A 55,812-nucleotide genomic window follows, 5' to 3' on the forward strand; every position below is an offset into this window, starting at 1 on the left:
GGACGCGGCAGCCCCCTATGCGATCACGTATCTACGCATCTCCGTGCTCGGCATACCGGCCATGCTCGTCGTCCTCGCCGCGACCGGTCTCCTGCGGGGCCTGCAGGACACCAAGACCCCGCTCTACGTCGCCATCATCGGCTTCGTGGCCAACGGCGCCCTCAACGCGGGGCTCGTCTACGGGGCAGGGCTGGGGATCGCCGGCTCCGCCTGGGGCACCGTCATCGCCCAGTGCGGCATGGCCGCGGTCTACCTCGCGGTGGTTCTGCGTGGAGCGCGGAAGCATGGCGCCTCCCTGCGCCCGGACGCCGCCGGGATCAGGGCATCCGCGCAGGCCGGTGTACCCCTGCTGGTCCGCACCCTCTCCCTACGGGCCATCCTGATGATCGCGACGGCCGTGGCCGCCCGCCTCGGGGATGCCGACATCGCCGCCCACCAGATCATCCTGTCCCTGTGGAGTCTGCTCGCCTTCGCCCTCGACGCCATCGCCATCGCAGGGCAGGCCATCATCGGGCGCTACCTCGGAGCCGGTGACACACAGGGCGCCCGCGCCGTATGTCGTCGCATGGTGGAGTGGGGTGTCGCGGTCGGGGTCGTCCTCGGTGTCCTGGTCGTCCTCACCCGACCGGCGTTCCTGCCCCTGTTCACCAGTGACTCGGCTGTCAAGGACGTGGCCCTGCCCGCCCTGGTCATCGTCGCCCTCTCGCAGCCGATCTCCGGCATCGTCTTCGTCCTGGACGGAGTCCTGATGGGTGCCGGCGACGGTCCCTACCTCGCCTGGGCGATGGTGCTCACCCTGGCGGTCTTCACCCCGGTCGCCCTGCTGGTACCGGTACTGGGCGGCGGCCTCACCGCCCTCTGGGCCACCATGACGCTGATGATGACCATGCGGATGCTGACCCTGTGGCTCCGGAGCCGCTCAGGCCGCTGGATGGTGACGGGCGCGACCCGCTGACGACCGGGCTCGGCCGTCGGACTGTTTCACGTGAAACACGGTGTTTCACGTGAAACCAGATACCGCGCATCTGGATACGACGAGACGCGTCCGGATACGACGATGGGGCCGCACCCCGAAGGGTGCGGCCCCATCGCTCACTGCATCAGCGAGCGCGGCACTCAGGCCGCGACGACCTCGATGCTGACCTTGGCGTCAACCTCGGGGTGCAGACGCACGGACGTCTGGTGAGCGCCCAGCGACTTGATCGGCGAACCGACCTCGATGCGGCGCTTGTCGACCTCGGGGCCACCGGCAGCCTTGATCGCCGAGGCGATGTCGGCCGGGGTGACGGAACCGAAGAGGCGACCGGCGTCGCCGGCACGGACGGCCAGGCGGACCTTGACGCCCTCGAGCTGGGCCTTCACCTGGTTGGCCTGCTCGATGGTCTGGATCTCGTGGATCTTGCGAGCACGACGGATCTGCTCGACGTCCTTCTCGCCGCCCTTGGTCCAGCGGATAGCGAACTTCCGCGGGATCAGGTAGTTGCGAGCGTAACCGTCCTTGACGTCGACGACGTCGCCCGCGGCACCGAGGCCGGAGACCTCGTGGGTGAGGATGATCTTCATGTGTCGGTCACCCTTCCCTTATCGCGCGGTGGAGGTGTAGGGCAGCAGCGCCATCTCACGGCTGTTCTTCACGGCCGTGGCGACGTCACGCTGGTGCTGCGTGCAGTTGCCGGTCACGCGGCGGGCACGGATCTTGCCGCGGTCGGAAATGAACTTCCGCAGCATGTTCGTGTCCTTGTAGTCCACGTACGTGACCTTGTCCTTGCAGAATGCGCAGACCTTCTTCTTCGGCTTGCGCACAGGCGGCTTCGCCATGGTGATTCTCCTGTGTGATCAAGAAGTTTGGGTGCGAACCCGCCCTAGAAGGGGGGCTCGTCCGAGTAGCCGCCGCCCTGTTGGCCGCCGCCGGAGTTTCCACCCCAGCCGCCGCCACCGCCCTGGTTGCCACCGGCGGGAGCGCCGGTCGCCCACGGGTCGTCGGCGGGAGCGCCGCCGCCCTGCTGGCCGCCACCGGGGCCGCCGCCCCAGCCGCCGCCACCCTGGCCGCCACCGCCACCGCTGCCGCCGCCGTAACCGCCCTGGCCACCGCGGCCGGTGGTCTTGGTGACCTTGGCCGTGGCGTTGCGCAGGCTGGCGCCGACTTCCTCGACGTCCAGCTCGTAGACCGTGCGCTTGACGCCCTCGCGGTCCTCGTAGGACCGCTGCTTCAGACGGCCCTGCACGATGACGCGCATGCCTCGCTGGAGCGACTCGGCGACGTTCTCAGCCGCCTGACGCCAGACCGAGCAGGTCAGGAAGAGGCTCTCGCCGTCCTTCCACTCGTTCGTCTGACGGTCGAAGGTGCGGGGGGTGGACGCGACACGGAACTTCGCGACGGCCGCACCGGAGGGGGTGAAGCGCAGCTCGGGGTCGTCGACAAGATTGCCGACCACCGTGATGACGGTCTCGCCTGCCATGGGGAACCTCTCGGCGGGTTTGCTGCTGGCTGCTTGTGCTGCTACTCGAATCCCGGGATCAGCTGAGCGGAAGAGCTCAGTGGGTCTCGGGGCGGAGGACCTTGGTCCGGAGGACCGACTCGTTCAGGTTCATCTGGCGGTCGAGCTCCTTGACGACCGCAGGCTCGGCCTGCAGGTCGATGACCGAGTAGATGCCCTCGGGCTTCTTCTTGATCTCGTACGCGAGACGACGACGGCCCCAGGTGTCGACCTTCTCGACCTTTCCGCCGCCGTCACGGACGACAGAGAGGAAGTTCTCGATCAACGGAGAGACAGCGCGCTCCTCGACCTCGGGGTCGAGGATGACCATCACCTCGTAGTGACGCATGTGGAACCCACCTCCTTTGGACTCAGCGGCCACGGTCGATCCGTGGCAGGAGGGTTGTGATGCGTATCCGACGGTATCGGTCACCACTGACAGTCGAGGGTTCTGTCGAGAACCCCATGCCGTGATGTGGGCAGACACCGGTGCGGACGGTACAGAGTACCCGCACAGCGGCTTGCGGTTGAAATCCGGCCGCGAGGGCAGCCAATCTGTACACATCGGGTGTGTATGGCGCTACGATGCGCCGACTTTCGCAGGAGGTGCCCTATGGCACAGGCATTGCGACCCAACACCGCCGGCGGCCTCTTCGCCACGGACGGCAAGCCCCATCCCCTCCAGGACACCCTGCTCGCGGTGACCCTGGTGCTGGGCATCACGTCGTTCGTCGTGGCACTCGTCGACGATGACCTGCACCTGCTCAGCTCCTGGACCGGCCTGGTGGGCATTCTCACCGGTGCGTACGGCCAGTGGATCTCGGAGACGACCCGTGAGCGCTTCGGCCTGATTCTGGGCCTGGGAGCCTCGGCTGTCGGGTTCTTCCTGGGCATGGCGCACGGCGGGTTGTTCGGCGGGCTCATCGACTGACGCCAGGGACACCCCCTCCTGAACATCGTGTGACGCCCCGGCCGCTCACGGGCCGGGGCGAAGGTCCGTACGCCCAACCGGCGCGCTCCCAAGGCGCAGTAGGCTTCGCGCGAGAGCCGGAGCCCCTGAACCCATGGGGACACACCAGCCCGAGGAGCGCCCCGAATGAGCCTGACCCTGAGGACCATCAGCCGAGAGCAGCATCTGGCATACATCCAGAGCCTGCCGTCGGCGAGCCACATGCAGGTCCCGGCCTGGGCTGACGTCAAGGCGGAGTGGCGCTCCGAGCACCTCGGGTGGTTCGACGACCGGACCGGCGAGCTCGTCGGTGCCGGCCTGGTCCTCTACCGGCAGCTCCCCAAGATCAAGCGCTACCTCGCCTACCTGCCCGAGGGCCCGGTCATCAACTGGTTCTCGCCGAATCTGCAGGAGTGGATCGAGCCGATGCTGGCTCATCTGAAGCAGCAGGGCGCCTTCTCCGTGAAGATGGGCCCGCCGGTGATCATCCGGCGCTGGGAGGCCGCCTCCATCAAGCAGGGCATCCAGAACCCGGACGTCAAGCGCCTGCGCGACATCGAGGCCGACCACATCGAGCCGCGCGCCTTCGAGGTCGCCGACAAGCTGCGCCGCATGGGCTGGCAGCAGGGCGAGGACGGCGGCGCCGGCTTCGGCGACGTCCAGCCCCGGTACGTCTACCAGGTGCCGCTGGCCAACCGCTCTCTGGAAGAGGTCCACAAGAACTTCAACCAGCTGTGGCGCCGCAACATCAAGAAGGCCGAGAAGGCCGGCGTCGAGGTCGTCCAGGGCGGCTACCAGGACCTCGAGGAATGGCAGCGGCTGTACGAGATCACGGCCGTGCGCGACCACTTCCGGCCGCGCCCGCTGTCGTACTTCCAGCGCATGTGGACGGCCCTCAACACCGAGGACCCCAACCGCATGCGGCTGTACTTCGCCCGGCACAACGGCGTGAACCTCTCGGCGGCGACGATGCTGATCGTCGGCGGGCACGTCTGGTACTCCTACGGCGCTTCCGACAACATCGGCCGTGAGGTCCGGCCCTCGAACGCGATGCAGTGGCGGATGCTGCGCGACGCCTACGCGCTCGGCGCCACCGTCTACGACCTGCGCGGCATCTCCGACTCGCTGGACGAGACCGACCACCTCTTCGGTCTGATCCAGTTCAAGGTGGGTACGGGCGGCCAGGCCGCCGAATACATCGGCGAGTGGGACTTCCCGCTGAACAAGCTGCTGCACAAGGCGCTCGACATCTACATGTCGCGCCGCTGACGCCGCACTCACCCCTCATCCCGCACCTCTGACAGCCACGAGAAAGGTTCCAGGTCCGGATATGGCGCTCACGCTTTACGTCGACACCGCGCGCTGGCGTGCGCACCACAAGCACGTGCAGGATCAGTTCCCTGGGCTCGTCCCGGTCTGCAAGGGCAACGGCTACGGCTTCGGGCACGAGCGGCTGGCGGAGGAGGCCACCCGGCTGGGGTCGGACATCCTCGCCGTCGGCACGACGTACGAGGCCGCGCGCATCAAGGACTTCTTCGGCGGCGACCTGCTGGTGCTGACGCCGTACCGGCGCGGCGAGGAGCCGGTGCCGCTGCCGGACCGCGTCATCCGCTCGGTCTCGTCGATAGACGGCGTGTACGGCCTGGTCGGTGCCCGCGTGGTGATCGAGGTGATGTCCTCGATGAAGCGGCACGGCATCAGCGAGCAGGACCTCGCCCAGCTGCACGCCGCCATCGAGAACGTCCGCCTGGAGGGCTTCGCCATCCACCTGCCGCTGGACCGGACCGACGGCTCGGACGCGGTCGAGGAGGTCATCGGCTGGATGGACCGGCTGCGTGCGGCCCGGCTGCCTCTGCACACCATGTTCGTCAGCCACCTCAAGGCCGATGAACTCGCCCGTCTCCAGCAGCAGTTCCCGCAGACCCGGTTCCGTGCGCGCATCGGCACGCGGCTGTGGCTGGGGGACCACGAGGCCACCGAGTACCGCGGCGCGGTCCTGGACGTCACGCGCGTCGCCAAGGGCGAGCGCTTCGGCTACCGGCAGCAGAAGGCGGCCTCCGACGGCTTCCTGGTGGTCGTGGCGGGCGGTACGTCGCACGGGGTGGGTCTGGAGGCCCCCAAGGCGCTGCACGGCGTCATGCCACGCGCCAAGGGCGTCGCCCGCGCCGGCCTCGCGACGGTCAACCGGAACCTTTCCCCGTTCGTCTGGGGCGGCAAGCAGCGCTGGTTCGCCGAGCCGCCGCACATGCAGGTCTCGATCCTGTTCGTGCCCTCGGACGCGCCGGAGCCGAAGGTCGGCGAGGAACTGGTGGCCCACCTGCGGCACACCACCACGCAGTTCGACCGGATCATGGACCGCTGACCGGCGCGGTGCACTGAGGTCGCACAGCTCAGCAAGAAGGCCGTACACGGCTTCCCGTGTACGGCCTTTCGCATCGTTCGCTCAGAGCGAACCGCCGGTCGCACCCCGCTTACCCCACTGGACCTGCGCCCCGTCGAACCCAGCGGTCGTGTGCCGCGAGGGACGGGCCGCCGGACCGAGGACGAAGACGTCCTCGGCGCCGTCGAGCACTCCGCCCGAGGGATCGTCGTCGCCGGACCGGCGCACCGGATCCCGCTCCGGCATGAAGATGTCGCGCACGATCATGACGCACAGGTACAGCGTCCCCAGCAGATGCAAGCCGATGGCCCAGTGGTAGCCGTCAGTCGGCAGGCCCTTGTGGGCCTCTCCGCTGGTCGTGTACGCGAGGTACAGCCAGATCCCCAGGAAGTACGCCACCTCGCAGGCCTGCCAGATCAGGAAGTCCCGCCACTTCGGCCGGGCGAGGGCTGCCAGGGGGACCAGCCACAGGACGTACTGCGGCGAGTACACCTTGTTGGTGAGGATGAACGCCGCGACGATCAGGAAGGCGAGCTGAGCGAACCGCGGGCGGCGCGGGGCGGTCAGGGCGAGCGCCGCGACAGCCGCGCAGCACACGAGCATCAGCAACGTGGCGAGCGTGTTGACGGTGTCGATGCTGAGCGGGTCGTCCGAGTTCTGGGCCATGATCAGCCAGAAGGAGCCGAAGTCGACGCCCCGTTCCTGGCTGAACGTGTAGAACTTCGACCAGCCCTCGAACGCGAAGAGCATCACCGGCCCGTTCACGAGGACCCAGGCGACGATCGCGCCGCCCAGAGCCGTCCCGAACGCACGCCACCTGCCCGCGCGCCAGCACAGCACCAGCAGCGGCCCGAGGATCAGGAACGGATAGAGCTTGGCGGCCGTGGCGAGCCCCAGCAGAACGCCGAAAGCGAGAGGGCGGCCGCGTGACCACATCAGCATCGCCACGGCGGTCAGAGCGACCGCCAGCAGATCCCAGTTGATGGTCGCCGTCAGCGCGAAGGCAGGCGCCAGAGCCACCAGCAGACCGTCCCAAGGACGCCGGGCGTGGGTACGGGTCACGCAGACGGCGATGACCGACGCACACACCATGAGCATCCCGGCGTTGACCATCCAGTACCACTGCTCCTGGTACTGGATGGTGCCGCTGCCGGGCGTGAGCCAGGAGGCGACCTCCATGAAGACGCCGGTCAGCACCGGGTACTCCAGGTACTGCATGTCGCCGGGGAGCCGGTCGAAGTACGGCACGAGTCCGTCGGCGAAGCCGCGCCCCTGGTAGAGGTGCGGGATGTCCGAGTAGCACGCGTGCGTGTACTGGGAGCTGGCACCGAAGAACCAGGCTCCGTTGAAGCAGGGCGCCTTCTGGACCAGGCCGAGAGCGAACATGCCGATCGCCACCAGCGCGATCACCCGCACGGGAGTCCACCGGGACGCCCCGATCAGGGCACGCCGCCCCAGCGGGCCGCCGATCAGCTCGCTGCCGGCCGCGGCGACCTCGTCCTCCTGGGTCGGCCGCACCGGGTCCGGCTCGTGGACGCTCGCTTGCGTCGATTCTGCACTGGGCATGCCGCACATCCTGCCGTACGTGTCTGTCGATACGCCGAGGGCCGCCGTACCCGAGTGGGTACGGCGGCCCATGTTTCACGTGAAACGGCTTCGCGTTTCACGTGAAACACCCAAGCCGGGCGATCGGTCGGCTAGCCGGTGGGGCCTCCGAAGATGCCTCCGTTGCCGTTTCCTCTGCTGTTGCCGCCGTTCTCGCTGGTATCCGTTGGCGAGGGCGAGGTGCTCGGCTCTCCGCCCGTGCCGCCGTTCTCCGTACCACCGTCTTCCTCATCGCAGCCGAAGAAACCGCAGGTGTCGGTGGGTGAGGGCGACGGAAGCGACGGCGTCTCGCTGGGCGTGGAGCTCGGGGACTCGGTCACGGTCTCGCTGGGGTCCACACTGGGAGTCGGCGTCGGCGTCGGAGCGCCCACCGCGTCCTGGATGTCGCCGATCTTCTCGGGCTCCGGGAAGCCGAGGTCCGGCTTGCCGTTCAGCGCGGCCTTCATGTACTCGGTCCACACCAGCGTGGGGACGTCACCACCGTGGATGGACACCTCGCCCGCCGTGCCGTTCATGGAGAGCAGCTTGGCGCTCTTGGGGTCCTCACGGAACATCGCGACCGAGGTCGAGAGCTGCTGGGTGTAGCCGACGAACCAGGCCGACTTGTTCTCGTCCGTGGTACCGGTCTTGCCGGCCGCCGTACGGCCCAGGGACAGCGCGTTCTTACCCGTACCGTTCTGGATGACGTTCTCCAGAACGTTCGTGACGTTGTTCGCCACCTTCTCGGGCATCGCCTGCGTGATCCTCGGCTTCTCGAAGCCGGGAACCTCCTGCCCGTTGGACTTGACGCTCGTCACCGAGTACGGAGCGGCCTGCTTGCCGGCGGCGGCGAACGTCGCGTAGGAGTCGGCCATGCGGATCGCGCTGGGAGTCGACGTACCGAGCGCGAACGACGCGTTGAGGCCGGCGAAACTACTGTCCAGGATGCCGGCCTTCTCGGCCAGGTCGGCCACGTTCTTCATCCCCACATCCATGCCGAGCTGCACGAACGGGGTGTTGACGGACTGCTCCATCGCCTTGCGCAGGGAGATGTAACCCCACGGGCGATCGCTCTCGTTCTCCTGGAAGAAGGGCGTGTTGTCCTTCTTCATGACGTAGGAGCCGTCGTTGTTCCTGATCTTGAGATGGTCGTTGCCGTTGTACTTGCTGAGCGGCGAGAGGGGACCGTCGCTCCGGTAGGTGCCGTGCTCCATGGCGGCGGCGAGCACGAACGGCTTCCACGTCGAACCGACGGGGACACCCGAGGTGTCCGCGTTGTTGTTGAAGTGTCCGTTCTCGTACCCCGCACCGCCGTAGAGCGCGACGATCGCGCCGTCCTTGGGCTTCACCGACGCCGCGCCGAACTGGACGTGCTTGTCCAGCTCACGCTTGTCCGGGTCGAGCTTTTCCTTCTCGACCTTCTTCACGGCCTTGGTCAGCGCTTCGACCTTGGACTTCTCGAAGGTCGTCTTGATCTGGTAGCCGCCCTGGTCGAACTGCTTCTCCGTGATGTTGGAGTGGTTCAGGACGTACTTCTTGGCCGTGTCCGCCAGGTAGCCGATCTGGCCGCTCATGCCCTTGGCCGCCTTGCGGTCATCGGGCATGGGGTACGTCTTGATCGCCTTCTGGTATTCGGCGTCCGAGAGCTTCTTGTCGTTGTGCATCTGCTGGAGGATCCAGCCCCAGCGGTCCTTGGAACGCTTCTCGTTGGCCTTGGGGGTCGCCGATGGGTCGAGGCTGTCGTTACCCGCAGGGTCGTAGTACGTCGGCCCCTTGAGCAGGGCCGCGAGGAAGGCGCACTCGCTCGGCTCGAGGTCGACCGCGTCCTTGCCGTAGTAGGTCTGGGCGGCGGCCTGGATGCCGTAGGCACCGCGGCCGTAGTACGAGGTGTTGAGGTACCCCTGGAGGATCTCGTCCTTGGTGAGCTTCGTGCCCACCTTGATCGAGATGAACATCTCCTTGAACTTACGGGTGACCGTCTGGTCCTGGCTCAGGTAGGTGTTCTTGACGAACTGCTGCGTGATGGTCGAACCACCCTGCGTGTCGCCACCCCGCGCCATGTTCGCCAGCGCTCGGGCGATGCCCATGGGGTCGACGCCCGAGTCCTGATAGAAGCTCTTGTTCTCGGCCGAGATCACCGCCTGCTGCATGGCCTCGGGGATCCGGTCGATCGTGACGTTCTGGCGGTTCTGGCCACTGCCGGTCGCGATCATCTGCTTGCCGTTGGCCCAGTAGTAGACGTTGTTCTGCGACAGGGCCGCCGCGTTCTCCTCGTTGGGGACGCCCACCATGGCGTAGCCGATGCCCGCCACGGCCACCAGGCTCCCGAAGAAGCCGATGCACAGTCCGGAGACGAGCCTCCAGGACGGCACCCAGCGCTGCCAGCCGTACTTGCCGGCCCGCGGATAGTCGATCAGCCTCTTCTTGTCGTACATGGCCGGGCGCCCTCTGCCCCGGCCGGGCCCGGTCGGCCCGCCGGGAGCGGCGCGCCGGCCGCCTCGTGTCGGTTCGGCCGCTCTGCGGCGGCCGCCCCCACTTCTCTGCGCCGCACGCCGGGCATCCGCACGGCCGCCGTACTGGCGCTCCTCACCCCCCGAGTCGTAGGAGTCCGACCCATAGGAGTCGGACGGAGACCCGGTGGCGCCTCGCGGTGCCGCGCGGCGGCCGGAGGACGAGCCGGACTGGCCGCGTCGGGCCGCGGCACGTCCGCCTCCCTGCGGCTGCGGCGGTTTGCGACGGTGCTCGCTCATCGAACGACTACTCCTCGGGCAGGCGCACCCCTGCGCGCCTGGAAACGGTTGCTAGTTTCCGGTCCCCCCGAAGTACGGATGCGGTCGGCTCCGCATTCATCGGTCCCGCATGCACCCGTACTACACCGAAGACGAGGACGCCCTCAGGCGTCCCACGGTTCCCGGTGATGTGCATGGCGCACAGACTACGCACCGTCAAAACCTGCCGAGAACCGAAGTTCACCTCAAATCAGGCAACTCGCGTCTGACGAATCGGTGATGTGACCCCGTTCACCACACCCCCTCTTGTCGCATCCGCAAGGCCGTTCTATCGTCGTGATGTATCGAGTCGATACATCAGCTCGACACATCGGTACCGCGGGAGAGAGGAGGCGACGATGAGCCGGCGTTCCGGGATCCTCGAGTTCGCCGTACTCGGCCTGCTCCGCGAATCTCCGATGCACGGCTATGAGCTGCGCAAACGACTCAACACATCACTGGGTGTGTTCCGTGCGTTCAGCTACGGGACGCTGTACCCCTGCCTCAAGACGCTGGTCGCCAACGGCTGGTTGATCGAGGAGCCGGGGAACACCACCGAGGACGCCCTCGCAGCCCCCCTCACGGGGCGGCGCGCCAAGATCGTCTACCGGTTGACGGCGGAGGGCAAGGAGCACTTCGAACAGCTGCTCTCGCAGACCGGGCCCGACGCGTACGAGGACGAGCACTTCGCCGCCCGTTTCGCATTCTTCGGGCAAACCTCACGTGATGTACGCATGCGCGTGCTGGAAGGCCGCCGCAGCCGGCTGGAGGAGCGCCTCGAGAAGATGCGCGTCTCCCTGGCCCGGACCCGGGAACGCCTCGACGACTACACGCTTGAGCTTCAGCGCCACGGGATGGAGTCCGTGGAGCGCGAGGTGCGCTGGCTGAACGAGCTCATCGAGAGCGAGCGGGCGGGGCGGGACCTCAACGGTTCCTCCTCCGGAGAGCCCGCTTCGCGTGACACCACATCTGGAGCGTCGGGCGGCCTGCCCCGGCCGGGGGACGACCCCCGTCCGGATACGCCCGACGACACCGCCACGTGAGAGCCCTCTGAGGGCCTCACTCATACACACAGGGAGCAACCGGAATGGGTTCGGTTCGCGTAGCCATCGTCGGCGTGGGCAACTGCGCCGCATCGCTGGTACAGGGAGTCGAGTACTACAAGGACGCCGACCCGGCGTCCAAGGTGCCGGGCCTGATGCACGTCCAGTTCGGCGACTACCACGTCCGCGACGTCGAGTTCGTCGCCGCGTTCGACGTGGACGCCAAGAAGGTCGGTCTCGACCTCGCGGACGCCATCGGCGCCTCCGAGAACAACACCATCAAGATCTGCGACGTGCCCAGCACCGGCGTGACGGTCCAGCGCGGCCACACCCTCGACGGCCTCGGCCGGTACTACCGCGAGACGATCGAGGAGTCCACCGAGGAGCCGGCCGACGTCGTCCAGATCCTCAAGGACAAGCAGATCGACGTCCTGGTCTGCTACCTGCCCGTCGGCTCCGAGGACGCGGCGAAGTTCTACGCCCAGTGCGCCATCGACGCCAAGGTCGCCTTCGTCAACGCCCTTCCGGTCTTCATCGCCGGCACCAAGGAGTGGGCGGACAAGTTCACCGAGGCGGGCGTCCCGATCGTCGGCGACGACATCAAGTCCCAGGTCGGCGCCACCATCACGCACCGCGTCATGGCGAAGCTGTTCGAGGACCGGGGCGTCGTCCTGGACCGCACGATGCAGCTGAACGTCGGCGGCAACATGGACTTCAAGAACATGCTCGAGCGCGACCGCCTCGAGTCGAAGAAGATCTCCAAGACGCAGGCCGTCACCTCCCAGATCCGCGACCGCGAACTGGGCGAGGGCAACGTCCACATCGGCCCGTCCGACTACGTCGCCTGGCTGGACGACCGCAAGTGGGCCTATGTCCGCCTCGAGGGCCGCGCCTTCGGTGACGTCCCGCTGAACCTGGAGTACAAGCTGGAGGTCTGGGACTCCCCGAACTCCGCCGGCGTCATCATCGACGCCCTGCGCGCCGCGAAGATCGCCAAGGACCGCGGCATCGGTGGTCCGATCCTCTCCGCGTCGAGCTACTTCATGAAGTCCCCGCCGGTCCAGTACTTCGACGACGAGGCCCGCGAGAACGTCGAGAAGTTCATCAAGGGTGAGGTCGAGCGCTGACGCGCCGCAACAAGTCGCTCCTGCCAGGGCTGTGAGGGTCCCCGGGTCGTACGACCCGGGGACCCTCCCCGTATGTGAGGCTGTGCCCCATGGCCGTCGTCCGTGACCTGCGCGTCCTGTTGCGCTTTCAGGGCTTTCGGCGTCTGCTCGCCGTGCGCCTGCTCTCCCAGGGCGCCGACGGCGTGTACCAGGTCGCCCTCGCCGCGTACGTCGTCTTCTCTCCGGAGAGGCAGACCTCGGCCGCTGCGGTCGCCTCCGCGATGGCGGTGCTGCTGCTCCCGTACTCCCTCGTCGGCCCCTTCGCCGGTGTCCTGCTGGACCGTTGGCGCCGCCGCCAGGTCCTGCTGTACGGCAGCCTGCTGCGCGCCCTGCTGGCCTCGGCGACGGCCCTGCTGATACTCAGCCCGGCTCCCGACTGGCTCTTCTACGTCTCCGCCCTGTGCGTCACCGCGGTCAACCGTTTCGTTCTCTCTGGCCTCTCCGCCGCCCTGCCGCGTGTGGTCGACGCCGAGCGCCTGGTCATCGCCAACTCCCTCTCCCCGACCGCCGGAACGCTGGCGGCGACCGCGGGCGGCGGCCTCGCCTTCGCCGTGCGCCTGGTGGTGGCGGACTCCGACGCCGCCGTGGTGCTCGTGGGAGCCGGGCTGTATCTGTGCGCGGCCGTGGCGTCGCTGAGCATGGCGCGGGAACTCCTCGGCCCCGACCGGAGCTTGATGGGCGAACGGCTCGGGCTCGCTCTCACGGGCACCGCTCGCGACCTGATGGCCGGCGTACGCCACCTGGCCGCGCCGCAGCGCAGGGAGGCCGCCTGGGCGCTGGCGGCGATGTCGCTGATGCGGTTCTGCTACGGCGCCCTGCTGGTCATGCTGCTGATGCTCTGCCGGTACGCGCTCACCTCGACCACGGACGACGGACTCGCCCTGCTGGGGCTGGCGTTGGGCGTCTCCGGCGCGGGGTTCTTCGCGGCGGCCGTGGTGACGCCCTGGGCCGCGGGGCGGCTGGGTCCGGGCCGCTGGATCGTCGTGTGCGCGGGGGCCGCCGCGCTGCTGGAGCCCGCTCTCGGGCTGCCGTTCGCCACCGTCCCACTGCTGGTCGCGGCCTTCGTTCTGGGGCTGACCACCCAGGGCGCGAAGATCGCCACGGACACCATCGTCCAGTCCTCCGTGGAGGACGGCTTCCGTGGCCGGATCTTCTCCGTTTACGACGTCCTGTTCAATGTCTTCTTCGTCGGCGCCGCCGCCGTGGCGGCCCTGATGCTGCCTCCGGACGGCCGATCCGTGCCGCTGGTGATCACGATCGCTGTTATCTACGCGGCAGTAGCGGCAGCTATGGCCCGGTTTGGCCACCGGTAAGTGTCACATCAATGACACAGAGCCACTTCTGACTACTGCGTTGTCAGTGGGGACCGATAACTTACGTGCGTCTTATCTCGCGACATGTTCGCGTCATTCACCATGTACTAGGGGGACCCCCGAATGACCACTCCGCCGCCCCAGGGCAACCCGTTCGCACAGGGTCAGCCCGCGGGTCAGCCCCAGGCTCCGTACCCGCCGCAGGGCGGCTACCCCCAGCAGCCCGGACAGCCCGGCTTCCCGCCCCAGGGCGCTCCGTACGCCCCGGTCCCGCCGCAGCAGTCCGGCCGCAAGCTCAGCTTCAAGACCATCAAGAACATCGTGATCGTCATCGCGGTGGCGGGTATTGCCATCGGCGGCTGGATAACCAGCCGGGACGACGCCAACACGGCCGCCGTCGGCGACTGCATGCACCGTGGCAGCACCAGTGACAACAACCCGGACCTCGAGGTCGTCAAGTGCAGCGACGCGAAGGCTGAGTACGTCGTGCTCGCCAAGATCGAGGGCTCGTTCCTCACGGACACGCTGGCGTCGAGCAAGTGCGAGTCCGAGGCCAAGGACTTCCAGTACTCGTACACCGAGAGCGGTGACGGCAAGGACTTCCTGCTCTGCCTGAAGGACTACAAGAAGTAGGGCAGACACACAGACACGGAGAGGGGCGGTGTTTCACGTGAAACACCGCCCCTCCTGCTGTCTCCTGCGGGGTCATGTTTCACGTGAAACATGACCCCGTTTCACAGCCTCAGCCCTCCTGCCCGGCCCACCACTCCTTGAGCGCGGCGAGGGCGACGTCGTGCTCCATCGGCCCGTTCTCCAGCCGCAGTTCCAGCATGTGCTTGTAGGCGCGGCCGATGACCGGGCCGGGACCGACGCCGAGGATCTCCATGATCTGGTTGCCGTCGAGGTCCGGGCGGATGGAGTCCAGCTCCTCCTGCTCCTGAAGGCTGGCGATCCGCTCCTCCAGGCCGTCGTACGCACGCGACAGGGCCGTCGCCTTGCGCTTGTTGCGCGTGGTGCAGTCCGAGCGGGTCAGCTTGTGGAGACGCTCGAGGAGCGGGCCGGCGTCACGGACGTAGCGGCGGACCGCCGAGTCCGTCCACTCGCCGGTGCCGTAGCCATGGAAGCGCAGGTGGAGTTCGACCAGACGGGAGACGTCCCTCACCAGCTCGTTGGAGTACTTGAGCGCCGTCATGCGCTTCTTGGTCATCTTCGCCCCGACCACCTCGTGGTGGTGGAACGAGACCCGGCCGTCCTGCTCGAAGCGACGCGTGCGCGGCTTGCCGATGTCGTGGAGCAGGGCGGCCAGGCGGAGCGTCAGGTCGGGACCGTCGTCCTCCAGCGCCATCGCCTGCTCCAGGACGATCAGCGTGTGGTCGTAGACGTCCTTGTGCCGGTGGTGCTCATCACGCTCCAGGCGCAGGGCGGGCAGCTCGGGCAGCACACGGTCGGCGAGGCCGGTCTCGACGAGCAGCGTCAGGCCCTTGCGCGGGTACCGGGACAGGACCAGCTTGTTCAGCTCGTCCCGCACCCGCTCCGCCGAGACGATCTCGATCCGCCCGGCCATGTCCGTCATCGCCGCGACGACCTCGGGGGCGACCTCGAAATCGAGCTGAGCCGCGAAGCGCGCGGCCCGCATCATCCGCAGCGGGTCGTCCGAGAAGGACTCCTCCGGTGTGCCAGGAGTGCGCAGCACACGCGACGCGAGGTCCTCGAGCCCGCCGTGCGGGTCGACGAACTCCTTCTCCGGCAGCGCGACGGCCATCGCGTTCACGGTGAAGTCACGGCGGACGAGATCCTCCTCGATGGAGTCGCCGTACGACACCTCAGGCTTGCGCGAGGTCCGGTCGTAGGCCTCCGAACGGTAGGTCGTCACCTCGATCTGGTAGCCGTCCTTCTGGGCGCCGACGGTGCCGAAGGCGATCCCGACCTCCCAGACGGCGTCGGCCCACGGGCGCACGATCTTGAGGACGTCCTGGGGACGGGCGTCGGTCGTGAAGTCGAGGTCGTTGCCGAGCCGGCCCAGCAGCGCGTCCCGCACCGAGCCGCCGACCAGGGCGAGTGAGAACCCGGCCTCCTGGAAGCGGCGGGCGAGGACGTCGGCGACAGGAGCGACCCGCAGCAGTTCACTCACCGCGCGGTGCTGCACCTGGCTGAGGGCACTGGACGTTTCTTCGTTGGCGTTCGGCACAACAGAAGAGGGTACGTGGCCCGGGCGACCGCAGGCTCCCCCTATTACGCGTGCGGACTCGTCTTACGCGTGCGGACTCGTCCGTGAATAGACGCACAAGAGCTGCTCTTGAGATGTAAAGAGCCGCTCCCTTTTATACGGTCACATACCGGGCAGGACGGCGCCCGCACGCGATCTTGTGGAGCGGACCGCGGCACTTCCCCTCAGCGCGCATCGTTACCATGCGTGGACGCACATTCCGACGACCACTGACGACGACGAGGGACGGGCGAAGCGCGTGGCCGACGCGGCAGACTTCCAGGGGACCAGTGCCTCACCTGCCCGCCGGTGGCTGCGGCGCACCGGGGCACTGCTCGCCGGTGCGCCCCTGCTGGCCGGGCTGCTCCAGCTGCCTGCCGCGGCCCCGGCGGACGCGGCCGGACAGGAGGCCCCGCAGGCGGCCGGACGCGCGGGCTCGGTGGCCGTCGCTGTCGACTCGCTCACCCCCACCGCCCCCACCGAGGGGGACACGGTGAACGTGTCGGGCACGGTCACCAACAATGGCAAGCAAGCGGTCACCGACGCGCACGTCGATCTGCGGGTGGGCCCCTCGCTCGACACCCGCTCCTCCATCGACGCCCTCGCCAAGAAGAGCGACGACGTCCAGGGACCCGCCGGCAAGGCGGTCGGCGGCAAGTACAGCGAGAAGTTCGCCAAGCTCACCCCCGGCGTGGCCGAGCCCTTCAACATCTCCGTGCCGGCCGACGAGCTGGACCTCGGTCCGGACGGCGTCTACCAGCTGGCCGTCGCGCTCTCCGGGGAGACCTCCGCACAGCCCTGGGACCAGGTCCTGGGGGTCCAGCGCACGTTCCTGCCGTGGCAGCCCGAGGAAGCCGGCACCAAGACGAAGACCACGTTCATGTGGCCGCTCACCTCCACCGTCCACATGACGGCCGAGACGGGGTCGAACGAGCAGCAGACGCCGGTCTTCCGCAACGACGACCTTGCCGAGGAGATCGCCCCGGGCGGCCGTCTCGACCAGATGGTGTCGCTGGGCAAGGGTCTCGACATCACCTGGGTGATCGACCCGGACCTGCTGGCATCCGTCGACGCGATGACGCGGAACTACCAGGTCAGAGGCGAGGACGGCAGCACCACCGCCGGCCGGAACCAGGCGCTCGCCAAGCAGTGGCTCGCCCAGCTCCAGCAGGCCGTCACGGGCAAGGAGGTCGTCGCCCTGCCCTTCGGCGACCCGGACCTGGCCTCCCTCGCCCACAACGGCACGAACGTCACGGGCTCACTGAGCCACCTCAAGGAGGCCACCGACGCCGTCGACAACACGGTGCCGACGATCCTCCACATGAAACCGTCCACGGACTTCGCGTGGCCCGTCGACGGTGCCGTCGATCCGTCGATCATGAAGGTCGCGACCTCCGCGGGCGCCGACAAGGTGATCGCCCGCAGCGACAGCCTCCAGGACAACCTGTCGTACACGCCCTCAGCGGCCCGGCCCGTCGGAGGCGGCACCACGGCGGTCGTCGCGGACTCCAGGATGTCCACGGCGTTCCAGGGCAACCTGACGAAGGCCTCCGCCTCCACGCAAGCCGTGCAGCGCTTCCTGGCCCAGAGCCTGACGCTCGGCCTGCAGTCGGGCAAGCAGCGCAGTGTCGTCGTCGCCCCGCAGCGCATGCCCTCCGTGAGCCAGGCGCAGGCCATGGCCGAGGCGCTGGCGACCCTGCAGAGCGGGAACTGGTCCGAGTCGCAGGACCTCGCTGACGCCGCCAAGGCCAAGCCGGACCCGGCGGCCAACACCAAGGTGCCGTCGACCTCCGTGTACCCCTCCTCGCTGCGCAACCAGGAGCTGCTGCGGGCCGGCTTCGAGCAGATCGCGAGGACCCAGGGCAAGCTCGACCGCTTCAAGGTGATCCTCACCGACCAGTCCCGGGTGGTGACCCCCTTCGGGCGGGCCATGAACCGCGAGATGTCCACGTCGTGGCGTGGCCGTGGCGTCGCGGCGGTGGGGTACCGCGACGGAGTCGAGTCGTACCTCGACGGGCTCGCCGACGGGGTCAAGCTGATCGAGAAGTCGGAGACCAAGCTCTCCGGCCGCAGCGCCACGATCCCCGTGACCGTCCAGAACAATCTGGTCCAGGGCGTCGAGCACCTCGAGCTGCGGCTCACGTCGAAGAACCCGACGCGCCTGAAGATCGGCGACGCCGCCTACGAGGAACAGCGCGTCACCGTGAACGGCGGCCACAGCCAGTCGGTGAAGTTCACCACGTCCGCCAACGCCAACGGCCGGGCGGAGGTCGTCGCGCAGCTGTACACCGAGGACGGCCAGAAGTACGGCGCCCCCGTCACCTTCGACGTGAAGGTCACCGAGGTCACGGCCACCGTGATGCTGGTCATCGGCGGCGGTGTCCTGCTCCTGGTCCTCGCCGGCTTCCGTATGTACACCCAGCGCAAGCGCGCCGCCGCCGCCCGCGAGACGGACGAGGACGGCACCGCCGAGGCGGACGACGAGGCCGAAAACCCGCAGAACCCCGAGGCCCCCGGCGACCGTCTCAAGCAGAAGACCGATGCCGGATCGCGGGCGGAGGGCCCGGAGCAGCCGAGTGACCCGGCCCCGGACACCGCAGCGGAAAGCGCCGACCCGTCCGGCACGGGTGAGAGAGTGGACCGTTAGATGTCGTGGCCGGTGGGCCGGGGACGATGAGGTGGGGTAACCATGAACGCGCCGTACGACGGTGACCGCGGCCGTGCCGCGGGCAGCTCGGGCTACCCCGAGTCGGGCGGGCCCGAGGGCTCGCCGGCCGAGCACGGCCAGGTACCGCCGCAGAACCCCGCGGACATGTACCTCCAGGACGCCTACGACCAGGACCCCTACCGGGCACAGGACCTCTCCGCCCAGGACCCGGTCGCCGAGGCGCTCTACGACCGCGCCGCGCACCCACCGCCCCCTGCGGGCACGTACCAGCCGCAGCAGATGTACGCCCAGCCACCGCAGTCGCCCTACGCGCCCGACCCGCAGGTGTGGGCCCGGACGCCCGCGCCGGAGCCGGAGGGCCCGACGCGGCACCTGCCGTACGGCGACGACCCCAGGACCACCCAGTTCGTGGGGGTGGACGATCTGGTCTCCCAGGCGGGCGAGCCGCGCCAGGAGCCGGACGCCTTCGCGCACCTCTACAGGGACCAGCAGCAGAACAGCGGTCACCCGTCGTACGAGCAGCCGTCGGTCCCCGGCCCGTCCCAGGCCCCGGGGCAGATGGGACAGGGCCAGTACGCGGCACAGGGCCAGTACGGAGCGCAGGGCGCGTACGGCGCGCCCGGCCAGACCGCTCCGACGCCGCCCTTCGTGGAAGAACCTCCCGCCCCGGAACCCGCTGCCTCGCAGGCCCCCAAGAAGGACGGCCGCGCCGCGGGCCTCATGAAGTCCAGCGCCGTGATGGCGGCGGGCACCATGGTCTCCCGCCTCACCGGCTTCATCCGCTCCGCCCTGATCGTGTCGGCCATCGGCGTGGGCTTCCTCGGTGACACCTTCCAGGTCGCCTACCAGTTGCCGACAATGATCTACATCCTCACGGTCGGCGGCGGTCTCAACTCCGTCTTCGTGCCGCAACTCGTGCGCGCCATGAAGGACGACGAGGACGGCGGCGAGGCGTACGCCAACCGCCTGTTGACCCTCGTCATGGTGGCGCTCGGCGTACTCACCGCACTCGCGATCTTCGGCGCGCCACTCCTGATCCGCCTGATGTCCCCCTCGATCGCCGACGACCCCGCGGCGAACCAGGTCGGAATCACCTTCGTCCAGTACTTCCTGCCCTCGATCTTCTTCATGGGCGTCCACGTGGTGATGGGCCAGATCCTCAACGCCCGCGGGAAGTTCGGCGCGATGATGTGGACCCCGGTCCTGAACAACATCGTCATCATCGTGACGCTGGGCATGTTCATCTACGTCTACGGCACCGCCGCCGACTCCGGGATGAAGGTCACCACCATCCCGCCGGAGGGCCAGCGCCTCCTCGGCATCGGCGTCCTGCTCGGCCTCGTGGTCCAGGCGCTGGCGATGATCCCCTACCTGCGCGAGACCGGCTTCCGGCTGCGGCTGCGCTTCGACTGGAAGGGCCAGGGCCTCGGCAAGGCCATCACGCTCGCCAAGTGGACGGTCCTGTTCGTCCTCGCCAACCAGGCGGGCGCCATGATCGTCATCTGGCTGTCCACCGCGGCGGGCAAGTCCTCGCCCGTCGACGGCACCGGCTTCTCCGCCTACGCCAACGCGCAGCTGATCTGGGGCCTGCCGCAGGCCATCATCACGGTCTCCCTCATGGCCGCCCTGCTGCCGCGTCTGTCGCGCTCGGCGGCCGAGGGCGACGCCGGCGCCGTCCGCGACGACATCTCCCAGGGCCTGCGCACCACGGCGGTCGCGATCGTGCCGATCGCGTTCGGTTTCCTCTCGCTAGGCATCCCCCTGTGCACGCTGATGTTCGGCTCCTCGGGCACGAGCGAGGCCACCAACATGGGCTTCATGCTGATGGCGTTCGGTCTCGGCCTGATCCCGTACTCGGTGCAGTACGTCGTCCTGCGGGCCTTCTACGCCTACGAGGACACCCGAACCCCCTTCTACAACACGGTCATCGTGGCCGCGGTCAACGCGGGCGCGTCGGCGGTCTGCTACTTCGTCGTCCCGGCCCGCTGGGCCGTGGTCGGCATGGCCGCCTCGTACGGCCTGGCGTACGCGATCGGTGTCGGCGTCGCCTGGAGCCGGCTGCGCAAGCGGCTGGGCGGAGACCTCGACGGCGCCCGCGTCCTGCGGACCTACGCCCGGCTGTGCATCGCGTCCATCCCGGCCGCACTGCTCAGCGGCGCGGCCTGCTACGGCATCGGCCAGACCCTCGGCCAGGGTGTCGCGGGCTCGCTCGCCGGGGTACTGGCCGGCGGTGCCGTGCTTCTCGGGATCTTCTTCGTCGCCGCCCGCCGCATGCGCATCGAGGAACTCAACTCGCTGGTCGGCATGGTCCGCGGACGCCTGGGACGCTGAGTCGGGGGGTAGGCGCACAACCATCGTCAGCCGCCGCGTGTCGTGCATAGCGGCGGACTGTGGGCACAATTGGTTTCGGCGTCGGACGGCGCGCAACGGATGCCGGCCGGCGCGCACATGAATGGGGAGGCAGGAACGACGGTGGCGGAACGTAGTACGGCTGCCGTCGACGTGGCAGACAACAGCGACGACACGTCGCTGACCGCGAAGGCGGACCAGTCCACGGCCGACGGGGTGGCCAAGAACCGGGAGCGGGACACGGACAGCGACGAGGTACAGGAGAGCGCCCGGACCGACGGGCCCGGAACGACCTCGCCGCCTGAACTGCACAGTGGGCACAAACTCGCCAGACGCTACCGCCTCGAGGAGTGCGTCACCCGACTGGATGGTTTCAGCAGCTGGCGTGCCGTGGACGAGAAGCTCCGCCGTGCCGTCGGCGTGCACATCCTGCCCGCCGACCACTCACGGGCCCGTTCGGTCCTGGCCGCCGCACGCTCTTCCGCGCTCCTCGGCGACCCCCGCTTCGTCCAGGTGCTGGACGCGGTGGAGGAGAACGACCTCGTCTACGTCGTCCACGAGTGGCTTCCCGACGCGACGGAGCTGACCCCGCTCCTCGCCTCCGGGCCGCTGGAGCCGTACGACGCCTACCAGATGGTCAGTCAGATCTCCTCCGCCATGGCCGCCGCGCACCGCGAGGGTCTCGCCCATCTGCGGCTGAACCCCAACGCCGTGCTGCGCACCTCGACCGGTCAGTGGCGCATCCGCGGGCTCGCCGTGAACGCCGCCCTGCGCGGCGTCACGACCGAAACCCCCCAGCGCACCGACACCGAGGCCATCGGCGCCCTGCTGTATGCGGCGCTCACCCAGCGCTGGCCGTACGAGAGCGACGCCTACGGCCTGGCGGGCCTGCCGAAGGACATCGGCCTGATCGCACCCGACCAGGTGCGTGCCGGTGTGCACCGCGGACTCTCCGAGCTGTCCATGCGCGCGCTCGTCAACGACGGTGCCACCGCGTCCCGGCACGAGTCGCCGTGCACCACGCCCGAGGAGCTGGTGAAGGCGATCGGCGAGATGCCCCGCATCCGCCCGCCGGAGCCGGCGTTCACGGCCCCGCCCGAGTACCAGCGCACGACGTACCAGCAGGGCTCGTACGGCCGCCAGGCCCCGCGCCTCGGCGCCACCCAGCCGGTCCCGACACCGCCGCCCCCGCTGCAGAGCCGCACGGGCAAGGCCCTGAAGTGGGCCGTGTCCGCGCTCCTGATCGCCGCACTGGGTCTCGGCAGCTGGCAGCTGGCGGACGCGCTCATGGACCAGGGCGGCAAGAACGAGGAACCGGGCCAGACGCAGACCAACGACGGGAACGACAAGAGCCCGAAGAAGCCGACGGGCGGCAAGCCCATCGCCATCAGCGGTGCCCGCGACTTCGACCCCTTCGGCGCGGACGGCTCCGAGAAGCCGTCCGACATAGGGAAGGTCTACGACAACAGCACGGCCACGTACTGGCAGACGGACTTCTACCTCAGCTCGGACTTCGGCCGCCTGAAGTCGGGCGTCGGCGTCATCCTCGACCTCGGCAAGGTCCAGCAGGTCGGCAAGGTGAAGGTCACCTTCGTCGGGGACACCTCGGTCGAGCTCCGCAGCGCGAGCGCGGACGCGGGCTCGGAACCGACGTCCTTCGACGCCTACACCAAGGTCGCCGAGGGCAACGGGACGACAGTGGAACTCAAGCCCAAGTCCCTCAAGAGCCGCTACCTCCTGGTGTGGCTGACCGAGCTGCCCACGCAGGCGGACGACGGCAAGTGGCGCGGCAGGGTGGCGGACATCAAGGTGACCAGCTGACGGCATCTGCCTCGAGGAAGGAGGCCGATGGCAGACGGCACCGGGTACGACGGAGTAAGCGATCAGGATCTGCTCGCCCGCCATGTCGAAGGCGACCCCGACGCCTTCGGTGAGATCGTGCGGCGGCATCGCGATCGTCTCTGGGCCGTCGCCCTGCGGACCCTGGGGGACCGCGAGGAGGCCGCTGACGCGGTGCAGGACGCCCTCGTGTCCGCCTACCGGGCTGCCCACACCTTCCGGGGCCAGTCGGCCGTCACAACCTGGCTGCACAGGATCACGGTGAACGCCTGCCTGGACCGCGCCCGCAAGGTCGCCTCCCGGAAGACCTCTCCCGTCGACGACACCGAGCGCCTCGAGCAGCTGCTGGAGCCGCACGAGTCGGCCTCCGCGCCCGCCGAGCGCAACGATCTCCACCGGCAGCTGATCGAAGCCCTGGGCACCCTGCCGGCCGACCAGCGCGCCGCGCTCGTCCTGGTGGACATGCAGGGCTACCCGGTCGCGGAGGCGGCCCGCATCCTCGACGTGCCGACCGGCACGGTGAAGAGCCGATGCGCACGCGGCAGAGCCAGACTCCTGCCGCTGCTCACCCACCTACGGCCGGACAGCGGCGGCAAGGGCAAGAACCCGGGCGGGGAACGGAACCGGACGCAGGAGCCAACCGTCCCACCCGCAGCGGGACCACGCCGAACGGGACCGCCGGACACAGGACCGAGCGACTCAGCTGCAGTGAAGGGCGGAGGTGGACGAGCGTGACGTCGACGACAGACATGGCCGGGCACCCGGACGTCGCGGAGATCTCCGACCTCTCCGAAGGCATTCTCCCGCCGTCCCGGAGCACCGACGTGCGCCGCCATCTGGACGACTGCGAGCTCTGCGCGGACGTCTATGCCTCCCTGGAGGAGATCCGCGGTCTGCTCGGCACTCTGCCGGGCCCGCCGCGCATGCCCGCCGATGTCGCGGGCCGCATCGATGCCGCACTCGCCGCCGAGGCTCTGCTGAACGCCACGGAGCCCGAGGCCGCAAAGGAGCCGGCGTCGGTCGGTGCTCCCCGCTCCGCTTCCGAGGACGACAGCGGTGCGCATGTTTCACGTGAAACATCGACGCCCGCCGACCGGCCCGCAGGACGCCCGCGCTCTTCCACCACGGGACCGGGCCGCAAGGGGCGCACGCGGAACGGGCAACGCAGGATCGCCGTCCTGGGGACCGTCTTCACGGTGGCAGCCCTGGGGCTGGGCTCCGTCCTGCTGTCATCACTCGGCGACAACAAGCCGCCCCATGACACAGCGGGCGGCCGGCAGACCACCGCCGCGGACACCTTCTCCGAGGGAAAGCTCCCGAAGCAGGTCACCGACCTCCTGGCCGAGAACCAGAGCAAGGAAGGCGGCGACTCCCGCACCCCCCTGGGCGCGGCGACCGCCCCCGGCACCAACCACCCCAGGGTCCTCAGGGAACCCACCGTGCCCGGCTGTGTCCGCGACGGCATCGGGCGCAAGGACGCGGCCCTGGCTGTCGAGAACGGCACGTACCAGGGGAAGAAGGCCATGCTCGTGCTGCTTCCCAACGCCTCCGACGCCACCCGGGTCACCGCCTATATCGTCGACGCGACCTGTGTGGATCACCAGGCGTCCACGGCCGAGGGCAAGGTCCTCCTGGAGCGCTCCTACCCGTCCTCCTGAGCGAGTGCGTCGTCTTCGCCCTGCGTGGTATCCAGCACAGTGCCGCATCTCCGTGTGCCCGGACACAGCGGGAATGCGCGCCCCTTAGGATCCGTTGGGTGGTGTGAGAGTTCCGAGAGACGCTCCCACCGGTCGAACGATGCAGACCAGAGACGAGGAAACAAGCCGTGAGCGACGTCCGTAACGTGATCATCATCGGCTCCGGGCCCGCCGGCTACACGGCGGCGCTCTACACCGCGCGCGCGTCGCTGAAGCCACTGGTGTTCGAGGGCGCCGTCACCGCCGGCGGCGCGCTCATGAACACCACCGACGTCGAGAACTTCCCCGGCTTCCAGGACGGCATCATGGGCCCCGAGCTCATGGACAACATGCGCGCCCAGGCGGAGCGCTTCGGTGCCGAGCTCGTCCCGGACGACGTCGTGACCGTCGACCTGTCCGGCGAGATCAAGACCGTCACGGACACCGCCGGTACCGTCCACCGGGCGAAGGCCGTCATCGTCTCCACCGGCTCGCAGCACCGCAAGCTGGGTCTGCCGAACGAGGACGCTCTCTCCGGCCGTGGAGTGTCCTGGTGCGCCACCTGCGACGGGTTCTTCTTCAAGGACCAGGACATCGCCGTGATCGGTGGTGGCGACACCGCCATGGAGGAGGCCACCTTCCTCTCGCGGTTCGCCAAGTCCGTGACCGTCGTCCACCGCCGCGACACCCTGCGCGCTTCCAAGGCCATGCAGGAGCGCGCCTTCGCCGACCCGAAGATCAAGTTCGTGTGGGACAGCGAGGTCGCCGAGATCCAGGGCGACCCGAAGCTCTCGGGTCTGAAGCTGCGCAACCTCAAGACCGGTGAGCTCTCCGACCTGCCGGTGACCGGCCTGTTCATCGCCATCGGCCACGACCCCCGCACCGAGCTCTTCAAGGGTCAGCTCGACCTGGACGAGGAGGGCTACCTGAAGGTGGAGGCGCCGTCGACGCGCACGAACCTGACCGGTGTCTTCGGTGCCGGCGACGTGGTCGACCACACCTACCGTCAGGCGATCACCGCGGCCGGGACCGGCTGCTCCGCAGCGCTCGACGCCGAGCGCTTCCTCGCCGCCCTCGCGGACGAGGAGCAGCCCGAGCCCGAGAAGACCTCTGTCTGACTCCCTCATACCCGCCCCACGCACCAACCAGTTAAGGAGCCCGCCGTGGCCGGCACCCTGAAGAATGTGACCGACGACTCCTTCGAGCAGGATGTCCTCAAGAGCGACAAGCCTGTCCTGGTGGACTTCTGGGCCGCCTGGTGCGGTCCGTGCCGCCAGATCGCTCCGTCCCTCGAGGCGATCGCCTCCGAGTACGGCGAGAAGATCGAGGTCGTCAAGCTGAACATCGACGAGAACCCGGGTACGGCCGCCAAGTACGGCGTCATGTCCATCCCGACCCTGAACGTCTACCAGGGTGGCGAGGTCGCCAAGACCATCGTGGGCGCGAAGCCGAAGGCCGCGATCGTTCGCGACCTCGAGGAGTTCATCGCCGAGTGAATCGGCTGAGCCGTCGCAGCGACGGTGCATGTTTCACGTGAAACACGAATGGGCCAACCCGGAAGGGTTGGCCCATTCGTTTGACTGCCTGCCTCTACAGCGGCCGCAGCGCCGGCTCCTTCTGTACGGCGCCCAGGAGCCGGTCCAGCGCCATCTCGACGTCTTCCTTCCAGGAGAGCGTCGATCTCAGGTCCAGTCTCAGCCGGGGATTGGTGGGGTGCTGCCTGACCGTCTTGAAGCCCACCGCCAGGAGATGGTCGGCGGGCAGCACACAGGCCGGCTCCTTCCAGCGCACGTCTCCGAACGCCTCGATCGCCTTGAAGTCACGCCGCAGCAGATCCTTGGCAACCGTCTGGACCATCACACGGCCCAGTCCCTGCCCCTGGTAGCCCGGCATGATGAACGCGGTCATCAGCTGAACCGCGTCGGGAGAGATGGGACTCGTGGGAAACGCCGCGGAGCGGGGGACGTAGGCGGGAGGGGCGTAGAGCACGAAGCCCACCGGCACATCGTCGACGTACACGACCCGACCGCAGGATCCCCAGTCCAGCAGAACAGCCGAGATCCAGGATTCCTTCTCCAGGGCGGGCGTGCCCGCCTTTACCGCGGCCTCACCGCTGACTGGGTCGAGCTCCCAGAAGACACACGAGCGACAGCGCTTGGGAAGGTCCTGAAGGTTGTCCAGCGTGAGCGGTACGAGCCGACGCCCCATGAAGGCTGTTCCTCGCTTCCTTCGCCCGCCGCATCGCGGGCGGCTGTCAGAGCGCTCCGTTCCCTGAGGAGACTGCCGATGAACCCACCGACCGCCCCCAGCCCCAAACCGGCGCTCACCAGTCCGGTGCGGCTCATCGTTCCCATGGCCCCTGCCTGCCTTTCAGAGGTGCTGCCGAATGGTCGCGCCGTACCCCCAACGCATCGTATCCACGATGCGATTCCATCGATACCGCCAGAAAGGAAAGAGCGGGCCACGTTCCGGTACACACCGGACACGGCCCGCTCTGTCGGATGCACAGCGGAGGCTCCTGCCGGAGGCTCAGGAGTCGCTCTCCTCGGAGTCGCTCTCCATAAGGCTCTTCTGCAGGACCGGTCCCTCTCCAGGAGCGAAGGACCCGAGAATCCGCTCGAGGTCCTCCATAGAGGCGAACTCGACGGTGATCTTGCCCTTCTTCTGGCCCAGGTCGACCTTCACCCGCGTCTCGAAACGGTCCGACAGCCGCGTGGCGAGGTCGGACAGCGCGGGAGAGACCCGGGCACCGGCACGCGGGCCCTTGGGCCGCTGCGCCTTCTGAGGCCGTGAGCCCATCAGGGTCACGATCTCCTCGACGGCCCGCACCGAGAGTCCCTCGGCCACGATGCGGTGAGCCAGCCTGTCCTGCTCCTCCGAGTCCTCGACGGACAGCAGTGCCCGTGCGTGGCCGGCGGAGAGCACCCCGGCGGCGACCCGGCGCTGCACGGCCGGAGAGAGCTTCAGCAGGCGCAGGGTGTTGGAGACCTGCGGGCGGGATCGGCCGATGCGGTCCGCCAGCTGGTCGTGTGTGCAGTTGAAGTCCCTCAGCAACTGGTCGTAGGCGGCCGCCTCTTCCAGCGGGTTCAGCTGGGCGCGGTGCAGGTTCTCCAGCAGGGCGTCCAGGAGGAGCTTCTCGTCCTCCGTGGCCCGCACGATCGCCGGGATCGCCTCCAGTCCCGCCTCGCGGCAGGCACGCCAGCGGCGCTCGCCCATGATGAGCTCGTAGCGTGCGGGACCCACCTGCCGTACGACGACCGGCTGGAGGAGCCCGACCTCCTTGATGGAGGTGATGAGCTCGGCCAGCGCGTCATCGTCGAAGACCTCACGCGGCTGCCGTGGGTTCGGCGTGATGTCGTCGAGGGGGATCTCGGCGAAGTGCGCACCGACGGGCGCCGCAGGCGCGGCGGGAGCACTGGGCTGAACCGGCTCCTCTGTTTCACGTGAAACAGTCGGCAGAGTCGCTACCTTCGCTGCCGCCACCCCACGGTCGTTCGGCAGCGAAGGCACTGCCGCGGGAGATGTGGAAGCGGCTCCCCCTGCCGCCGCCTGGGCCACCGACTTCTCCGTGGGGGCCGCAGGGATCAGCGCGCCGAGTCCACGGCCCAGTCCCCTCCGTCGCTCGCTCACTGGATGCCCTCCACCATGCTCGGGTCGTTCTGCTGTACGCCGATGTGGGCGTGCGTCGCTTCATAGCTGATGCCGACGCCCTTCAGCGCGATCTCTCGTGCCGCCTCTAGGTAAGAGAGAGCACCACTCGATCCTGGATCGTATGTCAGTACCGTCTGCCCATAACTCGGCGCCTCGGAGATACGGACGGAGCGGGGGATGCTCGTCCGCAGTACCTCGTCGCCGAAGTGGGTGCGCACCTCGTCCGCGACCTGGGACGCGAGTCGCGTCCGGCCGTCGTACATGGTGAGCAGGATGGTCGACACATGCAGGGCGGGATTGAGGTGCCCGCGCACGAGGTCGACGTTGCGCAACAGCTGACCCAGGCCCTCCAGCGCGTAGTACTCGCACTGGATGGGGATCAGGACCTCCTGGCCCGCCACCAACGCATTGACCGTCAGGAGGCCGAGTGAGGGCGGGCAGTCGATGAGGATGTAGTCCAGCGGCTGCTCGTACGCCTGGATGGCACGCTGCAGCCTGCTCTCCCGGGCCACCAGAGACACCAGCTCGATCTCAGCACCGGCGAGGTCGATCGTGGCGGGAGCGCAGAAGAGGCCTTCCACATCGGGGACCGGCTGGACGACCTCGGAGAGCGGCTTGCTCTCCACCAACACGTCGTAGATGGACGGGACTTCTGCGTGATGGTCGATACCCAGCGCCGTGGACGCATTGCCCTGTGGGTCGAGGTCGACCACCAAGACGCGGCCGCCGTGCAGGGCCAGCGACGCGGCCAGGTTGACGGTCGTCGTCGTCTTGCCCACACCGCCCTTCTGGTTGGCGACCACCATGATTCGGGTCTGCTCGGGCCGTGGCAGGCCCTCGCCGGCGCGGCCCAGTGCCTCCACCGCCAGTTGGGCAGCACGACCGATGGGAGTGTCGTCCATCGGAGGCGGTGTTTCACGTGAAACATCCGCCCCCATCGACTCGGTACGGGGACCGGGGACCGGATCGGTCATCGGTCCCGCGATGTTGGCGTCGGACCGCAAGGATTCACTCTCCTCGACTTCAGGCTCGCTATGAACAGAGCCTCCCATGCCTTCGGGGTCGTGAACCAGTGAGGCCTGGCGTTCTGTGGAGAAATCCACCTCTGTGGACAACTCGGCTCCCTCACCGAGTGAACCGAGAGGCTTACGGTCGCGGGGTTCGGCCGCGGCGCGGCCACGACTGATGATGCCGTGCAGCAGTGAGCGACGTTTCACGTGAAACACGATGCACAGCAGCCGGGGCCGAACTGCCGCGACACTCCGGCATGCATCGGTTTGGCAGCTTGTGTGGAGTACGTCTCGTCGTCAGGACGGATCAGCGTCGCCGGCGCGTCCGGCCCGTGCGAGCCGCCTTGGCGCGCTTCGCGGCGAAGCGCACACCGCCGGGGCTCTCCCCGACCTCGACCCGTACGACCGTGGACATCGGATCCACCACACCCTCACCCACATGCAGGATGGACGTCTCCACAGCGCCCAGCTTGCTCAGTGCCGCGGACGCGCTCTTCAGCTCCTCCTCGGCGGCATCGCCCTTGAGCGCGAGCATCTCCCCGTAGGGCCGCAGCAGCGGGACGCCCCAGGTGGCGAGACGGTCGAGCGGCGCGACGGCCCGGGCGGTCACGACGTGGACAGGCTGGATCTTCCCCATGACCTCTTCGGCCCGGCCGCGTACGACCGTCACGTGATCCAGGCCGAGCAGCTCCACGACCTCGGTGAGGAAGTTGGTGCGCCGCAGCAGCGGCTCCAGCAGCGTGATCTTCAGGTCCTCCCGGACGAGTGCCAGGGGAATGCCGGGCAGCCCGGCGCCCGAGCCGACATCGCACACAGTCACGCCCTCGGGCACGACCTCCGAGAGCACGGCACAGTTCAGCAGGTGCCGCTCCCACAGGCGGGGCACTTCACGCGGGCCGATGAGACCACGCTGCACGCCCGCCTGAGCGAGCAGCTCGGCGTACCGCACCGCATCCGCGAAGCGATCACCGAACACCTCGCGTGCCTGCTCGGGCGCGGGGGGAAGCTCCGCTGCCTCCGTCACGGGGGACCGTCCTTCCGTACCGCGTCAGCGCGCCCAGCGCCGACGCCAGAACCACCAGAACTATCAGGCTGACAAAGTTCGGCCCCGCCTGCGCAACAGACGGGGCCGGGGAACCTAGGGGCCGATCAGGCGGGCAGCACGACGACGAAGCGCTGCGGCTCCTCGCCCTCGGACTCGCTGCGCAGGCCCGCGGCCTTGACCGCGTCGTGCACGACCTTGCGCTCGAACGGCGTCATCGGCTTCATCTTCACGGCCTCACCGCTGCTCTTGGCCTCGGCGGCGGCCTTGGCGCCCAGCTCGGACAGCTCGGAGCGCTTCTGGGCGCGGTATCCCGCGATGTCGAGCATCAGCCGGCTGCGGTCGCCGGTCTCCCGGTGCACCGCCAGACGGGTGAGCTCCTGGAGCGCCTCCAGCACCTCGCCGTCGCGGCCGACCAGCTTCTGCAGGTCGCGGCCCGCGTCGCTGATGATCGAGACGGAGGCACGGTCGGCCTCGACGTCCATGTCGATGTCGCCGTCGAGGTCGGCGATGTCGAGCAGACCCTCCAGGTAGTCCGCAGCGATCTCGCCCTCCTGCTCCAGGCGGGACAGGGTGTCTGCACCCTCGGCAGCGGCGGAGGTGGTGCCTTCCGTCACGGGATGGACTCCTTCTTACTTCTTGGACGGGGACTTGGGCCGCTGCGGGCCCTTGCGCTGTCCGGACTGGGCCTTGCTGCGGGTACCACCGCCGGACTTCCCGCCGGACTTCTGGGCAGCGGCGGCGGGCTTGGCGTCGTCGGGCTCGTCGGACTTGCTCAGCGACGTCTTCGGCTCGGCCTCGCCGGCCGCCTTCGCGGTGCCGGACTGGCGCTGAGACTTGCTCTGGCGCTTGGGCTGCTGGCGCTTCGGGGTGGCCGTGGTCGGCGTACCGTCCTCGGTCTCGACAGCGGCAGAGGTGTCGCCCTTGATCACGGTGCCGTCGGCCTGGGCGACGAGTCCGGCCTTGCTGAGGCCGTTGATGAACTTGCGCTCGAACTCGTTGCGGTCGCGTCCCTTGGCGACGATCGCCTTGACGATGACCCGGTCGCGGCGCCGGCCGACCTTGCTGTGCTGTGCGACGTGCTTGTTCAGGCGCTCCAGGTACGAGGCCTGGGCCTTGGAACCCGGGGTCGGGTTGTTGTGGATGACGTACATCTGCTGGCCCATGGTCCACACGTTGGTGGTCAGCCAGTAGACGAGGACACCGACGGGGAAGTTGATGCCGAAGACGGCGAACATGACAGGGAAGACGTACATCAGCATCTTCTGCTGCTGCATGAACGGCGTCTTCACCGTGGTGTCGACGTTCTTCGTCATCAGCTGGCGCTGGGTGAAGAACTGCGACGCCGACATCAGGACGATCATGATGGCGGTGACCACACGGACGTCGGTGAGGGAGGCACCGAGCGCTTCCACCTTCGACGCGCTGTCGGTGAACTTCGCCGCCAGCGGCGCACCGACGATGTGGGCCTTCTGCGCGCTCTGCAGCAGGCTCTGGTTGATCACACCGATGGTGTCGCCCGTCGCGATGCTGTTGAGCACGTGGTACAGGGCGAAGAAGAACGGCGACTGCGCCAGGATGGGAAGGCACGAGGAGAGCGGGTTGGTGCCCGTCTCCTTGTACAGCTTCATCATCTCTTCGGACTGACGCTGCTTGTCGTTCTTGTAGCGCTCCTGGATCTTCTTCATCTCGGGCTGCAGCGTCTGCATGGCCCGGGTCGACTTGATCTGCTTCACGAAGAGCGGGATGAGGCAGATACGGATCAGGATCACCAGGGACACGATCGACAGGCCCCAGGCCCAGCCGGTGTCAGGCCCGAAGAGGGCGCCGTACACCGAATGGAACTGGACGATGACCCAGGAGACGGGTGTGGTGATAAAGCTGAAGAGGCTGGCAATCGTGTCCACTAATCATGCTCCTTGGGCATGGGACGGTGTCTCTGCGGCCGGGCTCGAAGGACTGGACCGACTTGTGGGAGAAGTCTGTCCCTCGGTGGCCGGGTCGGCGGCGGAGGGCCCGCCCTTGCGTGCACGCCACGCGGTACGCAGCATTTCGTGCCACCGCGGGCGCTTGCGCGGCGGGACATGGTCCACACCACCCAGCGACCACGGATTGCACCGCAGAATGCGCCAGGCCGTGAGTGCCGTTCCCTTGATGGCACCGTGCCGGTCGATGGCCGTGTAGCCGTAGTGGGAGCACGACGGGTAGTACTTGCAGACCGGCCCGAGCAGCGGACTGATCGTCCACTGGTAGAGCTTGATCAGAGCCAGCAGCGGGTACTTCATCGCGCGCCCCCTCCCAGCAACCGCTGGAGAGCGGCATCCAGGTCTCGGGCCAGCTGTGCATGGTCGGCGTCGCCCGATCCGGGCAGCGCTCGTACGACTACCAGGCTACCGGGGGGCAGCTGGGCGACTCGCTCGCGCATCAGATGGCGAAGCCTGCGCTTCACCTTGTTGCGCACGACCGCGCCACCCACAGCTTTGCTCACGACGAAACCCGCACGCGTCGGGGGAGCGCTCTCCCCAGGCGCGTGCGGGTCCGTGGCACCGCTACGAAGATGGACGACGAGGAGCGGGCGTCCGGCCCGGCGTCCTCGTCGTACCGCGGTCGCGAAGTCCTCGCGCCGCCTCAGCCGATGCTCGGTAGGCAGCACGACGTCATGACCTGATCGGGATCAGGCGGACAGGTTGGCGCGACCCTTGCTGCGGCGGTTCGCGAGAATCGCGCGACCGGCACGGGTACGCATCCGCAGGCGGAAGCCGTGGGTCTTCGCGCGACGACGGTTGTTCGGCTGGAAGGTGCGCTTGCTCACTCGGGGGCTCCAGAAGAAATCGGTAGATGCGGGGTGCCGTCCTGGCTGTCACCGTGCGCCCACGAGTAGCTCGCAGTTACGCCCGAGTGCACCGCTGACCGATCACCCAAATGACCTGTGCCCATCGGAGGCAGGCGGCAGCAGCCATCGACAACTCGACCTGGTTACGGTACGCGCGGCTACGCCATCCGGTCAAACCAGGAGACGCCGGGAGACACTTGTCCACAGGCTGGGGACAACAACTTGAACCCTACCGGCCGCCCTGACTACCGTGACGGAACTCCGATTCGTTCCCTTATCCCTGCCCCACCCGATTTACATCCCGAGCCGTCCCAGAACCACACGTTCGTGGGACCTGTGAGAGAGCGTGCCCTGTGGCTGACGTACCTGCCGATCTTGCCGCAGTGTGGCCACGCGTATTGGAGCAACTCCTCGGGGAGGGTCGCGGTCAAGGGGTCGAGACGAAGGACGAGCACTGGATCCGGCGCTGCCAGCCGCTCGCACTGGTCGCGGACACCGCCCTGCTCGCCGTACCGAACGAATTCGCGAAGGGCGTACTCGAGGGCCGTCTCGCGCCGATCGTCAGCGAGACACTGAGCCGCGAGTGCGGCCGCCCGATCCGGATCGCGATCACCGTCGACGACTCCGCGGGCGAGCCCCCGGCCTCGCCGGCGCCCCCGGCCCGCCCCCAGCAGCCGCGCTACGAGGAGCCCGAACTCCCCGCCGCGCGCCAGGACCGCGACGGATACGAGGGGTACGGCCGCCACCGCGCCGACCCGATGCCGGGGACGCCCGGCGATCAGCATCCGCCTACGCGCGCAGATCAACTGCCCTCCCCGCGTCCCGCGTACCCGTCCGAGTACCAGCGCCCCGAGCCCGGCGCCTGGCCGCGGCCCACGCAGGACGAGTACGGCTGGCAGCAGCAGCGCCTCGGCTTCCCCGAGCGTGACCCGTACGCGTCACCGGGACAGGACTCCTACGGCTCGCAGGACCAATATGGCGGCCAGGACCAGTACGGCAACCAAGATCAGTACGGCGGCGGTCAGGACTCGTACAGCGCGCAGGACTCCTATAAATCCCGGGGGTCCCAGGACTCATACGGATCCCACGGATCACAGGACTCCTACGGCTCTCACGGATCCCGTGGCTCCCACGGATCCCACGGATCACAAGACTCGTACGGCTCGTCCGCCCAGGACTACCGCCCGCAGTCCATGGAGCGCCCCTCCTACGAGCCGCCGCGCCCCGACTACGACACCTCACGCCCCGAGTACGACCAGCGCGACGCGGTCCGCCGGGAGCTGCCCGAGCCGCCGGTCGGCTCGGGACACGTGCACCGCGGCGGCCCCGTCGGCCCGAACCTGCCGACGACCGGTGCGCCCGGCCCGCTGGCCGCGCAGCCCGCGCCGGCGACCGGCCCCGGTGAGCCCACCGCGCGCCTGAATCCCAAGTACCTCTTCGACACGTTCGTCATCGGCGCCTCCAACCGCTTCGCGCACGCCGCCGCGGTCGCTGTCGCCGAGGCGCCGGCGAAGGCGTACAACCCGTTGTTCATCTACGGGGAGTCCGGGCTCGGCAAGACGCACCTGCTGCACGCCATCGGGCACTACGCCCGCAGCCTCTACCCGGGCACGCGGGTGCGGTACGTGAGCTCGGAGGAGTTCACCAACGAGTTCATCAACTCCATCCGCGACGGCAAGGGCGACAGCTTCCGCAAGCGGTACCGCGAGATGGACATCCTGCTCGTCGACGACATCCAGTTCCTGGCGGACAAGGAGTCGACGCAGGAGGAGTTCTTCCACACCTTCAACACGCTCCACAACGCCAACAAGCAGATCGTGCTGTCCAGCGACCGGCCGCCGAAGCAGCTGGTCACGCTGGAGGACCGGCTGCGGAACCGTTTCGAGTGGGGCCTGATCACCGACGTCCAGCCGCCCGAGCTGGAGACGCGTATCGCGATCCTCCGCAAGAAGGCGGTGCAGGAGCAGCTGAACGCGCCGCCGGAGGTGCTGGAGTTCATCGCGTCCCGGATCTCGCGCAACATCCGCGAGCTGGAGGGCGCCCTGATCCGGGTCACGGCCTTCGCCTCGCTCAACCGGCAGCCCGTGGATCTGGGGCTGACGGAGATCGTCCTCAAGGACCTCATCCCCGGCGGCGAGGACTCGGCCCCCGAGATCACCTCGACGGCCATCATGAGCGCGACGGCGGACTACTTCGGGCTGACCGTCGAGGACCTGTGCGGCACGTCCCGAGGCCGCGCCCTCGTCACCGCCCGGCAGATCGCCATGTACCTGTGCCGTGAGCTGACGGACCTGTCGCTGCCGAAGATCGGCGCGCTGTTCGGCGGCCGCGACCACACGACGGTCATGCACGCGGACCGCAAGATCCGCAATCTGATGGCCGAGCGCCGCTCCATCTACAACCAGGTCACCGAGCTGACCAACCGCATCAAGAACGGCTGACATACCGAGCGGCAGACCGCCGAGGGCGCTCCCGGAGGAGGTTTCCGGGGGCGCCCTTCGTCATGTCGCGGTCCCGGGCTGTTCGATTACCTGCCGGGTTACGGCCACCCTCCACAGATTCGGTGATTTTTTCCCGTCCACATCCTGGGGACTGGGAAGTTGTCCAGACTGTGTCCACAGGGGCTCCTGTCGAGGGGCCATCAGGCCAGGTCACCCGCATGTGGATTCGTGGACGAAGGATCTCCACAGCCTGTGGACAGCGGAGAGATCCACAGGCTGTGCATCAAGTTTTCCACCGACAACCCACAGGCTGGGGCTAGTTGTCCCCAGCGATCACCGGCTTCTCCACATCGCTGTCCACTGTTCGGCAACACGACGCGCCTCCTCACCAGGTCGAGTGAAAGGCGTCACACAAAGCTGCCGGGTTGGGCTGTGGGAAAGGTGGGTAAAGCTGGGGACGACGCTGGGGAGAACTCGCCCCTCCCTGTGCACGGGGTGTGCAGAACTTTCCGTTCTCCACAGAGACACCAGGTTGTCCACCGCCTTCACCCACAGGCCCGGTGGACAAAATTCCTGCTCTGAGCTGGGAAAACGCGGTTATCCACGGTATCCACAGCCCCTACTACTACTCCCAACTAGAGAGAGCTGGGAATTCGTTTCGAAGTGGGTCCTGTGCACAACTCGCTCTTCGGCGTCCGGCTGCCCCTCATCACGACTTGACCCCGAGAGGCACCTACTGTCAGTGCGGTGCGTCAGACTGGTCCCCGGTGTCCTCCCCATCCCAGGGACCGTCGACACCGAGACAGACGACGAGGGCCAGGCAGAGCGAGAAGCGCCGGCAACAGCAGGAGGCGGCAACAGTGAAGATCCGGGTGGAACGCGACGTACTCGCGGAGGCAGTGGCCTGGGCAGCGCGCAGCCTCCCGGCCCGGCCGCCGGCGCCGGTCCTCGCCGGACTGCTGCTGAAGGCCGAGGAAGGCCAGCTGAGCCTGTCCAGCTTCGACTACGAGGTCTCCGCGCGGGTGTCGGTGGAGACGGAGGTCGACGAGGAGGGCACGGTCCTGGTCTCGGGCCGTCTGCTCGCGGACATCTGCCGCGCGCTCCCCAACCGGCCGGTGGAGATCTCCACAGACGGTGTACGGGCGACCGTGGTCTGCGGCTCCTCACGGTTCACACTCCACACCCTGCCTGTGGAGGAGTACCCGGCCCTGCCGCAGATGCCGAACGCGACGGGCACGGTCCCCGGCGAGGTCTTCGCCTCCGCGGCCGCCCAGGTGGCCATCGCGGCCGGCCGTGACGACACGCTGCCCGTCCTGACGGGTGTGCGCATCGAGATCGAGGGCGACACCGTCACGCTGGCGTCCACCGACCGCTACCGCTTCGCGGTCCGCGAGTTCCTGTGGAAGCCGGAGAACCCGGAGGCCTCCGCGGTCGCCCTGGTGCCCGCCAAGACGCTCCTGGACACCGCCAAGGCCCTGACCAGCGGCGACCAGGTGATCCTGGCACTGTCCGGCTCGGGCTCGGGCGAGGGCCTGATCGGCTTCGAGGGCGCCGGCCGCCGTACGACGACCCGTCTGCTGGAGGGCGACCTCCCGAAGTACCGCTCGCTGTTCCCGACCGAGTTCAACAGCGTCGCCGTGATCGAGACCGCCCCCTTCGTGGAGGCCGTCAAGCGTGTGGCCCTGGTCGCCGAGCGCAACACCCCGGTGCGGCTCAGCTTCGAGCAGGGCGTGCTGATCCTGGAGGCCGGTTCCAGCGACGACGCACAGGCTGTGGAGCGGGTCGACGCCCAGCTGGAGGGCGACGACGTGTCGATCGCCTTCAACCCGACGTTCCTGCTGGACGGCCTGAGCGCGATCGACTCCCCGGTCGCCCAGCTGTCCTTCACGACGTCCACGAAGCCCGCGCTGCTCAGCGGCAAGCCGGCGCTGGACGCCGAGGCGGACGACGCCTACAAGTACCTGATCATGCCGGTGCGGCTGAGCGGCTGAGCGGCGGGAGTTGTCCACAGGCTGGGGGCAAAGCCGCAGGTGAGGGCCTACGACTGAGCGCGTATGCCCACAGATGTGCGCGAGCGTCCGGGTTTAGGCTCGGACGTGGGTACGAAAGTGCCGCGCGGTACGGATGTGCCGCCACGCCACGTCGCAGAACCTAAGGAAAACAACTGATGGAGCTCGGTCTCGTCGGCCTCGGCAAGATGGGCGGCAACATGCGCGAGCGGATCCGCCGCGCAGGCCACACCGTCCTCGGATACGACCGCAACCCGGATCTCGCCGATGTCCACAGCCTGCAGGAGCTTGTGGGCAAGCTCAGCGGCCCCCGAGTGGTCTGGGTGATGGTCCCGGCGGGCGAGGCCACGCAGTCCACGATCGACGAGCTCGCCGAGCTGCTGGAGCCCGGTGACGTCGTCGTGGACGGCGGCAACTCCCGCTGGACCGACGATGAGAAGCACGCCGGGGAGCTGGCGGCCAAGGGCATCGGCTTCGTCGACTGCGGTGTCTCCGGCGGCGTCTGGGGCCTGGAGAACGGCTACGCGCTGATGTACGGCGGCGACAAGGAGGACGTCGCCAAGGTGCAGCCGGTCTTCGACGCTCTCAAGCCGGAGGGCGAATTCGGCGCGGTGCACGCGGGCAAGGTCGGCGCGGGCCACTTCGCGAAGATGGTCCACAACGGCATCGAGTACGCCATGATGCAGGCCTACGCCGAGGGCTGGGAGCTCCTGGAGAAGGTCGACTCCGTGACCGACGTCCGGGACGTCTTCCGCTCCTGGCAGGAGGGCACGGTCATCCGCTCCTGGCTGCTGGACCTCGCGGTCAACGCGCTCGACGAGGACGAGCACCTGGACGGGCTCCGGGGTTATGCGCAGGACTCCGGCGAGGGACGCTGGACTGTGGAGGCCGCCATCGACCACGCGGTGCCGCTGCCGGCGATCACCGCGTCGCTGTTCGCGCGGTTCGCCTCCCGCCAGGAGGACTCGCCTCAGATGAAGATGATCGCGGCGCTGCGGAACCAGTTCGGCGGCCACGCGGTCGAGAAGAAGTAAGCAATACCCGAGCGCCTGGGAGGTCGGCGAAACGACCATGCACGTCACGCATCTGTCGCTGGCCGACTTCCGCTCCTATCCCCGGGTCGAGGTCCCGCTCGACCCGGGGGTGACGGCCTTCGTCGGGCCGAACGGGCAGGGCAAGACCAACCTCGTCGAGGCCGTCGGCTATCTCGCCACCCTCGGCAGCCACCGGGTCTCCTCCGACGCTCCCCTGGTCCGCATGGGCGCCGAGCGCGCCATCATCCGGGCCCAGGTCCGGCAGGGCGACCGGCAGCAGCTGGTCGAGCTGGAGCTGAACCCGGGGCGCGCCAACCGTGCCCGTATCAACCGGTCCTCGCAGGTCAAGCCGCGTGACGTGCTGGGGATCATACGGACGGTCCTCTTCGCGCCCGAGGATCTCGCCCTGGTCAAGGGCGATCCCGGTGAGCGGCGCCGGTTCCTCGACGAGCTGATCACCGCCCGTTCCCCGCGCATGGCCGGGGTGCGCTCCGATTACGACCGGGTCCTCAAGCAGCGCAACACCCTCCTGAAGTCGGCCGCGCTGGCCCGCCGGCACGGCGGCCGCAGCGTGGACATGTCCACGCTCGACATCTGGGACCAGCACCTCGCGCGTGCGGGCGCCGAGCTGCTCGCCCAGCGCCTGGATCTGATCGCCGCCGTCCAGCCGCTCGCGGACAAGGCGTACGAGCAGCTCGCCCCAGGTGGCGGCCCCATCGCCCTGGAGTACAAGCCGTCCGCGCCGGGCGAGGCGCACACCCGCGAGGGCCTCTTCGAACAGCTGATGGCGGCGCTCGCCGAGGCCCGTAAGCAGGAGATCGAGCGGGGCGTCACCCTGGTCGGCCCGCACCGGGACGACCTGCAGCTCAAGCTCGGCCAGCTGCCTGCCAAGGGCTACGCCTCGCACGGCGAGTCCTGGTCCTACGCGCTGGCCCTGCGCCTGGCCTCGTACGACCTGCTGCGTGCCGAGGGCAATGAGCCGGTGCTGGTGCTGGACGACGTCTTCGCCGAGCTGGACACCCGCCGCCGTGAGCGTCTGGCCGAGCTGGTGGCGCCCGGTGAGCAGGTCCTGGTGACGGCCGCGGTCGAGGACGACGTACCGCATGTGCTGTCCGGGACGCGGTTCGCCGTGTCCGAGGGGGCGGTGGAGCGCGTATGACGGAGAACACACCCGGGAACGACCCCAAGTCCCCGTCCGCCAAGCCCTCTGCCCCTGAGCCCTCCGGCGTCGACCTCGCGCGCGTGGCGCTCCGCGCGGCGAAGGAAGCCGCACGCGCGCGTGGGGACGCGGCTCAGCAGAAGAGGCAGGCGCGGCGCGGCGGGCTGCGCTCCGGCGCGCGCGCCGACGGCCGCGATCCGATGGCGCTCGGCTCGGCGATCAACCGGCTGATCACCGAGCGTGGCTGGGAGGCCCCGGCCGCGGTGGGCGGTGTGATGGGCCGCTGGCCGCAGATCGTCGGCGAGGACGTGGCCAACCACTGTGTGCCGGAGAAGTACGACGAGGACGAGCACGTCCTGGTCGTGCGCTGTGACTCGACGGCCTGGGCGACGAACCTGCGGTTGCTCGCCCCGACCCTGGTCGCACGCCTCAACGAGGACCTGGGCCACGGCACCGTCCGGCAGATCAAGGTGCTGGGCCCCAGCGCCCCCACCCGCCGCTACGGCCCCCTGCGTGCCCCGGGCAGCAGTGGACCTGGTGATACCTACAGGTGACTTACGTCACGTCTGACCGGGCCGGGGCGGCCCGGTCGGAGCCGTTCCGGGCACCCTTTTCTGCCACCGCACACGGTTGCGAACAGCGACCTGACTCCGAAGTAGCCAAGGGTTGACGGCCGGAAGCGCTGAGTGCCTCCGTGAGCCTCTTGGAGCCCCCATCCGCATATCGGGAGTCGGGGAAGACCCGTCGAGGGCGGCACATGCGGACTCAGGTACCGGCAAACCCCCATCAGTGTCGGTGCTACCGGTAGACTGGAAGCAATCCCGCCCCACTCGCTGGGGACCGTCCGGGACAAGCTGAGCAACGCTGATCAAGGCTTACCAACGCAACATGCCGCAGCCGCTCCGGCAACCCTCCCCCGGAGGGGGGACCCCCAGAGCCTGGCTAGTGCTGTGCCAGAAAGGGCGCTTCGTGGCCGATTCCGGCAACCCCAACGAGAACATCCCGTCCACCGACGAAGGCGTGACCAGCGAGGCGATCACCTCCAACGGCGAGGTCACCGCCTCGTACGACGCCAGTGCCATCACCGTCCTCGAGGGTCTGGACGCGGTCCGCAAGCGGCCCGGCATGTACATCGGCTCGACCGGTGAGCGTGGACTTCACCACCTGGTGCAGGAGGTCGTCGACAACTCCGTCGACGAGGCGCTGGCCGGGCACGCGGACACGATCGACGTGACGATCCTCGCCGACGGCGGCGTACGGGTCGTGGACAACGGCCGTGGCATCCCGGTCGGCATCGTCCCCTCCGAGGGCAAGCCGGCCGTCGAGGTCGTGCTGACGGTGCTGCACGCGGGCGGCAAGTTCGGCGGCGGCGGCTACGCGGTCTCCGGTGGTCTGCACGGCGTGGGTGTCTCCGTCGTGAACGCCCTGTCCACCAAGGTGTCCGTCGAGATCAAGACCGACGGCTACCGCTGGACCCAGGACTACAAGTTGGGCGTCCCGACGGCCCCGCTCGCCCAGCACGAGGCCACGGACGAGCACGGCACCACGGTCACCTTCTGGGCCGACCCGGACATCTTCGAGACCACGAACTACTCCTTCGAGACGCTGTCGCGGCGATTCCAGGAGATGGCGTTCCTCAACAAGGGTCTGCGGATCAACCTCGCCGACGAGCGCGAGTCGGCGAAGGCCACGGCCGGTGCGGACGAGGCCGGTGAGGACGAGAAGCACGAGGTCAAGGCCGTCTCGTACCACTACGAGGGCGGCATCGTCGACTTCGTGACGTACCTCAACTCCCGCAAGGGCGAAGCGGTGCACCCCACCGTGATCGACCTGGAGGCCGAGGACAAGGACAAGCACCTGTCCCTCGAGGTCGCCATGCAGTGGAACGGCGGCTACACCGAGGGCGTGTACTCCTTCGCCAACATCATCCACACGCACGAGGGCGGTACGCACGAAGAGGGCTTCCGGTCCGCGCTGACCTCGCTGATCAACAAGTACGCGCGCGACAAGCGGCTGCTGCGCGAGAAGGACGACAACCTCACCGGTGACGACATCCGCGAGGGTCTGACCGCGATCATCTCGGTCAAGCTGAGCGAGCCCCAGTTCGAGGGTCAGACGAAGACCAAGCTGGGCAACACCGAGGTCAAGACCTTCGTCCAGCGCGTCGTCTACGAGCACCTGGCCGACTGGCTGGACCGCAACCCCAACGAGGCCTCGGACATCATCCGCAAGGGCATCCAGGCGGCCACCGCGCGCGTGGCGGCCCGTAAGGCGCGTGACCTGACGCGCCGCAAGGGCCTGCTGGAGACGGCCTCGCTCCCGGGCAAGCTGAGCGACTGCCAGTCGAACGACCCCACCAAGTGCGAGATCTTCATCGTCGAGGGTGACTCCGCCGGCGGCTCGGCCAAGTCCGGCCGGAACCCCGAGTACCAGGCGATCCTCCCGATCCGCGGCAAGATCCTCAACGTCGAGAAGGCGCGGATCGACAAGATCCTGCAGAACCAGGAGATCCAGGCGCTGATCTCCGCGTTCGGCACCGGGGTCCACGAGGACTTCGACATCGAGAAGCTGCGCTATCACAAGATCATCCTGATGGCGGACGCCGACGTCGACGGCCAGCACATCAACACCCTGCTGCTGACCTTCCTGTTCCGCTTCATGCGGCCGCTGGTCGAGGCCGGGCACGTGTACCTCTCCCGTCCGCCGCTCTACAAGATCAAGTGGGGCAAGGACGACTTCGAGTACGCGTACTCCGACCGGGAGCGCGACGCCCTCATCGAGATGGGCCGCAACGCCGGCAAGCGCATCAAGGACGACTCGGTGCAGCGCTTCAAGGGTCTCGGCGAGATGAACGCCGAGGAGCTGCGCATCACGACCATGGACCAGGAGCACCGCGTCCTCGGCCAGGTCACCCTCGACGACGCCGCCCAGGCCGACGACCTGTTCTCGGTCCTCATGGGTGAGGACGTCGAGGCCCGCCGCGCGTTCATCCAGCGCAACGCCAAGGACGTCCGCTTCCTCGACATCTGAGTCGGTCTCAGCTGACCGCACCAGGAAGGACCTTCACCAGCAATGACCGACGAGAACACTCCCGTGACGACGCCCGAGGGTGACGCCTTGGCCATGCGCGTCGAGCCGGTCGGGCTCGAGACGGAGATGCAGCGCTCGTATCTCGACTACGCGATGTCCGTCATCGTCTCGCGTGCGCTTCCGGATGTCCGCGACGGCCTCAAGCCCGTCCACCGCCGTGTGCTGTACGCCATGTACGACGGCGGCTACCGCCCCGAGCGCGGCTTCTACAAGTGCGCCCGCGTCGTCGGCGACGTCATGGGCAACTACCACCCGCACGGTGACTCCTCGATCTACGACGCGCTGGTCCGCCTCGCGCAGTCCTGGTCGATGCGCATGCCGCTCGTGGACTCCAACGGCAACTTCGGCTCTCCGGGCAACGACCCGGCCGCGGCCATGCGGTACACCGAGTGCAAGATGGCGCCGCTGTCTATGGAGATGGTCCGTGACATCGACGAGGAGACCGTCGACTTCACGGACAACTACGACGGCCGCTCCCAGGAGCCGACCGTCCTGCCGGCCCGCTTCCCGAACCTGCTGATCAACGGCTCGGCCGGTATCGCGGTCGGCATGGCGACCAACATCCCGCCGCACAACCTCCGCGAGGTCGCGGCCGGCGCCCAGTGGTACCTGGAGAACCCCGAGGCCTCGCACGAGGACCTCCTCGACGCGCTGCTGGAGCGCATCAAGGGCCCCGACTTCCCGACCGGCGCGCTCGTCGTCGGCCGCAAGGGCATCGAGGAGGCGTACCGCACCGGCCGCGGCTCCATCACCATGCGCGCGGTCATCGAGGTCGAGGAGATCCAGAACCGCCAGTGCCTGGTGGTGACGGAGCTGCCGTACCAGGTGAACCCGGACAACCTCGCCCAGAAGATCGCCGACCTGGTGAAGGACGGCAAGATCGGCGGCATCGCCGACGTCCGAGACGAGACGTCCTCGCGCACGGGCCAGCGCCTGGTCATCGTGCTGAAGCGGGACGCGGTCGCCAAGGTCGTCCTGAACAACCTGTACAAGCACACCGACCTGCAGACGAACTTCGGCGCCAACATGCTGGCGCTGGTGGACGGCGTGCCGCGCACGCTCTCGCTCGACGCGTTCATCCGCCACTGGGTGACGCACCAGATCGAGGTCATCGTCCGCCGTACGCGCTTCCGGCTGCGCAAGGCCGAGGAGCGGGCGCACATCCTGCGCGGTCTGCTGAAGGCCCTGGACGCCATCGACGAGGTCATCGCGCTGATCCGGCGCAGTGACACCGTCGAGATCGCGCGCCACGGCCTGATGGACCTCCTGGAGATCGACGAGATCCAGGCCAACGCCATCCTCGAGATGCAGCTGCGCCGGCTCGCCGCCCTGGAGCGCCAGAAGATCGTCCAGGAGCACGACGAGCTCCAGGCGAAGATCAACGAGTACAACCAGATCCTCGCCAGCCCGGTCCGCCAGCGCGAGATCGTCAGCGAGGAGCTGGCCGCGATCGTCGACAAGTTCGGCGACGACCGCCAGACGAAGCTGATCCCCTACGAGGGCGACATGTCCATCGAGGACCTGATCGCCGAGGAGGACATCGTCGTCACGGTCACCCGGGGCGGCTACATCAAGCGCACCAAGACCGACGACTACCGGGCCCAGAAGCGCGGCGGCAAGGGCGTGCGCGGCACGAAGCTCAAGGAAGACGACATCGTCGACCAGTTCTTCGTGTCCACCACGCACCACTGGCTGCTGTTCTTCACCAACAAGGGCCGCGTCTACCGCGTCAAGGGCTACGAGCTGCCCGACGCCGGCCGGGAGGCGCGGGGCCAGCACGTCGCGAACCTGCTCGCCTTCCAGCCGGACGAGGCGATCGCCCAGATCCTGGCGATCCGCGACTACGAGGCGGTTCCCTACCTCGTTCTCGCCACCAAGGCCGGGCTGGTGAAGAAGACGCCTCTGAAGGATTACGATTCGCCCCGTTCCGGCGGTGTGATCGCCATCAACCTCCGTGAGCAGGAGGACGGTTCGGACGATGAACTGATCGGAGCCCAGCTGGTCTCGTCGGACGACGATCTGCTTCTGATCAGCAAGAAGGCCCAATCGATCAGGTTCACCGCGTCGGACGAAACCCTGCGCCCCATGGGCCGTGCCACCTCGGGTGTCAAGGGCATGAGCTTCCGCGAGAGCGACGAGCTGCTCTCGATGAATGTTGTTCGACCCGGTACGTTCGTGTTCACTGCCACAGACGGCGGGTACGCGAAGCGGACCAACGTCGACGAGTACCGCGTCCAGGGTCGCGGCGGCCTCGGCATCAAGGCCGCCAAGATCGTCGAGGACCGTGGCTCCCTCGTCGGCGCGCTGGTGGTCGAGGAGACCGACGAGATCCTCGCCATCACGCTGTCGGGCGGTGTGATTCGTACGCGAGTCAACGAGATCAGGGAAACCGGCCGTGACACCATGGGCGTCCAACTGATCAATCTGGGCAAGCGCGATGCCGTGGTCGGCATCGCTCGCAACGCCGAGGCGGGACGCGAGGCGGAAGAGGTCGACGGCGACATCGTCGTCGACGAGACCGCCGAAGGCGCCGCGACCACCGGCACGGACGAGGGTGAGGCGCCCTCGTCTGAGTAGCACGAGGAGTGAGTCAGCGTGAGCGGAGCCACGGGCGCCGGACCGAGCGGTACCCCGACGGGTACGGACACGGACGACGGCGGCCGTGGCTCCGCCGCGCGTGCGGCGGACCCGCACACGACCAACCTGAAGGCGGTCAAGCCGGCCGCCGAGGACGACTCGCCCTCGCCTGACACGCATGGATCCCAGGGGGGAACTGTGACGGACACCCGAGGTCCGCAGACCCAGCAGCACAGCGCTGGAGCGGGCCCGGCCGCATCCGGCGCCCAGCCACAACCGCAGCCCAAGGAGGCCGCGCGGGAGCAGGGCACCTCGTACACGGCCTCCCCGTTGCCGGGAGAACGGCAGGCACAGCAGCAGGCCGGGCCGTACCACCCGCCGCAGGCCTATCCGGCGCAGCAGCAGGCGGCGGCCGGTGCCGGCGCCGGTGCTTCCGCCGGTGCCGCACGGCGCCCCCGCACGGGAGCGGCCCGCACCGTGCCCCGCGTCCGCAAGGCGCGGCTGCGGGTGTCGAAGGCCGACCCCTGGTCGGTGATGAAGGTCAGCTTCCTGCTCTCCATCGCGCTGGGCATCTGCACGATCGTCGCGTCCGCCGTGCTGTGGATGGTGATGGACGCGATGGGCGTCTTCTCGACGGTCGGCGGCACGATCTCGGAGGCGACCGGCTCGAACGAGTCCAACGGCTTCGACCTGCAGGCTTTCCTGTCGCTGCCCAACGTCCTGATGTTCACGTCGGTCATCGCGGTCATCGACGTCGTCCTGGCGACGGCCCTCGCGACCCTCGGCGCGTTCATCTACAACCTGTCCGCGGGCTTCGTCGGCGGTGTGGAGCTGACGCTCGCCGAGGACGAGTGACACGACCCCTTTGACATGGTTTGTCGTTGTCCCGACAACCGATTTTGGGACTGCCCATGTCGTGCGCTAATCTTCAGGAGTCAGCGCGCGGGACACACCCCCGCACAGCGCGGCGGGGCTATAGCTCAGTTGGTTAGAGCGCATCCCTGATAAGGATGAGGCCACAGGTTCAAATCCTGTTAGCCCCACCAGCATGATGAACCCCCAACCGGTAGCGGTTGGGGGTTTTCTGCGTTACCAGGGGGCGGGCGGGACATGAGGAAGCCCGGCGGCTCTGTCGAGCTGCCGGGCCTGTACGCAGGGTCGCCGTTGGGATGGGTCCGGGGTTCAGCGCTGCAGGGGAGCGAGATAGTCCGCCGTGGGTTCCGATTCCGCGTCGGTGTCCGCGAGCGGGCGGTGGCGGCAGCGGGGGGTCTTGCCGTGGGCCTCGGCCCGGATGCGCTGTTTCATCGTGGGGGGCAGGGCTTTCGTCAAGGACGCGGGAGACGTCGCCGATGCCGTTCGCTGGTGCGGGATGCGCTCGCTGTTGCGCTCCGGCTCGGTCTGGAGTACCGCCGGTGCGGTGGTCCTGGTGACGAATCCGAGCGTCGTGCACAGTGCCAGGAAGGCGGTGACGATGGCGGTCCACAGCTTCATGACCTTGTTCCGGGCCATGGCCCCTCACTTTCGGGTCGGGCGATTTGCGTACTTTCCTCATGATGTGTATGGGGGTCGAGAAGTGGTGGACCGACGCCCGTGGCGCGGCGATGTTCCGATGAACACCACTCGGATGGCGGCAAGGGGGGCGAAAATGTGAGGAGAGAGGAGGAAGGCGTCCAAAGTAACCGTCTGTCGGGGTGTGATCACCCTCCGATCGGAGCGGTGAACTCCGCTTCTATCCCGGTTGCCCGGGCGGGAGTTGAGGTCCGACTCAGGTCACCGATCGGTATCGGTCGGTGTGTATAGTCGGGCGCCAGAGGTCCCCTACGTCAACGAAAGACGAGGTCGCGCGGTGAAGAAGCTTCTCCTGGTCGCACTGGCCGCCATCGGCGGGCTCCTCGTGTACCGCCAGATCCAGGCGGATCGCGCCGAGCAGGATCTGTGGACGGAGGCGACTGACTCCGTGCCCACGGGTTCGTGAGTCACGACATCCAAACCGAGCACACCCCGGCCGCCTCGCGGTCGGGGTTTTGTGTGTCCTGGGACCGGCCGTACGGGCAGGATGGGCCACGGCTCGCGGATGCGTGGTTCTGAGGTCCGGTGACGTGAGGGGTGGCGCGTGAGGGGACGGTGTCGTACGGCGTGGGGGCGTGCGGGCGCGGGGCGCGGCCGTCGTCCGTCGGTGGCGGTGCGCATGGGGGTCGTGGGGGTGGTGCTGGGCGCGACGGCTGCCGTGGTGCCGGGCCAGGCCGCCCTGGCCGCCGCCGGGGCCTCCGGTACGGCTGTGACGCCGAGCCCGTACGCCTTCGCCGACGGTGCCCGGAGCGTCGAGGGCGCGAGGAGCACCGCGGACGCCGTGGTCCTGAAGCCCGGCACCGCCTACAAGAGCTCGCTCCCGAGCAGCGGCAAGGTCAACTACAGCATCGAACTCGACGCCGCATCGAACGCGTACGTGTCCGTCACCGCGGCCCCCTCCCCCGACAGCACCGTCTCCGTCATCGACGGGCTGCGGGTGTCCATGCAGGACGCCGAGGGCAATTCCTGCTCCGTGGACACCGCGAGCTTCGGCGCCGCCCGTAGTCCGCACCCGATCGCGGCCTGGGGCATGCGGGAGGTCTCGCCCACCAAGCCCCTGTGCCGGAAGGCCGGCACCTACTACGTGTCCGTCGAGCGGGTCGACCCGAAGGGCGAGGGCTCCTCGCCGGACGCCTGGGACCTGGAACTCCTCGCCATGACGGAGCCGCGGATGGCGAAGACCGGGGCGACCAGCGCGCCCGAGGTGTGGAACTCCGCCACGCCCCAGCCGCTCCAGGGGAAGGCAGAGCGTCGTCGGGGCGGTGCGGGGTTCGCCGGGGCGACGCCCCTCGACCAGGGCGTCTGGCGGGACTACATCCGGCCCGGACAGACGGTCTTCTACGAGGTGCCCGTCGACTGGGGCCGGCAGTTGCACGCCACCGCCGAACTGGGCAGCACGGACTCCGGCGGCACCGGCTACACGACCGGCGCCCTTGACCTGGCGCTCTACAACCCCGCCCGCGGTCACGTCGCCGACGTGAGTGTCGGCTACGACGGCGACCAGAAGTCCGGCAGCCTGCCTCCCCTGCCGCCGGTCGACCACGCCAACCGCAATGCCGCCATCGGCCAGGTCGGCGCCATGCGCTTCGCCGGCTCCTACTACCTCGTCGCGCATCTCGCGGAGAGCGTGGCCGACAGCTTCGGGGACGGGCCGTTCGCGATGACGCTGCGCGTCCGGGTGAGCGGAGCGGCGAAGAGCGGGCCCGAGTACGTGGGGGAGTCCGAGCCCGCGGGCGTCTTCGAGGTCTCGGACCAGGAGCGTGAGGCGGCGGCGGAGGGCGTGGCCGGGGGCGACGACACCGCGATGAGGGCGGTCGCCGTGGGCGGCATCGGCACCGGGAGCGCGCTGCTGGTGGGGCTCGGGGTGTGGACCGTGGTGGCGCGGCGGAGGAGCGCCGTATAGCGCTGGGGTTGGCACTGGCACTCATGCCCGCGCGGGCTCGGATGCGGGCTCAGATGCGGGTCAGGGCCCAGAAGCCGACGGCGTAGCAGGCCAGGGCGAGCAGCAGGAGCGGGACCGCCACCTTGGCCGGGGGGCCGGGGCGGCGGCGCGGCCGTTCCGCGCGATGCCGTGAAGCGGCCCGGGCGGGCGGTGGGGCCTGCGGGGCCTGGTGCGGGGTCTGGGCGGTGTACGAGGCCGTGGAGGTGTCGGTGCGGTGGTGTGCCGCGGGGGGCAGGGGCTGACCGGCGTAGCCCTTGCGGCTGGGGTACGCCGGTGGGAGCGGCTGGGAGGTGTGCAGCCGGTGGGTGGTGTCGTAGGGGGAGACGGGGGTCTCCGGCTGGTACGGGGCGTGCGCCTGTGCGTCGTGGGGCCGGCCGTCGGGCGCGGGGGAGGAGGTGCCGGTGGCCTGCGGGGGCGGCAGGTGGAAGCTGCCGGTGTCCGACATGGAGGCCGGCCGGGGCTGAGCGGGTGACGACGGGGTGGCTGACGGGTCGGTTTCCTGACGCGGGTCGGGTTGTACGGCTTGGGGGGCCGGGGGCGACCAGGCATCGCCGTTGTCGCCTGGCGGTGCCTCGTCCGGCCCCGAGCCGGTCGGCTCTTCCCTGCGGCCCAGCCCCCGCGCTCTCTCCAGCGGGCCCTCGGGGGCGAACCCCGGGGGGAGCGGGCTGAGTTGGTCGAAGATCTCGATCAGCTCGTCGTCCGGGCCGGGCTCCGGGAGGAGCTCCGCGGCGGCTGCGAGCGCCTTGCGCGCCCCCGTGGCCGTACGGAACCGCGCCTGCGGGTCCGGCTGCAGCAGCGTGGCCACCACCTGCCACAGCGGCTCCGGAATGCCCTTGGGTGCACCGGGCGTCCCGTGCTCGGCGAAGTACTGGATGAGCGCCTTGCTGTCCGGCTTGGCCCCCTCCAGCAGATACAGCGCGACCAGTCCCACGGCGAACAGGTCGGCGGGGAAGTCGGGTTCGGCGCCCATCAGCTGCTCGGGCGCGAGATAGCCGGGCGTTCCCACGACGAGGTTGGTCTCCGTCAGGCGGGGCTCGCCCAGCCGCATCGCGATGCCGAAGTCGGACAGCCGCAGCCGAGGCCGGCCGGTGCCGGTGGCCTCCAGCAGCACGTTGGCGGGTTTGACGTCACGGTGCACGACGTCCTCCGCGTGCACCGCGGCAAGCCCCGCCAGCAGCTGGTCGAGCAGGGTGCAGACGAAGGCCGGCGGGAGGGGACCGTAGTCCCCGACGAGGTGGACCAGGGAACCACCGGCGACCAGGTCCATGGTGAACAGGACCTTGTCGTCGTCGGCCGCCCAGCTGGAGGGGGCGAGCACATGAGGATGGTCGATCCGCAGGGCCTGTTCGCGCACGAAGCGCAGCAGCGAGTGCGCGTCGCTCTGGAGCAGGACCTTGGCGGCCACGTAGCGGCGGCGGCGGTGATCCCAGGCGCGCCAGACGGCACCGACCCCTCCGCGCCCGATCGGGTCGACCAGTTCGTACCGGCCGGCGAAGACCTCACCCATGGCTGTACGTCGCTCCTCCCCCTGCGGTTTCCCCCCTTGCTTCCCCCTCGCCGGGCGCTACGACTCCCCGACGAGCGAGACGACTCCCCCGTCGAGCGGGAGAACCCGCTCGCTCCGATCGGTCCCCCGTGCGTGACACGCCCCCTCGTGCCCGCCCGTGCCGTGCGTTGTCCCCCGTCACGCCGATCGGTGTCCCCCGTCAGATCACCCCGCGTCGGCTGCCGAACCCCCTTCGGCGACCGGGCGGTGTGATCAGCTCTGGTGGGACTGGTAGTGCGCGACCGCGTCCGAGGTGCGTCCGGCGCCGTACACCCGGAGGAACTCTGCCAGTTCCGGGTGGGTCGGGGCGAGGGTCTCCGCGGCCTCGATGATGTCGCCCGCCGCCGCGACCGAGCGCAGCAGCGACTGGATCTCCCGGACCACGCGCTTGACCGTGGGCGCTCCCGAACTGGTCGTCGTCTGCGTGGTGTTGCTCAGCACCGAACCCCCCTGTGACTTCTTGATCTCCTCCATGCGCTCAGTGGCCTCGGCCGCGCTCACGCTGCCGTCCGCGACCTGCCCGGCCAGGTCCTGCAGCAGTTGCACGCGCTGCACGACGGCCGGGTTGCCGATCTTCGCCCGCTGCCCGCTCATCAGCTGCGACAGCATCGGTGCGGACAGCCCCAGAACCCCCGCGAGACGAGCCTGGTTGAGACCAAGATCGTCGATGAGCCTACGGAAGAGCGCCCCCAACGGCTCCCCGTACCAGTTCCGCTGCAGTTCCCGCGCTCTTGCGGTGGCTTCCTGCTGTGCGGCGTCCATTGCGTCTCCCCATCGCTTCCCCATGTACGGCGGTTCGCGGTAGCGAACCACGCCGAGCATCTTACGGAGAGTGGTCGGCGACGGGGACCCCCAATCCTTTTGCGGAATCACGGGGGTGACCCGGTACTCTGGTCTCCGACGCCCGCCGGGACATGCTTCGTCCGGGTGGATGTCCCCTTCCGGGGCCTTAGCTCAGTTGGTAGAGCGCTGTCTTTGCATGGCAGATGTCAGGGGTTCGACTCCCCTAGGCTCCACTTGATCAGACCCCTCTGACCTGCGGAAACGCAGGCAGGGGGGTCTTTCTCGTGCCGGTCGGAGCATCGGGTCAGGCGGTGCTCACGGGTTCGGCCTCGTTCACGTCGTACGTGCCGAGGTGACGGTTGAAGACGACCCAGGCGATGGAGGTCGCGAGGCCGCAGGAGGCGATGACCAGGGCCGTGGTGGGGCTGAGGAACTGGGAGACGGTGCCGCCCACGATCGCGCCGACGGGTTCGAAGCCCAGCGTCGTGAAGCGCATCGCGGAGGTGACCTGGCCGATCATGTGCGTAGGCGTCACCATCTGCTTGATCGTCTCGCTCATGACCAGGTTCACGACGATGGCGAAGCTCCACAGGAACATCCCCGCGGCCACGGCCAGGAACCGCAGCAGGGAGGAGTCCAGCAGTTCGGAGCCGGGGACGAGGAAGGCGCCCACGGTGGGTACGACCAGGGACAGGACGTAGAGCAGCCGGGTCCGCACCCTGCTCATGAACGAGGAAGCGGCTGTCGCGGACAGCACACCGCCGAGCCCGCCGGCCGCGCTCGCGAGGCCGACGAGGAGGGGGCTGAAGCCCAACTCCTTGACCACGTAGAAGGTGTAGACGGCGAAGAACATCGCCGTGAAGAAGTTGAAGTGCGCCGCGGAGACGATCACCGGTCGCAGTACGGGGTGGGAGAAGGCCCAGGTGAAGCCGGTCAGGGCGCCCTTGACCGACTCCTGTTCCGACTCCTGCTCCGCGTTCTCCTGCTCGGCGTCCTCGAGCCCTGTTTTCTCCTCGCCCTTCTTCGTGCCGCCTCCGGACCCGAGCAGCAGCACCGTGCTCGCGACGTAGCTGCAGACATCGGCGACCAGGGCCATGGGCGCGCCCAGCGCCTGGACCAGGAGCCCTCCCAGGCCCGGTCCCGCGACCTCGCTGACCGCGGTACTGCCCTCCATATACGAGTTGATCTTGGGGAGTTGGCGGCGGTCGAACGTCAGCACCATGTGCGAGGACAGCGCGGAGTCGTACAGGAGGGTGAGGGCGCCGACCAGGAAGACGGTCGTGAAGAGCAGGGGGATGCTCAGCAGGTCCAGCGCGTAGGCCACCGGGATCATCCCGATCAGCAGCAGGCGCAGGATGTTCGCCGTCACCATGACCGACCTGCGCGGGTAGCGGTCGGCGGTCATTCCCACCCACAGCCCCAGGAGCAGCACGGCCAGCGACTCGGCGCTGCCGAGCAGGCCCATCTCGAACGCGGAGGCGTCGAGGGTTCCCAGGGCGAGCAGCGGGATGATGACCACGCTGGCCTGGGTACCGAACAGGGACACCGTCTGGGCGGTCCACAGGTTTCTGAAACTGCTGTCTTTGAGCACGTCTGGACTCCTGGCGGCACGCCGGTAGATCTGATGAGAGCGGTGCGGACGTCACCGCACGGCCCTGCCGGTGGCGGCCAGAGCCGTGCGGGGATCAACAACCGGCCGCCGGAGGCTCGTTGGGGCGGGCCGTCGTGCGTGAGCGGCCGCTACTTGGCCGTGCCGAAGTGTACGGCGATGGAGTAGCGCACCCAGGACTGCGAGCGGATCCCGCACACGCTGTGGTGGTATCCGGGGTTGATCCGCAGGAGCGCCACGCGTCCCTGCTCGGGCTGGGTGGCCAGGGCGGCTCCGCTGGGGGCCTCCACCACGAGTTCACCGCCGTCGCCCGCGGCCCACCCGGGGGAGAGGAAGAAGACGAGGCCGAAGCGCCGGTCGTCGAAGGTGTCGGAGTGGCGGCGCAGATAGTGGCCGGCCTCGTACTTGGCGATGTCGGCCGAGCGGAAGGACACCCGCTCGCCGAAGGCCTCCGAGAACGCGTCGGCCACGTCGGTGCTCTTGAGCGCGGAGATGAAGGCGCGGATGCCCAGGGCGGACCGGGGGATGTCGCGCAGACAGCCGCTGCGCGAGAAGCGCCGCTCGGGGGCGGCCTCGGCGAACTCCTCGGCGTCGCACGGCTTCACGTTGTCATCAGGGGTGAGCAGCCAGTGCTCCGTGGCCCAGGTCGGCAAGGCGGCCAGCTCGGAGACGAGGGGGTGTGTCATGTCCGCAGGCATCAGGGGCAGGCTGGTGGCCGGAGCGTCGCTTCCTGGCCGCAGCCGGCCGAGTGCTTCCGCCACGGGGGCCGCGGTCAGCATGTCGATCGTCTTGCCGTGGAAGGCGATCGCGGCGTCCCTGCTCATGTGGTCCATGACGGAAGCGCTCTGCGCCGAGTCCTGCATCTTGCCTCTCCTTCGGTCGGTAGGGGCCACGCCAAGGGATCAGCGGGCCCTGGTCACCCGGTTCTCGTCCCACACCGGTTCCTGCGTCTGCACCACCTCGCCGTCGGAGCGGAAGAGGAGGTAGCGGTTGAAGGAGCTCGCGAGCCAGCGGTCGTGGGTGACCACGACGACCGTGCCGTTGAACTCCTCGATGGCCTGCTGCAGCGCCTCGGCCGAGACCAGGTCGAGGTTGTCCGTCGGTTCGTCGAGCAGGAGCAGCGTCGCGCCGCCGAGTTCCAGGAGCAGGATCTGGAACCGGGCCTGCTGTCCTCCGGAGAGCGTTTCGAAGCGCTGGTCCGCCGCGGCCGCCAGTTCGTACCGCGAGAGCATGCCCGCGGCGGCCCCGCGGTCCAGGCCCTCGCGGATGCCTTCACCGCGGCCCATGATCTCCACGAGCGTCTTGCCCACCCACTCCGGGTGCTGGTGGGTCTGGGTGAAGAAGCCGGGTACGACCCGGGCGCCCAGCCGCCAGGAGCCCGCGTGGTCCACGTCGAGGCCGGCCAGCAGCTTCAGCAGGTGGCTCTTGCCGGAGCCGTTCGACCCCAGCACCGCGACCCGGTCTCCCAGGTAGATCTCCAGGTCGAACGGCTTCATGAGCCCGGTCAGTTCCAGCTGCTCACAGGTGATGACGCGGGTTCCGGTACGGCCTCCCGTCAGACGGGGGACCACGCGCTGCTCCCGGGGCAGCTCGGGCGGCCGGCCTGCTTCCTCGTACTTGCGCAGCCGGGTCTGGGCGGCGCGGTAGCGGGGCGCCATGGCGGCGCTGATCTTCGCCTGTTCGCCGAGGGTGTGCACCAGGTCCTTGAGCCGTACGTGCTCCTCGTCCCACCGGCGGTGCAGCTCGGCCAGCCGTTCGCGCCGCGCCTGGCGGGCTTCCTTCCAGCCGGTGAAGGAGCCGCCGTGCACCCAGGTGCCGCGGCCTTCGAGAGCGACGACCTTCGTGGCGACGTTGCCCAGCAGGGCACGGTCGTGGCTGACCAGCAGGACGGCCTTGTCGGTGGTGCGCAGCTGCTCTTCCAGCCACCGCTTGCCCGGGACGTCGAGGTAGTTGTCCGGCTCGTCGAGGATGAGCACCTGCTCGCGCCCGCGCAGCAGCGCCTCCAGCACGAGGCGCTTCTGCTCGCCGCCGGAGAGGGTGTTGACGTCGCGGAAGCGGGCGCGGTCGAAGGGCATGCCGAGCGCCGCGGTGGTCACCACGTCCCACAGCACTTCGATCTCGTAGCCGCCGGCCTCGCCCCAGGTGCTGAGCGCCTCGGCGTACCGCATCTGCGTGGCCTCGTCGTCGCGTTCCATCAGCTCGAGTTCGAGGGCGTCGATGTCCGCCGCGGCCGTGGCGATCCGCTCGGGGGCGGCGGCCAGCAGCAGATCGCGCACGGTGGACTCGTCACGCACCGAACCGATGAACTGCGGCATCATCGCCAGGCCGCCCTGCACGTGGACGGTGCCGGCCCGCGGCTTGAGCCGCTTCCCCGCCACGTTGACCAGGGTGCTCTTCCCCGCGCCGTTGTGGCCGATCAGCGCCGCGACCTCCCCTGCCCCCACGGAGAAGCTGACGTCTTCGAACAGTGTTCGTCCGTCGGCGAGATTGCAGCGGACACTGTTGAATTCAAGGAATCCCATGATTCTGAGCTTCGTTCTCTCGCTTTGGAAGATGCGCTGCGCGCGGCGCGGAATTTAACGCTCCGGTTTTAGGTGGTCCGCCCAAAGGGTCCACTACCCCTCCCCGGTGGCCCTTCAATCCCCCCGCATCAATCCCCCCGCAGCACGGCGTCAAAGGCGTTCACGCGTTTCACGGATCCTGCCTGGCCAGGTCCTCGAACACAAGAGGAAGAAATGTCCGTGTTACAGCTATTGGGCACGCTTTGCGGTGAAAAATAAATCAGGATGAGAGACGCTTGACAAGCGCCTATCGGAATGGTGAAGCTTCCTGACGTCAGAGCAATTCAGTTCCGCTGCACATGAGGAGCGACAGTGAACGAGAACGTTGCTGAGTCCGCAATTCAGGTTGCCTCGCAGGAGCAGGATGACATCTTCTTCATCGAGGAGATGGACGTGGCCGACGCCGCTCAGGTGATGGTCCACCGCTGTTGACAGTGTGAGCGGGAGTGGGGGGGGGGGGGGGGGGGGGGGGGGGGGGGGGGGGGGGGGGGGTTGGGGGGGGGGTTGTTTTGTTTCTCGTTTTGTTTTTTCTTTTTCT

The 55,812-nt window shown here is 68.6% G+C and carries 47 protein-coding genes and 2 tRNA genes (1 of these 49 only partly in view); 27 read left to right on the top strand and 22 right to left on the bottom strand.

Annotated features, from left to right (window positions below):
• Window positions 1-955: the 3' portion of an MATE family efflux transporter gene (locus ACZ58V_RS23760; RefSeq protein ID WP_471292073.1), read on the top strand. It extends 383 nt beyond the left edge of the window; 955 of the gene's 1,338 nt are visible here — the last part of the coding sequence; the start codon falls outside the window, past its left edge; its stop codon occupies window positions 953-955.
• Window positions 956-1,116: 161 nt separating this feature from the next.
• Here ACZ58V_RS23760 and rplI read toward each other — a convergent pair whose 3' ends face one another.
• From rplI to rpsF, 4 genes are all read right to left on the bottom strand, one after another.
• Window positions 1,117-1,563, bottom strand: coding sequence for a 50S ribosomal protein L9 (rplI, locus tag ACZ58V_RS23765; RefSeq protein ID WP_184593844.1), 447 nt, complete (start codon window positions 1,561-1,563; stop codon window positions 1,117-1,119).
• Window positions 1,564-1,581: 18 nt separating this feature from the next.
• Window positions 1,582-1,818 carry a 30S ribosomal protein S18 gene (rpsR, locus tag ACZ58V_RS23770; protein WP_003949403.1) on the bottom strand — a complete coding sequence of 79 codons (237 nt, stop codon included), beginning with the start codon at window positions 1,816-1,818 and terminating at the stop codon, window positions 1,582-1,584.
• A gap of 44 nt (window positions 1,819-1,862) precedes the next feature.
• Window positions 1,863-2,459: a single-stranded DNA-binding protein gene (locus tag ACZ58V_RS23775; protein ID WP_184593846.1), complete on the bottom strand. Its 597-nt coding sequence runs from the start codon at window positions 2,457-2,459 to the stop codon at window positions 1,863-1,865.
• Between the two features lie 76 nt (window positions 2,460-2,535).
• A complete protein-coding gene (rpsF, locus tag ACZ58V_RS23780; protein WP_030847098.1) occupies window positions 2,536-2,826 on the bottom strand; it encodes a 30S ribosomal protein S6 in 291 nt (96 codons plus the stop codon).
• 264 nt (window positions 2,827-3,090) lie between these two features.
• On the opposite strand from rpsF, the gene ACZ58V_RS23785 reads away from it, so the two are divergent.
• From ACZ58V_RS23785 to ACZ58V_RS23795, 3 genes are all read left to right on the top strand, one after another.
• Window positions 3,091-3,408, top strand: coding sequence for a hypothetical protein (locus ACZ58V_RS23785; protein ID WP_432962594.1), 318 nt, complete (start codon window positions 3,091-3,093; stop codon window positions 3,406-3,408).
• 165 nt (window positions 3,409-3,573) lie between these two features.
• Window positions 3,574-4,695: a peptidoglycan bridge formation glycyltransferase FemX gene (femX, locus tag ACZ58V_RS23790; RefSeq protein ID WP_382837669.1), complete on the top strand. Its 1,122-nt coding sequence runs from the start codon at window positions 3,574-3,576 to the stop codon at window positions 4,693-4,695.
• 61 nt (window positions 4,696-4,756) lie between these two features.
• On the top strand, window positions 4,757-5,788 hold the full coding sequence (locus ACZ58V_RS23795) for an alanine racemase (RefSeq protein WP_215120322.1): 1,032 nt from the start codon (window positions 4,757-4,759) through the stop codon (window positions 5,786-5,788).
• Window positions 5,789-5,869: 81 nt separating this feature from the next.
• On the opposite strand, the gene ACZ58V_RS23800 is transcribed toward ACZ58V_RS23795, so the two are convergent.
• Together ACZ58V_RS23800 and ACZ58V_RS23805 are read right to left on the bottom strand one after the other, a co-directional pair.
• Window positions 5,870-7,381, bottom strand: a complete 1,512-nt coding sequence (locus tag ACZ58V_RS23800) for a glycosyltransferase family 87 protein (protein ID WP_468197070.1) — start codon at window positions 7,379-7,381, stop codon at window positions 5,870-5,872.
• 122 nt (window positions 7,382-7,503) lie between these two features.
• Window positions 7,504-10,140: a transglycosylase domain-containing protein gene (locus tag ACZ58V_RS23805; RefSeq protein WP_471292078.1), complete on the bottom strand. Its 2,637-nt coding sequence runs from the start codon at window positions 10,138-10,140 to the stop codon at window positions 7,504-7,506.
• 377 nt (window positions 10,141-10,517) lie between these two features.
• On the opposite strand from ACZ58V_RS23805, the gene ACZ58V_RS23810 reads away from it, so the two are divergent.
• From ACZ58V_RS23810 to ACZ58V_RS23825, 4 genes are all read left to right on the top strand, one after another.
• Entirely contained in the window at window positions 10,518-11,201 is a 684-nt protein-coding gene (locus ACZ58V_RS23810) for a PadR family transcriptional regulator (RefSeq protein WP_184593854.1), read from the top strand.
• 44 nt (window positions 11,202-11,245) lie between these two features.
• Window positions 11,246-12,328: an inositol-3-phosphate synthase gene (locus ACZ58V_RS23815; RefSeq protein ID WP_468197000.1), complete on the top strand. Its 1,083-nt coding sequence runs from the start codon at window positions 11,246-11,248 to the stop codon at window positions 12,326-12,328.
• Between the two features lie 89 nt (window positions 12,329-12,417).
• Entirely contained in the window at window positions 12,418-13,680 is a 1,263-nt protein-coding gene (locus tag ACZ58V_RS23820; RefSeq protein ID WP_471292081.1) for an MFS transporter, read from the top strand.
• Between the two features lie 123 nt (window positions 13,681-13,803).
• Window positions 13,804-14,313, top strand: a complete 510-nt coding sequence (locus ACZ58V_RS23825; RefSeq protein WP_468197005.1) for an LppU/SCO3897 family protein — start codon at window positions 13,804-13,806, stop codon at window positions 14,311-14,313.
• Window positions 14,314-14,422: 109 nt separating this feature from the next.
• Here ACZ58V_RS23825 and ACZ58V_RS23830 read toward each other — a convergent pair whose 3' ends face one another.
• Entirely contained in the window at window positions 14,423-15,868 is a 1,446-nt protein-coding gene (locus ACZ58V_RS23830; RefSeq protein ID WP_468197007.1) for a CCA tRNA nucleotidyltransferase, read from the bottom strand.
• Between the two features lie 277 nt (window positions 15,869-16,145).
• Between ACZ58V_RS23830 and ACZ58V_RS23835 the strand changes: the two genes are divergently transcribed.
• The 7 genes from ACZ58V_RS23835 to trxA all read left to right on the top strand — a co-directional run bounded on the left by ACZ58V_RS23835 (window position 16,146) and on the right by trxA (window position 25,914).
• On the top strand, window positions 16,146-18,533 hold the full coding sequence (locus tag ACZ58V_RS23835; protein ID WP_471292084.1) for a DUF6049 family protein: 2,388 nt from the start codon (window positions 16,146-16,148) through the stop codon (window positions 18,531-18,533).
• A gap of 42 nt (window positions 18,534-18,575) precedes the next feature.
• The gene (gene murJ / locus ACZ58V_RS23840) at window positions 18,576-20,885 is read left to right on the top strand and encodes a murein biosynthesis integral membrane protein MurJ (protein WP_471292085.1); all 2,310 of its coding nucleotides are present in this window, start codon (window positions 18,576-18,578) and stop codon (window positions 20,883-20,885) included.
• Window positions 20,886-21,026: 141 nt separating this feature from the next.
• Window positions 21,027-22,724 carry a protein kinase family protein gene (locus ACZ58V_RS23845; RefSeq protein WP_471292087.1) on the top strand — a complete coding sequence of 566 codons (1,698 nt, stop codon included), beginning with the start codon at window positions 21,027-21,029 and terminating at the stop codon, window positions 22,722-22,724.
• Between the two features lie 27 nt (window positions 22,725-22,751).
• Window positions 22,752-23,477 carry an RNA polymerase sigma factor SigM gene (gene sigM, locus ACZ58V_RS23850; RefSeq protein WP_382837641.1) on the top strand — a complete coding sequence of 242 codons (726 nt, stop codon included), beginning with the start codon at window positions 22,752-22,754 and terminating at the stop codon, window positions 23,475-23,477.
• Window positions 23,474-24,400 (top strand): anti-sigma factor family protein, encoded by a 927-nt coding sequence (locus ACZ58V_RS23855; RefSeq protein ID WP_471292089.1) that lies wholly within the window; start codon window positions 23,474-23,476, stop codon window positions 24,398-24,400. The genes sigM and ACZ58V_RS23855 overlap by 4 nt, the downstream gene beginning before the upstream one ends.
• A 167-nt stretch (window positions 24,401-24,567) precedes the next feature.
• The gene (trxB, locus tag ACZ58V_RS23860; protein ID WP_184593873.1) at window positions 24,568-25,536 is read left to right on the top strand and encodes a thioredoxin-disulfide reductase; all 969 of its coding nucleotides are present in this window, start codon (window positions 24,568-24,570) and stop codon (window positions 25,534-25,536) included.
• A gap of 45 nt (window positions 25,537-25,581) precedes the next feature.
• Window positions 25,582-25,914, top strand: a complete 333-nt coding sequence (trxA, locus tag ACZ58V_RS23865) for a thioredoxin (protein ID WP_184593875.1) — start codon at window positions 25,582-25,584, stop codon at window positions 25,912-25,914.
• Window positions 25,915-26,008: 94 nt separating this feature from the next.
• On the opposite strand, the gene ACZ58V_RS23870 is transcribed toward trxA, so the two are convergent.
• The 9 genes from ACZ58V_RS23870 to rpmH all read right to left on the bottom strand — a co-directional run bounded on the left by ACZ58V_RS23870 (window position 26,009) and on the right by rpmH (window position 32,933).
• Window positions 26,009-26,626 carry a GNAT family N-acetyltransferase gene (locus ACZ58V_RS23870; protein ID WP_468197018.1) on the bottom strand — a complete coding sequence of 206 codons (618 nt, stop codon included), beginning with the start codon at window positions 26,624-26,626 and terminating at the stop codon, window positions 26,009-26,011.
• Window positions 26,627-26,947: 321 nt separating this feature from the next.
• The gene (locus tag ACZ58V_RS23875) at window positions 26,948-28,048 is read right to left on the bottom strand and encodes a ParB/RepB/Spo0J family partition protein (protein WP_471292092.1); all 1,101 of its coding nucleotides are present in this window, start codon (window positions 28,046-28,048) and stop codon (window positions 26,948-26,950) included.
• A complete protein-coding gene (locus ACZ58V_RS23880; protein ID WP_189727359.1) occupies window positions 28,045-29,121 on the bottom strand; it encodes a ParA family protein in 1,077 nt (358 codons plus the stop codon). Before ACZ58V_RS23880 ends, ACZ58V_RS23875 begins: the two co-directional genes overlap by 4 nt.
• A gap of 265 nt (window positions 29,122-29,386) precedes the next feature.
• Window positions 29,387-30,103: a 16S rRNA (guanine(527)-N(7))-methyltransferase RsmG gene (rsmG, locus tag ACZ58V_RS23885; protein ID WP_189727187.1), complete on the bottom strand. Its 717-nt coding sequence runs from the start codon at window positions 30,101-30,103 to the stop codon at window positions 29,387-29,389.
• A gap of 125 nt (window positions 30,104-30,228) precedes the next feature.
• Window positions 30,229-30,738, bottom strand: coding sequence for a Jag family protein (locus tag ACZ58V_RS23890; protein WP_261680245.1), 510 nt, complete (start codon window positions 30,736-30,738; stop codon window positions 30,229-30,231).
• A 15-nt stretch (window positions 30,739-30,753) separates the two neighbouring features.
• Entirely contained in the window at window positions 30,754-32,028 is a 1,275-nt protein-coding gene (gene yidC, locus ACZ58V_RS23895) for a membrane protein insertase YidC (RefSeq protein WP_468197023.1), read from the bottom strand.
• Between the two features lie 3 nt (window positions 32,029-32,031).
• Window positions 32,032-32,406 carry a membrane protein insertion efficiency factor YidD gene (gene yidD / locus ACZ58V_RS23900; RefSeq protein ID WP_468197026.1) on the bottom strand — a complete coding sequence of 125 codons (375 nt, stop codon included), beginning with the start codon at window positions 32,404-32,406 and terminating at the stop codon, window positions 32,032-32,034.
• The gene (rnpA, locus tag ACZ58V_RS23905; protein ID WP_184593889.1) at window positions 32,403-32,774 is read right to left on the bottom strand and encodes a ribonuclease P protein component; all 372 of its coding nucleotides are present in this window, start codon (window positions 32,772-32,774) and stop codon (window positions 32,403-32,405) included. Before rnpA ends, yidD begins: the two co-directional genes overlap by 4 nt.
• 21 nt (window positions 32,775-32,795) lie before the next feature.
• Window positions 32,796-32,933, bottom strand: coding sequence for a 50S ribosomal protein L34 (gene rpmH, locus ACZ58V_RS23910; RefSeq protein WP_018846094.1), 138 nt, complete (start codon window positions 32,931-32,933; stop codon window positions 32,796-32,798).
• A 404-nt stretch (window positions 32,934-33,337) separates the two neighbouring features.
• Here rpmH and dnaA point away from each other — a divergent pair, with 404 nt between their 5' ends.
• From dnaA to ACZ58V_RS23955, 9 genes are all read left to right on the top strand, one after another.
• Entirely contained in the window at window positions 33,338-35,395 is a 2,058-nt protein-coding gene (gene dnaA / locus ACZ58V_RS23915) for a chromosomal replication initiator protein DnaA (RefSeq protein WP_471292687.1), read from the top strand.
• An 860-nt stretch (window positions 35,396-36,255) separates the two neighbouring features.
• Window positions 36,256-37,386 carry a DNA polymerase III subunit beta gene (dnaN, locus tag ACZ58V_RS23920; RefSeq protein WP_382492188.1) on the top strand — a complete coding sequence of 377 codons (1,131 nt, stop codon included), beginning with the start codon at window positions 36,256-36,258 and terminating at the stop codon, window positions 37,384-37,386.
• 176 nt (window positions 37,387-37,562) lie between these two features.
• Entirely contained in the window at window positions 37,563-38,438 is an 876-nt protein-coding gene (gnd, locus tag ACZ58V_RS23925; RefSeq protein WP_468197029.1) for a phosphogluconate dehydrogenase (NAD(+)-dependent, decarboxylating), read from the top strand.
• 37 nt (window positions 38,439-38,475) lie between these two features.
• Window positions 38,476-39,597: a DNA replication/repair protein RecF gene (gene recF / locus ACZ58V_RS23930; protein ID WP_468197031.1), complete on the top strand. Its 1,122-nt coding sequence runs from the start codon at window positions 38,476-38,478 to the stop codon at window positions 39,595-39,597.
• Entirely contained in the window at window positions 39,594-40,151 is a 558-nt protein-coding gene (locus tag ACZ58V_RS23935) for a DciA family protein (RefSeq protein WP_468197034.1), read from the top strand. The genes recF and ACZ58V_RS23935 overlap by 4 nt, the downstream gene beginning before the upstream one ends.
• A gap of 415 nt (window positions 40,152-40,566) precedes the next feature.
• A complete protein-coding gene (gyrB, locus tag ACZ58V_RS23940) occupies window positions 40,567-42,627 on the top strand; it encodes a DNA topoisomerase (ATP-hydrolyzing) subunit B (RefSeq protein WP_468197035.1) in 2,061 nt (686 codons plus the stop codon).
• A gap of 42 nt (window positions 42,628-42,669) precedes the next feature.
• Window positions 42,670-45,264, top strand: a complete 2,595-nt coding sequence (gene gyrA / locus ACZ58V_RS23945) for a DNA gyrase subunit A (protein WP_471292099.1) — start codon at window positions 42,670-42,672, stop codon at window positions 45,262-45,264.
• Between the two features lie 18 nt (window positions 45,265-45,282).
• The gene (locus tag ACZ58V_RS23950) at window positions 45,283-46,119 is read left to right on the top strand and encodes a DUF3566 domain-containing protein (protein WP_468197040.1); all 837 of its coding nucleotides are present in this window, start codon (window positions 45,283-45,285) and stop codon (window positions 46,117-46,119) included.
• A 114-nt stretch (window positions 46,120-46,233) separates the two neighbouring features.
• Window positions 46,234-46,310, top strand: a tRNA-Ile gene (locus tag ACZ58V_RS23955).
• Between the two features lie 136 nt (window positions 46,311-46,446).
• Here the strand turns inward: ACZ58V_RS23955 and ACZ58V_RS23960 are convergent.
• Window positions 46,447-46,773 carry a DUF6344 domain-containing protein gene (locus tag ACZ58V_RS23960; RefSeq protein ID WP_471292101.1) on the bottom strand — a complete coding sequence of 109 codons (327 nt, stop codon included), beginning with the start codon at window positions 46,771-46,773 and terminating at the stop codon, window positions 46,447-46,449.
• Window positions 46,774-47,110: 337 nt separating this feature from the next.
• Between ACZ58V_RS23960 and ACZ58V_RS23965 the strand changes: the two genes are divergently transcribed.
• Window positions 47,111-47,239 (top strand): DLW-39 family protein, encoded by a 129-nt coding sequence (locus tag ACZ58V_RS23965; protein ID WP_003999697.1) that lies wholly within the window; start codon window positions 47,111-47,113, stop codon window positions 47,237-47,239.
• Window positions 47,240-47,452: 213 nt separating this feature from the next.
• Entirely contained in the window at window positions 47,453-48,736 is a 1,284-nt protein-coding gene (locus ACZ58V_RS23970) for a hypothetical protein (RefSeq protein ID WP_471292103.1), read from the top strand.
• A 49-nt stretch (window positions 48,737-48,785) separates the two neighbouring features.
• Here ACZ58V_RS23970 and ACZ58V_RS23975 read toward each other — a convergent pair whose 3' ends face one another.
• Window positions 48,786-50,282, bottom strand: a complete 1,497-nt coding sequence (locus tag ACZ58V_RS23975; RefSeq protein WP_471292106.1) for a serine/threonine-protein kinase — start codon at window positions 50,280-50,282, stop codon at window positions 48,786-48,788.
• Window positions 50,283-50,534: 252 nt separating this feature from the next.
• On the bottom strand, window positions 50,535-51,083 hold the full coding sequence (locus ACZ58V_RS23980; RefSeq protein ID WP_189727172.1) for a helix-turn-helix domain-containing protein: 549 nt from the start codon (window positions 51,081-51,083) through the stop codon (window positions 50,535-50,537).
• Between the two features lie 181 nt (window positions 51,084-51,264).
• Between ACZ58V_RS23980 and ACZ58V_RS23985 the strand changes: the two genes are divergently transcribed.
• A tRNA-Ala gene (locus tag ACZ58V_RS23985) sits at window positions 51,265-51,337 on the top strand.
• 71 nt (window positions 51,338-51,408) lie between these two features.
• Here ACZ58V_RS23985 and ACZ58V_RS23990 read toward each other — a convergent pair.
• From ACZ58V_RS23990 to ACZ58V_RS24000, 3 genes are all read right to left on the bottom strand, one after another.
• Window positions 51,409-52,695 (bottom strand): MFS transporter, encoded by a 1,287-nt coding sequence (locus tag ACZ58V_RS23990; RefSeq protein ID WP_468197050.1) that lies wholly within the window; start codon window positions 52,693-52,695, stop codon window positions 51,409-51,411.
• A 149-nt stretch (window positions 52,696-52,844) separates the two neighbouring features.
• Window positions 52,845-53,576, bottom strand: coding sequence for a 2OG-Fe(II) oxygenase (locus ACZ58V_RS23995; RefSeq protein ID WP_471292108.1), 732 nt, complete (start codon window positions 53,574-53,576; stop codon window positions 52,845-52,847).
• Between the two features lie 39 nt (window positions 53,577-53,615).
• Window positions 53,616-55,235, bottom strand: coding sequence for an ABC-F family ATP-binding cassette domain-containing protein (locus ACZ58V_RS24000; RefSeq protein WP_468197055.1), 1,620 nt, complete (start codon window positions 55,233-55,235; stop codon window positions 53,616-53,618).
• Between the last annotated feature and the right edge of the window lie 577 nt (window positions 55,236-55,812).

Source organism: Streptomyces sp. NPDC040589 (assembly GCF_055594445.1).

Bases quoted from the DNA above. Each gene is read 5' to 3' on its own strand.
- rpsR (WP_003949403.1), bottom strand. From the start codon at position 1,818: ATGGCGAAGCCGCCTGTGCGCAAGCCGAAGAAGAAGGTCTGCGCATTC.
- gnd (WP_468197029.1), top strand. From the start codon at position 37,563: ATGGAGCTCGGTCTCGTCGGCCTCGGCAAGATGGGCGGCAACATGCGC.
- ACZ58V_RS23975 (WP_471292106.1), bottom strand. From the start codon at position 50,282: ATGGGTGAGGTCTTCGCCGGCCGGTACGAACTGGTCGACCCGATCGGG.
- murJ (WP_471292085.1), top strand. From the start codon at position 18,576: ATGAACGCGCCGTACGACGGTGACCGCGGCCGTGCCGCGGGCAGCTCG.
- yidD (WP_468197026.1), bottom strand. From the start codon at position 32,406: ATGAAGTACCCGCTGCTGGCTCTGATCAAGCTCTACCAGTGGACGATC.
- ACZ58V_RS23810 (WP_184593854.1), top strand. From the start codon at position 10,518: ATGAGCCGGCGTTCCGGGATCCTCGAGTTCGCCGTACTCGGCCTGCTC.
- ACZ58V_RS23815 (WP_468197000.1), top strand. From the start codon at position 11,246: ATGGGTTCGGTTCGCGTAGCCATCGTCGGCGTGGGCAACTGCGCCGCA.
- gyrA (WP_471292099.1), top strand. From the start codon at position 42,670: ATGACCGACGAGAACACTCCCGTGACGACGCCCGAGGGTGACGCCTTG.
- femX (WP_382837669.1), top strand. From the start codon at position 3,574: ATGAGCCTGACCCTGAGGACCATCAGCCGAGAGCAGCATCTGGCATAC.
- ACZ58V_RS24000 (WP_468197055.1), bottom strand. From the start codon at position 55,235: ATGGGATTCCTTGAATTCAACAGTGTCCGCTGCAATCTCGCCGACGGA.
- ACZ58V_RS23785 (WP_432962594.1), top strand. From the start codon at position 3,091: ATGGCACAGGCATTGCGACCCAACACCGCCGGCGGCCTCTTCGCCACG.
- rplI (WP_184593844.1), bottom strand. From the start codon at position 1,563: ATGAAGATCATCCTCACCCACGAGGTCTCCGGCCTCGGTGCCGCGGGC.
- ACZ58V_RS23995 (WP_471292108.1), bottom strand. From the start codon at position 53,576: ATGCAGGACTCGGCGCAGAGCGCTTCCGTCATGGACCACATGAGCAGG.
- ACZ58V_RS23805 (WP_471292078.1), bottom strand. From the start codon at position 10,140: ATGAGCGAGCACCGTCGCAAACCGCCGCAGCCGCAGGGAGGCGGACGT.
- ACZ58V_RS23800 (WP_468197070.1), bottom strand. From the start codon at position 7,381: ATGTGCGGCATGCCCAGTGCAGAATCGACGCAAGCGAGCGTCCACGAG.
- ACZ58V_RS23980 (WP_189727172.1), bottom strand. From the start codon at position 51,083: ATGGACGCCGCACAGCAGGAAGCCACCGCAAGAGCGCGGGAACTGCAG.
- sigM (WP_382837641.1), top strand. From the start codon at position 22,752: ATGGCAGACGGCACCGGGTACGACGGAGTAAGCGATCAGGATCTGCTC.
- ACZ58V_RS23880 (WP_189727359.1), bottom strand. From the start codon at position 29,121: ATGGGAGGCTCTGTTCATAGCGAGCCTGAAGTCGAGGAGAGTGAATCC.
- ACZ58V_RS23870 (WP_468197018.1), bottom strand. From the start codon at position 26,626: ATGGGGCGTCGGCTCGTACCGCTCACGCTGGACAACCTTCAGGACCTT.
- ACZ58V_RS23820 (WP_471292081.1), top strand. From the start codon at position 12,418: ATGGCCGTCGTCCGTGACCTGCGCGTCCTGTTGCGCTTTCAGGGCTTT.
- ACZ58V_RS23970 (WP_471292103.1), top strand. From the start codon at position 47,453: ATGGGGGTCGTGGGGGTGGTGCTGGGCGCGACGGCTGCCGTGGTGCCG.
- ACZ58V_RS23935 (WP_468197034.1), top strand. From the start codon at position 39,594: ATGACGGAGAACACACCCGGGAACGACCCCAAGTCCCCGTCCGCCAAG.
- ACZ58V_RS23825 (WP_468197005.1), top strand. From the start codon at position 13,804: ATGACCACTCCGCCGCCCCAGGGCAACCCGTTCGCACAGGGTCAGCCC.
- recF (WP_468197031.1), top strand. From the start codon at position 38,476: ATGCACGTCACGCATCTGTCGCTGGCCGACTTCCGCTCCTATCCCCGG.
- ACZ58V_RS23795 (WP_215120322.1), top strand. From the start codon at position 4,757: ATGGCGCTCACGCTTTACGTCGACACCGCGCGCTGGCGTGCGCACCAC.
- ACZ58V_RS23775 (WP_184593846.1), bottom strand. From the start codon at position 2,459: ATGGCAGGCGAGACCGTCATCACGGTGGTCGGCAATCTTGTCGACGAC.
- rpsF (WP_030847098.1), bottom strand. From the start codon at position 2,826: ATGCGTCACTACGAGGTGATGGTCATCCTCGACCCCGAGGTCGAGGAG.
- ACZ58V_RS23960 (WP_471292101.1), bottom strand. From the start codon at position 46,773: ATGGCCCGGAACAAGGTCATGAAGCTGTGGACCGCCATCGTCACCGCC.